Genomic DNA, 54,673 nt, shown 5'->3' on the forward strand with positions numbered 1-54,673 from the left:
TCAATATCATTTAGACAATAGATGCAGCCCATACAGAATTGATAATAAAACTATAAGAAAGTATTAAGGAGTATCGGATGCGTCTTATGCCTGTGGCCTTGGCTGCGTTAATTGGATTTAGTTCTATTGCTGTACCAACCTCTGCTGTTGCGGGGGAAGATCCACTCGTAGCGAGTCTTTGTGATTATGTAAAAGCTAACGACAAAAACCGCTTACGTAAAAAGTTAAAAGAAAGCCGCGTTAAGTTACGTCAGATTTACAGTGGTATCAGTTGCGATGGTGCAAGTCTATTGCGCACCGCTTACGGTGCGAGTGCGAACGATACCGGTGAGTTTGTGGCTAAGCGTTTGTCGGCGACTGAATTGAGTGTTGCTGAAGCTGATGGGATGACAATCCAAGCTTGGGCTGAAGCAAACGGTCATGGCGCTAGCCCAATTACTGCTGCAGTGAAAGAGCGTCTTGGTGCTGCTGCGGGCGGTGAAGAAGAGTAATTGCTGAGCTGGACTCGTTGCTCCGAATTCGCGGCACTTTAGCTCTATTTGCAGCTTAGTTATATTAGGCGACGAGTATTAAGCGCTTTGCATTAAACATCTTGCCTTGAATCAGAAAAAATGCCGAAATTAAGTTCGGCATTTTTTATGGCCCTAATTTGCACTAAGTCGATCAGACCGAGTGATTGGTATGATAGGGAAAGTAAATTTGGCCCAAAAGAAAGGGCCGCTAAGCGACCCTTGGTTTAGAGGATTTTAATCATTAAAATTTAGACTCTAAATTCGCCGACTGAAGCTTGAAGCTCTTCGGCTAGTTTGGCGACTTGATGGCTAGACTGAGCCGTTTGATCTGCGCCGATAGCGGTTTCTTCCGAAATGGCTGCAATATGCTCTAGTTTTTCAGACACTTGCTGGCTGACTAAATTCTGCTCTTGAGCAGCATGGGCGATATGAGTGCCTGAGTCATAGGCCTTATGCACTGATTGGCTAATTGTTTCGAGGGCAATGTTGGCTTGCTCAGTTTTTTCAACGCAGGCATTGGCCTGAGCGCGTCCCATATCCATGGCGGCAACGGCTTGTTCTGCACCTTGCTGCAACACTTCAATCATCTGTTGGATCTCTCGGGTCGATACCTGAGTGCGTGAGGCTAAGCTACGGACTTCATCGGCAACTACTGCAAAACCACGACCTTGTTCGCCGGCTCTAGCTGCTTCAATGGCGGCGTTAAGGGCGAGTAGGTTAGTCTGCTCTGCAATGCCGCGGATCACATCCAAGATTGAGCCAATTGAGGCGCTGTCCGACTGCACTTTATTGATCACAACGCCTGCCTTGGCGACTTCATCGGCTAAAGCCAAAATAGTCAGTTTGTTCTCTTGCGCAATGGCACGCATGTGCTGAGTTTCTTGATCAGCCTGTTTGATTTGCTCAAGGGCTTGATTGGCACTTAAAGACACCTGCTGAGCACTAGAGCTAAGTTCAGTTGTCGCAGTAGCCACTTGGTCAACTTGGCTTTTTTGTTCTTGTATGCCTGAGGTGGTTTGCGCTGTGATTGCTGATGTTTGTTCGGCTGCCGCGGCAAGTTGATTTGACCTATCTAAAATACCTATGATTAAACTGCGTAAGCTATCGACGAGACGATTACAGTTTTTTGCTAGTTCGGCAAATTCATCGTGTCCAGAGTCATCTAGTTTATGGGTAAGGTTACCTGAGGCTAAGACGTTCAGGGCATTGTTCACTTGGCTGAGTGAGCGTTTTAACGGATTCACCACAGCAAAACTCACAATCACAGCGACAATGATTGCTATTAACACGACAATCATGGTTTGTATGCTGGCAGAGTCAATCTTGGCTATGGTGTCATTGCTCATGTTCGCGGCAACAAGTTCGATGTTATCGCTGACATCATTCATGTTGGAATTGATGACTTTCACATCTTTTTCGATAATGCCTAGTTTTATCACAGCTTCTTTGGAGTGGGAGAGCTGACTCGATTTTAGCAGCAACATAGATTGAGGACCGGTGACGAGCGCTAATACTTTTTCGATATCTTTAGTGACCGAGCTTAAGGTATCCGCTTCGACGATACCTTGACCGTGACGATTCACATATTCAAGTTTGTTCTTGGTTTCGCTGATAATGTAGTCAAGTTCCTTTGAGATCAGTTCATGCTTACTGTCTTCGTCATTCGTTACTAAATCTGCAATAGTGGTGATGATATTTCCGAGACTAGTATCAATCGCGCTGGCTGATGCAGCAAGACTCTGCTCATCGGGATTCTGACTGCTTTCTAAATCAACAATATCGAGCAGTTCCGATGAGGCATCATCGGCGGCATTTTCGAGCTTTTTCTTTAGTTCAACTAGCTGTTCTTGCTTGCTCAATGAGGCCTCACGTTCGGCGATCATGGCAATACTATCTCGCTCAAAGGTGGCAAAGCTGCCGCTTAATTGGGCAATTAAAGAAGATAGATTCTGCTGGCTCTTGACTAACTGAGTGAGGGTGGCAATTTCGTTTTTGAACTGAGTCCCATGGTCTTCGAACACTTTACGAATATTCGGGATATTTGCCGATCTAGGGGTGTTATAGGCAATGAGGATTTGTCTTTGTTGCTCACTCAATGCTTCACTAAGATGGTTTGTCGATTTCAGCGCGGGCAAGCTTAATTCTTGCATCATAGCAGAGCTAGCTTTTAGGCTATTGTTGGTTAAATAAGATGTAAATCCTAGCAACACGAGTAAAAGTGTGACAATACCAAATCCGCCAATCACTCTGGTGGCTACATTAAATTTCATAGGATACTCCGATTTTTATTATATTTTTCCAAATGAAAACAGGGTGATATTCAGGGTTAGGCGGTTCAGTCTGTTATCGACTTTAAGCTGTTTTAGTTTAACTCTTTTTTAACTTTTTTTGCGTAATTTTTTGGTCTTTTTCAAGATGCCATAAGGTTAAGTGCTCACCCCAGCAACAGCCTGTATCTAAAGCCTTTAATTTAGTATCGTCGACTTTGCCCATTAGCGCAGCCCAATGGCCAAATACTAAGGTATGACTTTGGCGCAGCGGCGAAGCAAACTCAAACCAAGGTTTGAGTTGTGGATTAGTACAGTTTTCAGGAGGTTGTTTGCAATCAAAATCAAGTCGGCCATCGACATAAAGATAGCGCATGCGTGTTAATGCATTGATGCAATAACGTAAGCGCTCTATGCCAATTGCACTTGGATCCCATTGCTCGGCGGTATCTGAATACATTTGGCTTATTAATGTCTCAAGATAATCATCGTGCTTGAGCGCGCGACTGACGAGTGCGGATTCTTCTCTTAATACCTCCAGCGACCACTTAGGTGGTACACCCGCATGACTCATAATGAGTTGGTGTTCAGGTAATTCACGCATAAGAGGTTGTTGTCTCAGCCAGTCAATTGAGGCTGAGATATCGGGGGATTCTAGAATTTCAGTGAGATTATCGCTGGGCTTAGCGCGTTTGAGCTTACCGTGTAATGCCATTAGATGGAGATCGTGGTTACCTAAAACCGTTTTAGCGGAATCACCTAAGGAGCGAAAAAACCGTAGCGTAGCTAAGGAGTCAGGTCCACGTGCAACAAGATCACCTACAGCCCAGAGTTCATCGCGGGAAGGATTAAAATCGACCTTAGCGAGTAATTTTTGTAACTCAGCGAAACAGCCTTGAATATCACCAACAAAATAATGCGCCACAGTACCCCTTTCCTAACGATATTAATGTAGTAAGCCTGGGGTCGCTAAACGGAAGGGACGGATTGTCGCCTGGAAACGCTCACCCGATTCGCTGACCATACCATAAGTGCCGTGCATTATGCCAAGTGGCGTATCGAGCACAGTACCACTGGTGTATTGATAGGCAGTATTCGGCGCTATGGTTGGTGTTTCACCGACAACACCGGCACCTTGGACTTCACTGGTGTTGCCATTGGCATCAGTGATTATCCAGTGACGAGTTTCAAGTTTAGCCGCTTGCTCACCTAAATTGATGATAGTGATGGTGTAACTGAAGAGGTACTTTTCATCCTCGGGCGAGGACTGCTGCTCTATATACTCAGTTTTGACTTCGACCCGAATGGAGGTGTCCAATGCGCTCATTCTAGTTCCTAGGCTCTGGTCTAAGGGCACCTAAGTACCCTGACATATTTATGCTTTCTTATCGCAAACCATGTTAGCCATAGCAACATACTGCTGCACGCTAATCTGTTCTGGGCGTTGACTTGAGTCAATCCCTAACTGCTCGAACTCATTGTCAGATAACATGTGTTTTAAGTTATTACGCAGAGTCTTACGACGCATGTTGAATGCGGTAGTACAAAGGTGGCGTAGTACGGTCACATCTTTACAAGGGAACGGCTTTACGGCGTATGGCAATAAGCGTACGACTGCTGAGTCCACTTTAGGCGCAGGGGTAAAGCTGTGGGGCGGTACTTCGAGAACCGGAACCACTTGGCAGAAGTATTGTGCCATGACCGTTAAACGGCCATAGGCTTTACAGCCTGGGCTTGCCGATAAACGCAGTACCACTTCTTTTTGTAGCATAAAGTGCATGGTTTCAATCTGTTCGGCAAACTCGAACAGGTGGAACATCAGCGGCGTTGAAATATTGTAAGGTAAGTTACCGAATACTTTCATTTTTTTGCCAGGCACACTCAGTTGGCCAAAATCAAACTGCAGTGCATCACCTTGGTGAATAGTCAGTTTATTTTTAAGGACTGGGTGTTGATGTAAGCGTTCAACCAGATCGCGGTCGAGTTCGACGACAGTCAGATTGTCCACAGCATCGGCTACAGGTTCAGTTAAGGCACCAAGGCCAGGGCCGATTTCGACCATCACATGGTGATTATCGGGTGCAATTGCACCCACAATGCGGTCAATCACATTGCCGTCGGTAAGGAAGTTTTGTCCGAAACGCTTTCTGGCCGTGTGGCCTAAATGTACTTTGTTGCTCATTAATAATGTAATCGTTTAGTTCTTTGAGGATAACTCAATGGCTTTATTCAGAGCACAGACAAAACTGCCAATATCGGCCTTGCCTGTACCCGCGAGATCGAGCGCCGTACCGTGGTCAACCGAGGTACGAATATAAGGTAAACCTAAGGTGATGTTTACCGATTTGCCAAATCCTTGTGACTTGAGAACGGGAAGTCCTTGGTCATGGTACATGGCCAAGACGACATCGGCGTCCTGTAAATATTTAGGTTGGAACAGAGTATCGGCCGGTAATGGGCCGACAATATTCATCTGGAACTCTTCTCGCAACTCGTTGAGTGCAGGAATAATCACGTCGATTTCTTCACGCCCTAAATGGCCGTCTTCACCTGCGTGTGGATTGAGACCACAGACATAAATTTTCGGTGAAACTATGCCAAATTTGCTGATGAGATCGGCATGTAGAATCTTGATAATATGCTGTAAGCGTTGGCGTGTTATGGCTTTTGCAACATAGGCCAGAGGAATATGGGTGGTCACGAGTGCCACTTGCAAACCCGGCGTTGCCAGCATCATCACTACATCGGGGCAATTTGCTTGATGGGCAAAAAACTCAGTATGGCCACTAAAGGAAATACCTGCTTGATTGATAATGCCTTTATGCACTGGGCCTGTCACGACAGCATCAAACTCGCCGCTCATGTTTTTTTCGCCCGCATAACGCAAGGTTTCAACTACATAAGTGCTGTTTTGCTCATCGAGCTGACCACAAATCGATTCGCTCACTAACTTAAAGGGCGCTATGGTTAATGTGCCCGCTTCTTGCGGTTTAGGAGCTTGATTTGGCTGGTAAGGGCGGAAAGTCACTTGCAAACCGAGTCGTTTCGCGCGGCTCGCAAGTAATTCTGGATCCGCACAAACGACTAACTCAGCAGGCCAAGCCTGCTGAGCGAGTTGTACGACTAAATCGGGGCCAATACCTGCGGGTTCGCCTGGGGTAACGGCAATACGTTTAGTGCTCAATTAGAATTAACCTCGATTGGTCTCTGGCTGGAAGATTTCAATGTATGCGTCTGAACGCATTTCGTCTAGCCAGTTTTGCAGTTCTTCGTTAAATTTGCGACGGAAGATCAACTGGTGCGCACGGTTGCTATTGAACTGATCTGTGGCGTCGGTTTTTCTGCGTTCTTCTAATTGAGTGATATGCCAACCGTGAGTCGTACGGAATGGCTCACTAATTTGGTCATTTTTCAAACTATTGAGCGTTTGAGCAAACTCAGGTACGTAAATGCTTGGTTCTGCCCAACCTAATTCACCACCTTTTGTGGCCGAACCAGGATCTTCTGAGTACTGACGCGCTAGGTCTTCAAACTTAGCTTCACCTGAGCGGATTTGTTTCAGGAATTGCTCAAGCATGGCTTTAGCGCGGTCTTCTGACAGGATCGGCGATGGCTTGAGCAAAATGTGGCGCGCTCTAACTTCTTCAATTTCTTTGGTTTGTAGGCCGCGAGCATCCATGATCTTAATAATATGGAAACCTGCACCACTCTTAATCGGGCCGATAATGTCACCCATTTTCGCACCGTTAATCACTTCGGCGAACAGAGTTGGCATTTCGTTGATGTTCATATAATCCCAAATACCGCCTTCGAGTGCCTTAGGACCTGAAGAAGAAGCGATAGCGGTACGACGGAAATCCTCACCACTCTTCAAACGTTCTAATACGATATTGGCGCGTTTGCTTGATGCTTCGAGTTGTTCACTGGTGGGGTTATTAGGCACGTCAATCAGGATATGGCCAATTTGGTATTCCACATCTTTCATCCCTTGTTCTTGGATGAGTTTGACTAGGCTAGTAATTTCCTGTGGTGATACTTGAATACGGCGTTGTACTTGAATACGTTGAATTTCACCTAGAGTGATTTCTTCGCGCAATTGTTCGCGGTATTGGCTGAAACTTAAACCTTCGCTTTCAATTTTTTGTTGCATCTGCGCGACAGACATTTTTTGTTCACGCGCGATGTTTTCAATCGCTTGGTCTAGTTGTAAGTCACCAATATTCAGCCCTATACGACTGGCCATTTGCAATTGTAGGCGAGTTAAGATTAAACGCTCAATCACCTGAGTGCGCAGGGCACTGTCAGAAGGTAACGATTGGTTTGCTGCTTTGGCATTCGCTTTAACAGTGTCAATCATGTTAGTGATTTCACTTTCGAGCACTATGCCGTCGTTAATTTGGACTGCAACGCGGTCGAGCGGCTGGGGTGCGGCCAATGTAGGTTGGCTGATCGCGAGTGCAAATAAAGCAAAAATCAGATGTTTACTGGGTTTCATCCACAAAATCCTTGGCACGTTCTAAGGTCAGGTTCGACGGCTTAATTGAAATAACTTTACCATTTATATCGAAATTACAGTGAGTTGCCCTAATGTAATTTTTTGGCGACGCATTTGAGTGCAAGGTTAGACCTTAAGATCCGCTTTTATTCGCTTTAGCAAAAGGTGAACGGTAAAGCACTCATTAATCTGTTTGGACTCTGAGTCCTTGTTGAGGTTCAGCAATCTATCACAATTCTTTGCTAATTCCTCAGATAAAGCGGTTTTCTGTAGTTAAACAGGCCGTCATTGAGCATATCGGATACGCCTAATGGGCCAGAACCACCGAGTCCCTTAATGATTAAGTTCAGGTAGACACCACTATCAAACTGCTCACGAGGATCAATTGTGGCAGAACCTATATTGTCGTCATAGTTGGTTTTAATGCGGTAATGATAACTAAGTCTTACTGCGTAACAGCATGATTCGTACTGGATACCTGTGTAAGTTTCAATACTGCGACTTTCGTTAAGGTCATAATACCAATTACCAACAAAGTAGAGGTCATCACTGATTGGCCAAGCGCCACGAACGCCCGCTTGGGAGATGTTCACTGTATCATTGGTATTTGAGTTCAATAAATCTGGGACATAGCGATAGCTAAATTGCAGCAATTTATTCGCTTCAGGTCTGAAATCTAAGGTGACTTCGGATTTTTTATTGTCACTGGTGTTGGTATCGTACTGAATCGCAGCCCCCATATACCAATCATGGGACAAGCGGGTATCTAACTCTGCAGCAAGTACTGAAGTTGATTGATTAGACTCAAAAATACTGTCTTCGTAACCGACTTTACTGTCTTGCAGGTAAAAAATTTGTCCTAGGCTGAATTTAGTGGCTTCTTGGTTGTGACTATCAAACAGGCGTGTGGTAACTCCTAGAGTGACTTGATTTGCATCGGAAATCCGATCCAGACCCGAGAAGCGACGATCACGGAATAGACCAAAGTAGTCGTCCTGTAATTGAGCCGTATCATAAATGCCTATGTTGCGTTGGTCTTCGTAGCCGACATAAAGATATTGAAATTGTGGCTCGAGCGTTTGGCGGTAGTTTTGATCGAAAAGCTCAGTAAAACGTTCGAAGTTGATTTGACCATTAATCCGTACCTGCGGGATGGTGCGATTCACTGTGTCGTCAACAACTATGTCTGGATCTTCGTTATGCTGCCAATAATTGGTCTGCATCAACTTAACTTGACTGGTGAGCGAGCCTGAAGGCCCATGTATTGGCAGAGTTACGCTTGGTGACATGTACAAACGAGTCGCCGTATTAACATTGTTGTCCTGATGGGCAAAATTCGTTAGCTCCGAATTGAAACCAAAATCTAAATTGTTCCAAAAATCAGCAGCGCGATAGTTAAAGTTAACCTGAGGCATGACTTGATATGGTTTTTCATCCTCACCCAGTACTTTAATATCTTGTACTCGGGTGCTTAGATCCCAGTTACTTTCGAAGTAGCTGATTTCACCTATGCGTGATAACTGGTTATCGGTTGCACGGTTAACATCTGACTTTAAGTCATTGAAATAATTGTTATCTGATACATCGGTAAAATTCGCTAATACGCGCCAATTTTTGTCGATCGCCCCTTGATGCTGCCAGTTATATAAGTAGCGATTCGGGCTACCATCGATCAATTTGTCATTGCCTAGATATTCTAAATTGACTCGGCCATTTTGGGCCTCACCCGCCAGATAACCAAACTCTGTTTTAGTGAATAAACCACGGTTTGACATATAGCTAGGTGTAAATGTTAAATCGTACTCTGGGGCAATATTCCAATAATAGGGTGCGGAAATTTCGACACCATCAGTAGTGCTAGTGCTAAAACTAGGGTAGAGAAAGCCAGATTTACGTTTGTCTGAAACGGGGACTGTCATGTAGGGAATATAGAATACAGGTACACCGCCAATTCTTAGTTTGGCATTCCAAATTTCGCCCCATTCTTCTTCACTGTTGATCTTGATCTTTTCGGCCTCGAGTAGCCAAGACACATTGTCAGGAGGGCAAGTAGTGAAGTTGGTATTCGTTAAAATTAAATTGTTATTGATAGTAATTTGCAGTTTTTCGGCATCACCGTGAACTTGTTGGCCATGGATCCAATATTGTGCGCCTTTAAGGGTGGCACGGTTTGTCCGCATTTGAGCTTGTAAGGATTCGGCTGTAACGGTGAAGTTACTGTCTTGAAAGACTAAATTACCATTGGCATCAAACTGTTCAGTAGCTTGATCTAAAATCGCCTCATCGGCTGCTATGTGCCTATCGCCTTGGCTAAAAACCACATCGCCACGGAAAATCGCCTGCTTCCCCATTTCGGCATTGGTGTTATCAGACGCAATACGTATTTTGTTGAGTTCAGCCGCACTCATCCCTTGGGTTTGAGATACGATACGGGGTACTGGCGGTTCGATTAAGCATTGGGATGCCGAAGCGGTTAGAGAGTCGTCTGCCAGGACTAATTGCGGTAACAGGCTCAGGGCCAGAAGGTATCGGATCTGCATCTTTAGGTCAGTAATTATGATTTCTTATTCTGGACAAGTATGGATGGGGAAAGTTGCAATTGACAAACGCAACATCGCTTAATAAATCTCTCAATTTCTTAGCTGTTTCCAAATTCTATGCCAGCTATAATAAAGCAATTTTTCTTTAAGAGCCATGAAATGACTTTATCCGATCCGAGATTTCTTTCCCTTAATCAGTGGCTGAATGCTTATTTTTCCTGTGAGGTGATGCCTGTGTTGATTTCCGGAGACGCAAGTTTTAGGCGTTACTTTCGGATTTCGATGCCCGATGCCACCTTTATCGCCGCCGATTCACCGCCTCAGTTAGTGCCTATCGCCCCCTTTATTGCACTGTCGAATGCTTATTCAGCCGTGGGACTGACAGTTCCAAAAGTAATCCACGCCGATGCCGATTTGGGTTTTATGTTGATGAGTGATTTGGGCGATACCCAACTCTTATCTGTATTGACGGTACAAAATGTGGAACGGTTTTACCGTCAGGCGCTCGATTTATTACCGCAAGTGGCCGCTGTGATTGAGTGCAAAAATCTTGATAGCGGTTTAGTTCAGGCATTACCTAACTACGATGAAGCCTTTGTGCGCCGTGAATTACACATTTTTACTGAGTGGCTGTTAGGAACACATCTTAATTTGTCTTTGGACGCGGCAGAGTTGCAATTGCTGAATGATACTTTTGATCGCCTCGTCGGCAATGCGCTATCTCAGCCTAGTGTGGGAATGCATAGGGATTTCCATAGCCGTAATCTTATGCTGCAAGCGGACAAGCTGTGCGTGATTGATTTTCAGGATGCTGTCGTTGGTCCCGTGACTTACGATGCGGTATCACTACTACGCGATTGTTATATTCGTTGGCCACAGCCGTTAGTCGCAGACTTGATGCGGTATCATTATCAGCAAGCATTAGCGCTTAGTTTTATTCCCGCACAGACTCCTTTTGAGCAATATCAAACTTGGTTTGATCTCATGGGCTTACAGCGCCACATTAAGGCGGTGGGGATTTTTGCACGATTAAACTATCGCGATAGTAAACCTGCTTATATGGCGGATATTCCACTGACATTAACGTATATTGTCGACATATCGCTGCAGTATCCCGAACTCGTGCCATTTGCACACTGGTTAACTCGTCGTGTGTTACCTGCGTTTAGTGTGAGTCAGTCTTCATCTGAGGTTAAGCAATGAAAGCCATGATCTTGGCCGCTGGACGAGGGGAAAGGTTACGGCCGTTAACGGATAGTTTGCCTAAACCTATGGTGCCAGTGTTAGGTAAGCCGCTGATTGTTTATCATATTGAAAAACTTGCCGCGATAGGCATAGTCGATATCGTCATCAACCATGCTTGGCTAGGGCATAAGTTAGTTGAAGCACTGGGCGATGGCAGCACTTTTGGGGTGCACATTCGGTATAGCGCCGAAGAGAGTGCGTTAGAAACCGGCGGCGGCATTAAACGCGCTTTGCCTTTATTGTGTGAGGACGGAAGCGACGAACCTTTTTTAGTGATTAATGGAGATGTGTTTATTGATGCATTACCGCCAATCACGCAACTGGCTGCGGATAGGCTCGCTCACTTATGGTTAGTGCCTAATCCTGAGCAGCATCCAAATGGCGATTTTGCTTTGAATGGTCATCAAGTGCAGGAACGTGGCGATGTTAAGTACACGTTTTCGGGCATGGGCATTTATCACCCTGCGCTATTTCATGACACGCCGCAGGGCGCCTTTGCACTGGGTCCGTTGTTGAGATCGCAAATGGCTCAAAACAGAGTTAGTGGTGCCTTGTTTAATGGATTTTGGTGTGATGTCGGTACCATTGCACGATTGCAAGCGCTTGAACTAAGGTTACAAAGTAACAAGTAAATTTCGGTGCTGGCATATCCATAGGATTAAGCTAGTGCATCAAATACATAATAGAAATCAGGAAATAAGATGCGGCTTTGGGGTAAGTTTTTTGGATTTGTCATTGGCTTTATGTTCGGCCGTATTTTTGGTGCACTGCTAGGTTTGTGGCTCGGTCATCTTTACGATAAGCGTGCAGCATCGGGCGTGGGTTTTCGACAGGTTCTAGGGCAGGCTAAGAATCGCCAAACCATTTTCTTTAATACCACATTTGCAGTAATGGGGCATGTGGCGAAAGCATCAGGACATGTTACCGAAACCGATATTCGCATTGCGACCTTATTAATGGATCAAATGCGTTTAACGGGGGAAGCCCGTAAAGAGGCGCAACAGGCATTTCGTGAGGGTAAATCGGCGGATTTTGATCTACGTAGCAGCTTACAAGCTTTCCGTGTTATTACGATGGGACGCAAAGAGTTAGTGCAGATGTTCATCGAAATCCAGATCCAAACGGCACTGTCTGATGGTGAATTGGATCCTGCTGAGCACGCTATCTTGATGACGATTGCTCAAGAGTTAGGTTATGGTCGAGCGCAGTTAGATGAATTACTTAAACGCTGGCAGGCGGAGTTTCGTTTCCATCAAACGTCGAGTGGCAATAAAACATCGATTACTGATGCCTACAGTTTACTTGGCATTACGAACGAAGCTAGCGACCAAGAAGTTAAACGGGCTTACCGTAAATTGATGAATGAACATCATCCCGATAAGTTAGTGGCGAAAGGGTTACCACCGGAAATGATGGAGCTCGCTAATCGTAAGGCTCAGGATATTCAAGCAGCCTATGACAGAGTCAAGTCTGAGCGCGGTATGCGTTAGCCTTGATAAAATTGGTTTTTGTAAAAGATAAGGAATTCATTATGAAAAACACTTACCGTTTGTTGCTGTTGGCGAGTTTGTTACCTGTGGCTATGTCTACGCAGGCCGAGGTGTTTATCGCTCCTTTTGGTGGTTATAGTCTGGGGGGCGGTCAATTTGATGTGAATCAATATGAGGTCAACACAGATCAAACGGGTGATAAGGCCGATGTGAAGGTTGAGGAGTCGAGTCATTACGGTTTGATGGTGGGTATTGGCACCAATGATCCCGGTAATATTTATCTTTTATATAGTCATCAAGCCTCTGAACTAAAAAGTGGCGGCTTGTTTACGCCAGACTTTCTTACCTCGTTAGATTTAGATTATATTCACTTGGGTGGCACTTTATATTTCCCCCGTGGCGATATCCAGCCCTATGTCACCGCCAGCGCGGGGATCACCCGCATGCTGCCTAGCGGTTGGTCGAGCGAAACGCGTTTCTCCATGGGGATTGGTGGCGGGGTAGAGTATCAAGTGACGCCACACTTTGGCCTGTTTGCGGATATTCGGGGTTATGCGACTTTTATCAACAGTGACACTTCGCTGTTTTGCAATGAAGATGAATGCCTATGGCATATTACGTCGGATGTGATGTGGCAGGCTCAGGCTAACCTTGGGCTCAAAGTCAGTTTTTAGATTTAACGCATCGTCTTAAAAGGAGATTTAGTGGCATGAAAATAGTCGTACTTGATGGTGAAACCTTAAATCCTGGCGATCTCAGCTGGCAATCCTTAAATGAATTAGGCGAGTTTGCGTGTTTTTCCCGCACAAGTGGCGCTGATATTGTCGCGCGAGCCCAAGGTGCTGAAGTCATTCTCACCAATAAAACGCCCTTGAATGCAAAGACGCTAGCGCAACTTCCTAGTCTCAAATACATAGGCGTATTGGCCACGGGCACGAACGTTGTCGATATCGCGGCAGCTAAAGCGCAAGGTATAGTGGTCACTAATGTGCCCGCTTATGCGCCTGATGCCGTTGCGCAAATGGTGTTTGCCCATATTCTGCATCACACCCAAGCCGTGGCCGCCCATCATCAAGCTGTGGTCGATGGCCAGTGGGTGAACTGCCAAGATTTTTGTTTTACTTTAATGCCGTTGCAATCTTTAAAAGGCAAGACTTTAGGCTTAATAGGTTATGGCGATATCGGTCAGCAGGTGGGAACGCTTGCCCTCGCATTCGGGATGAAAGTTCTTGTCAATACTCGTTCAATCATCAAGGATTTACCCCAAGGCGTGACGTGGGCGCAACGTGATACTGTGCTTAGCGAATCAGATATTATTTCGCTCCATTGTCCGCTTACTCCAGAAACTGAGCAATTTATCAATCAACAAACCCTCGCCTTGATGAAGCCTAATGCGCTGCTGATTAATACAGCGCGCGGTGGATTAATTGATGAAGCCGCGCTTGCTGCTGCGCTGGCTCAAGGCAAGTTATTTGCCGGCGTGGATGTGTTATCGACCGAGCCGCCCACTGCAGATAATCCCTTACTGCATGCGCCTAATATCAGCATCAGCCCGCATAATGCGTGGGCGACGAAGGAAGCAAGACAAAGTCTACTCAATATCGCAGTGGCGAATGTGCACGGTTATTTACAGGGTGAAGTGATTAACTGCGTGAACAAGTAAAGCGGTATGCGTCTTTCTCTCTTTTCATCATGTCGATGTTGAGAGAGAAAGACGTAAATGGTTATTTATTATTGAGTTTTTCTTCTACGCATCCACCACACACCCAATAAGCCTGTGAGGGCTAATACGCCAAATACGACGGGCTTTTTCAGCTTGTGGTACAGGGCGTTCCATTCTGCCATTTCATTCGCCTGCGCTCGTTTTACTGCACCGTCAAAATCGGGCGCTTCACACTGCAAACCAAAGTTCTCGGCCCAAGGCACAAAGGGGCCGTTGGCGACGTATTTTTTGTAGTAACGTAGGGCAAGTTCTTGATCTCGATACAAGACCCAACCTGTGGCTTGGCAGAGTAGCGCTGCATAGGCTTGGCTGTTGTGGGGTACATGATCCGATGCCTTGTTGGCTAGTTCTGCTGCCGTGTAGCGATAATGGAAGCGTTTATCGGGAATTGCTTGGCTGGCGCTGATCCGCAGTTGTTCTTTCTCAGCCAGTTTGCTCGGCTCATTCCAATCACTTAGATCGAACACACCTTGGTAAATAGTGTAATCTGGGGCTAATTCAAACCCTAAGAGTTCCATGCCTTGGTGGCGGGCAAGTTCGGCAACAGCCCAATAGGCTTTCGCGCTATCAATGCCTTTTGTTTTTTTCGCTGCATTCAGCTCTGTGCCGTAGGCAAGGGCGCTGGCATTCAGTTTAGGATTAGGGAAGTAAACCGGCGCTTCAGCTATCGCGCCTTCGCGTAATAGCCTGCGACCTAACAAGTAGCGCAAGCGGTTGTTAATTGGCTCAATATTATCGTACCAGTCGCTGTCTTTAGGGTATTCAAAGGCGATAAATGGCACATGTTCGTCGACAAATAACTTAAGTTCAGCCGTGGTGAGCACGCGCTCCGCCACATAGGCGATGTCTTGCCAGTACTCATCACCGCTGGCGAGTAAGTGATTGAGCGCATCGACATATTCGCCACGCTCTAGTGACAACACTCCTTGCTCGGCACGAATACGACAGTAAGTGGCTGTATCTTCATCGGCATTAATGGCTTGTTGCTGAGTTTCTTTAGCGTCAACTGTGGTCGAGATCTTATTGAGTTGCTCAGGGAAGTGACGCGCTGCCTGAGCATAGGCCTTGGCAGCTTCTGCTTGATCGCCCTTTTGTAGCATTAATTTTGCGTTGAGCCACCAAGTGAGGCCGCTCGGTTTCGCTAGCGTTAATAGGCGCTCAGCACTGGCATAATCCCCTAACTGGTAATAAATCGCCGCTAATTTATCGCCATGGTTGAGCTGTAAGCCATCGGTTGGAAATACTTTAAGGAGCTCAGCAACCTTTAATCCCATTTCCGAAAGCTGGCCATTATAGGCGAATTCATTAGTGCTGCTTTGCCAATAGGCAATCAATAACTGCTGCACGCTCGCCTGTTGCAGTAGCGGCTGAAGTTCAGCAATCTCTTTACTCATCAAAGTGCGGCTTAACATCAATAAGGAATCATAACCGCCGCTATCGCCCTGTACCGATTGGGTGGCATAGAGCTCAATAGCTTTATTCAGTGCATCAAGGGTGAGAGCCATTTGCAGCTCTGACTCAGTTTCACCTGTAGCTTGATTGGTCAATTGCGGGAGCGGCTGGCCTTGGTGTAGCAGGATATAGGCTTGTTCACCTAAGCTCGCTAAACTCAAACGCAGGGGATCGGCTGCGCCTTGTGCGACTTCGGTTTGTAATTGTGTTAGGTAAGCATTAGCACGATTAAAATGTTCAGGATCAGCCGAAGTCTTGCTTAAGATAAGCTCAATACGCGACAGCGAATAGAGTGCCCACAGGCTACGAGATGCGCGTTCACTTTGTGGTAATTTAATGATTTTGCTGAAATAGTTACTCGCCCTCTCATAATCTTTTGCTTCAAACGCTACGGCACCTAAGGTGTACCAAGTTAGCGCTTGTGGTAGATCTTTGTCTAACTTAGCGGCCATTTGCTCGGCTTCAATGGGGCCCGTTGCATCCCGCAAAGTGTTCACTAAGGCTAAATGGGCGTCACTTAACTCGCTGTTTTCAAAGGCGCGAGTTTGTGAAAGATAACGGCTATGCACTTCATCCCAGAGATATTCCTGTGCAGCGGGTGCATCTTGATACTGCCAAGGTAAAGGCTTGGCGAGGGCGGTGAGCTGTTGGCTAAAGGAGGTTTGCGGTAAATAACTGAGATTGCTCTGCCTATCCTGAGTGAGTTGCAAAGGAAAATCGGGGCCGCAGGCCAATAGCATAGGGGAAAATAAGCTTAAACAAATGAGCGTGGTCTTTTTAAGCATAAAAGCCCGATTGGGTGTTGCCATGGTAAACGATAGTTTTGGCTTATGGCGCATAAATTCCCTGTAAATATAATGACTCACAACGTGCCCAGCCTATCACTTTTTGGCCGCCAGGGTTGAGCATGTGTGTTTGAATGTCTCTGTTTGATTGCGGCATAGGCATGATTGCAGTGCGTGAAACTGTTTTGGTTGGTGTCAACGCTGCTGTATTCTCAGCTCGCCATTGCCACGTTAACAGCCCATCTTTTTGTATTACGCTATAGCCATTTTGCGCATCATACCCGCTGCAAGCTTGTCCCGCTAGCGACAAAAGAGGAGGAATTTCACCTGCAATATTACCGTGATTCATTAAGCTCAGTTGGAATAGCTGTGGCTTGCGGATTTCCAGATTTTTTGGCTTATTTTCAGCGGCTAATATCGTTTGGGCTGTGGCCTTGTTATCGCTTGATATCACTAATTCAATCTTGGCGGCAAGTTCACCTTGCTGTGCAACGGCGATTAAGGTGTTGAGTGGCCAAACCCTTTTATCCCCTTCCAGCGGCAGCCGAAACCAGATAATGCCTCTGAGTTTGGCATCTTTTTGAGTGTGTAGTTTTTGCACAAAGGCTTGTAATACTAGAGGATCGGCCATCAGTTCCTGTACTGCATTGGCTGATTTGAGTTGATCGCGCAGCGGTGTTTCACTTTCAACTTGATAACCTGAAGCTGTACTGATGACCGCCGAACCATAGGCGGGGAGCGCAATAAGGTAAGGCACAGTGCTGATATTTGAGAGTTGCTGCACCCACTGCCAACCTTGAGTCGCATCGAATAGTCCGAGGCGTGGATCGCTTACGCTGTGAATTTGTAGCACCAGTTCATCAATACTGGTGAGTAACACGGGAAAATCGGCGCTACTGAGCCAAGCGGGCAGTGCAGTAATGCTGAGTTTGAGTTCTGCGGGTAACTGCGCTTTAAGCTTTTTAAGAAAATCTCGATAGGCTGGCAGTTTACTGTTGGCACTGTCGTGGTCGATTTCAACCCCCGCGATGTGCGTGCCTTTTGCCTGCCAATTTGCTAGTACTTGGCTGATTTTATTGATCACTTGTTCATCATTTAAATGCGCGAACTGACCATCTAAGCGAATCACGGCAATTTTTGGCCTAGGATCTGCCTGCAACCAAGCATGATTGACCGCAACTTCAAACCAAATGTCTGCGCCATTGGTTTTGGGATGTGCTTGCAGCGCTAAAATACGTAATCCTTGGAATGCACCTTGGCTTTGCACTAATGCCGTTTGATTGGCGGGGCGCCATTGGCGCTGCCAGATATAGACTTCCTGCGCGAGTGGAGCACGAGGCATTACGGTTGCGGAGGTGATTTCTGCTGTATGACTGGCATTTGGGTTTGCCTTGAGTTCACGGGGCTCCGATGCGGGCTGACAGGCGCTCATAAATACGGCGGCGCTCAACAAAGCAAATAAGAACCATTGATTTCGGCTTATGTTTTTAACCAGATTGCCTATGCCCATACTACTGCTATCGATTCGTTTTGAGTGAGGCATTACTATGCCCGAAAAATGCCACTTATACATCGCGGTCAAACTTCTGATAATGCCCACTAAGCTTGGTTTTCCTTTTGGTGCCTTGCTAATCAATATCAGAACTCAGATCTCAAAAATCAGGATCGACTTGAAAGCGCATCTGTCCACGGGTGACGGGATGTTGAAGTAGCAATAAATCTGCATGCAGATGCAGGCGATTGGCACGAGTGCCGTACAGATCGTCACCCAAAATGGGCGTATTTAGCCCTTCTGAGTGGGCGCAGTGAACTCTGAGCTGATGGGTTCGGCCCGTTTTTGGGGATAGATATACGCGGGCTGTACGTGCCATTTCATCGATATGGCTTAATTCCCAATAGGTTTGGGCCGCTTTGCCAAACTCATGGCAAACGAGTTGTCTCGGTCTATCGTCTAAATCGCCACGTAGGGGTAAAGAGATTTGTCCGGCTGCCTGCTTATCTGCCATTGCTGTAGGGATCCCTGCTAAAAGTGCCACATAACGTTTAGTCACTGTGCGCTGGATAAACTGTTTTTGCAGTTGTTTATGGGCGTCTTTTGTCAATGCGATCACCATTAATCCCGAGGTCGACATATCGAGCCTGTGGACGATAAGTGGTCCTGTGGCATTGGGAAACATTTGACGCATGCGCGAATACACTGAGTCTTCAATCTCTTTGCCGGGCACTGATAAAAACTCGGCGGGTTTGTTCACAATCGCCATCGTCTCGTCTTGGTAGAGTATGCTTAAGGTTTTGCCTTCGGCGGGGTTCGTCAGCAGCGGATTATCATCGACAACAAGCCCTTCGAGCATATGCCCCAAGATAGGTTGGCATTTACGCAGACAGGCAGGATAAAACTGCTTATGTTGGCGAATTTCTGATTTTGGCGGCGCCCCCCACCAAAATTCGGCAATCGCCAATGGTTTAAGACCGTGTTTAAAGGCGTAATGTAGCAACTTAGGGGCGGCACATTCTCCCGAGCCTGCTGGCGGCGTTAACTCAACCGTCCCGTTAAATATGCCGTTAAGGCTTTTTTCTGAGCCGCGAATATTCAAAAAACGATACTGCTCAAACAGCTTTTGCTGCAGCGCCGCCGAGAGCTGTTTACGCTGTAGTCTTAATGCGTCACGCTTATCAGTGAGCAGAGTTAACGCTTGGCTGATGGCATGGATACGTTCATCCCAATAGCGTTTAATATCTCTTAACTGATTCTTTTCATTAATGCTTTCTTGGCTGAGTTTAGCTTCGATTGCCGTATTTTCACGTAAAGTCTCATCAGTCGGATTGGCAGCCCATTGCACTGCGAGTTGATTGCGCTGCGTCTTGCGGGATTGACGGCCGTCGATCATCACTTGCCTGTGGGCGGCAAGCTTGGCTTGTGCTTGAGCTTGCTCAGCGTTGAGTTCGCTCGATAGCCGAGGAATATCGGGATGATTTTCTACTGCAAGTAGCTGCTCGTTAATTTGGTTGATTTGCCGGTTTTCGGCGTGGAAAAAATTGTCCTTAGCCAGCATATCAAACACAGGTGGAACGAAGCGTGGCCAATGGTTCTGCTCAGCTAACTTGCCCGAAAATGCCGACAAATAGCCCACTTTCCCCTGCGGATCTTGCACTAAAAGTACACCAAACATTTTACCAATGGCACCGGTTAACTCCCCCGTGAGGCCAAAGTTATGTTGCCAATCGTTTTGAGTCTCAAGGTGGCGTTGTAATTCGTTGGCAGCGATCACGCACAGTGGATGCGGTTCGTAATAGAAAGGAAAGGTAAAACGCTGCGGCAGGACATAGGCATCAATGGCTTGTGTGAAAGAGGTAAAGCAAGAAGGCTGAAGATGCATATTGGGGTCTACTGTTGGTTTTACTTATCTGGGTTAATTATCGGAGTTAATTATCTGGGTTAAGCCACAACTTAGGATGAGGGCTAGCAAGAAAGGGCGTTAGTTTACTCTGTCGATTTGGGACTGTCGATTTTGGGCAGTCACTTTTTATTAGTGCGGCTCTGTGTTGAAAAAGGGAAATGGCAGTAAAGCGCATTTCCCTTTGATGTGTCGCTTGTGCTTAAAGCCAATTTTAAACGGCTAAACCCGCTTAAAAGATGACTTTCACTTTACTGGCGCTATCGAGTGCTTTGCTGATTGCGCTGTCGATATCGATATCACGGGCAAGCGCGACACCTAAACGGCGGCGACCATCAATATCGGGTTTGGCGAATAATCTAAGCTGAGTGTTGACCGCTTCTAATGCCGCACCAATCCCTTGGTAGCGGATATTGCTTGAGGTGCCTTCGGCCAAAATCACCGCCGAGGCACTTGGACCATGCTGATGGATATTGGGAATAGGCAGGCCGAGAATCGCTCTCACATGCAGGGCAAATTCCGATAAATCTTGGCTGATGAGTGTGACTAAGCCTGTGTCGTGGGGTCTTGGCGAGACTTCAGAGAAATACACTTCATTGCCTTTAACAAACAGTTCTACGCCAAATAATCCATAACCGCCAAGGGCTTCGACGACTTTGCTCGCAATCGCTTGGGATTTTGCTAACACTTCATCGGACATGGCTTGTGGCTGCCATGACTCGCGATAATCGCCATCTTCTTGCCTGTGGCCAATGGGAGCACAAAAATGAATGCCGTTGACTGCGCTGATGGTTAACAGGGTGATTTCATAATCGAAGGGAATAAAGCCTTCAACTATCACGCGACCGCCGCCGGCGCGTCCGCCTTCTTGGGCGTATTGCCACGCTTTATGGCTGAGGGCGATATCGCGAATAACGCTTTGGCCTTTGCCCGAGGAACTCATGACTGGCTTCACCACACAGGGAACGCCAATTTCACTAATCGCTTGATTAAATTCGGTTTCGGTATCACAGAAAAAATACGGAGAAGTTGGTAGACCTAAGGTTTCAGCGGCGAGGCGGCGAATACCTTCCCTGTCCATAGTGAGCTTCGTTGCCCTAGCTGTTGGGATAATATTCACCCCTTCGGCTTCCATGTCCACTAAGGTTTGGGTGGCGATGGCTTCAATCTCTGGGATGACTAAGTGCGGTTTTTCTAACTCGATAACCGCACGCAGGGCGTTGGCATCAAGCATATTGATCACATGGGAGCGATGCGCGACTTGCATGGCGGGGGCGTTGGCGTAACGGTCAACGCCAATCACTTCAACGCCTAAGCGTTGCAGTTCAATGGCGACTTCTTTGCCAAGTTCACCGCAGCCGAGCAACATGGCGCGTCGTGCGCCCTCAGTGTAGGGAGTGCCTATCATGTGTGGGTACCTTTGAGATTGTAGGGATGATGAGTTTTATGCTTGCGTTCTATGCCGCAATGATGTGGCTAGTTTAGCCTGAACAGGCTTTAGGATCATGGAGTAAATTGACAAGTGTGTCCCGGATCACTGGGGGCAAAAACGAAACAGCATATCTTTGGTTAATATTGGGGCTGAGGTTGAGAGTAAACTCAAATGTTAATGTCATGTTGGTGGCATGTTTGGAGACCATCCACTAATCTTTGGGATGGAATACATATTATTAATACAAGGAGATGCAGATGTTCTTAGATTACTTTGCGTTAGGTATTTTGTTTTTTGTCATCATTATTATGTTTTATGGTGTCATTGCCATTCATGATATCCCCTATGAAATAGCCAAAAAACGTAATCATCCCCAGCAAGATGCATTGCATATCGCCGGGTGGGTGAGTCTATTCACCCTACATGCTATTTGGCCATTTTTATGGATCTGGGCGACTTTATACCGTGAAGATCGCGGTTGGGGGTTCAATACTGTAATGAAGCGAGAATTAGTTTTAGAGGAGGATGTGAATTCATTGCGTGAGACGGTCAGAGGGCTTCAGACTCGGCTTGAACAGTTAGAGCAAATAACTCCCATGAATATAGCGCCTGCTGTGGATGCGATAAAAACAGACAAAGTTGAGGTATAACATGGATTTATTACTCATACTCACCTATGCGGCCGTGTGTATTGCTATCTTTAAAGTCTTTAAAATTCCGATGAATAAATGGACTGTTCCCACCGCAGTGCTGGGTGGGGTGTTCATTATTGGTACCTTATTGCTCGTGATGAATTACAACCATCCTTATTCTCGTTTTGCCCGTGAATATTTTGTCACTATCCCTATCACCCCCGCAGTAAAAGGCTTAGTGACTTCGGTGGAAGTGCAGCCTAATGTGCCAGTTAAACAAGGGGATGTGTTATTTCGTCTTGATCCTATTCCCTTCGAAGCCGTTGTTAAACGTAAACGCGCTGCTTTGATGGAAGCAGAGCTCCAAGTGCCACAACTCGCCGCGGCATGGGAGTCGGCTAAGGCTAATGTAGAGCGCGCTAGGGCCGATAAAGACCGTAATAAATCTGCCTTCGAGCGTTATGAGTTAGGCCGCAAGAAAGGGGGCGCGAATTCGCCTTTTACTGAACTGGAACTCGATAATAGGCGTCAATTGTACTTAGCCTCAGAGGCACAACTGACCGTCGCGAATGCTGAAGAACTGCGTGTCAAGCTGGCCTATGAATCTAATATTGATGGTGTCAATACTAAAGTAGCTGGCTTGCAAGCTGATTTAGCCAGTGCACTCTACGATTTAGAACAGACAGTCGTGCGGGCACCCTCAGATGGTGTGGTGACGCAAATGGCGCTTCGTGCGGGAGCGATGGCAGTGCCTTTACCATTACGTCCCGTAATGAGCTTTATTCCCGACGAGCAGCGCTACTTTGCGGGGGCATTCTGGCAAAACTCGTTAATGCGTTTGCAGGAAGGTGATGAGGCTGAAGTGATATTGGATGCCGCTCCAGGACAAATCTTTAAGGGGAAAGTGGCGAAAATATTACCCGCTATGGCTGAAGGTGAAATTCAAATGGGCGGCGCGCTGCAATCATCGGCTCGTTTATTTCAAAATGGTCGCGTGATTGTGCTGATTGATATCGAAGATGATGCTATCCGTAAGCAATTTCCCGCGGGTGTTTCTGGGCAGGTTGCAATTTATACTGAACATTTCCATCATGTCGCTGTGATGCGTAAAGTATTGCTGAGGATGCAAGGTTGGTTGAATTACTTGTTTTTTGATGGACATTAACCCTTAATCGGTTAACTTTTGTCTGTTGTATCAAGTCCAGTTCGCTGGACTTTTTTGTGACACATTTTTGGGTGAATAAAAAGGAATTTGAAAGCATGCAAGATATTCACGATTTAACCTCAGTGCTGCGCTCCAATACGCCAATCGTAGTGATTGAAACCTATGAAGAATATCGCGTGGTTGAGTTGCTTAAGCGGGTCGCCAGTGTGCTCTATCAACCTGTGTTTACATGGAGCATTACCCAAGGCCTAGCACGGGTCGATAAGCCCTTGGCGGCGCAAAAGTTTAATAGCGAACCTACAGATTTGCTCGGGCAAATTAAATCAACCTCGCAGCAGGGAATTTATGTGCTGTGCGACTTCCATCCCTTTGTGATTGATGCACCTAAGAATGTCCGTTTGCTTAAAGAAATCGCCCTTGAGTACGAGACGCTGCAACACACATTAGTGCTGGTGAGCCATGCCTTTGAAATCCCGCCTGAAATCAAACGTTATTGCGCTTATTTTCACTTAACTTTGCCAAGTACTGTGCAATTGCAAAATCTGATTTATCTTGAAGTTGATAAAATTCGTCACCAAGGTACGCCGCTACAGGTCGATGATGCGGCTGTGGTCAAATTAGCCGATAATCTGCGGGGCGTGACTTTAGACGATGCCCGTCGTCTCGTACGCAAAGCCATAGTCAATGATGGTGCTATTACCTTGTCTGATATTGATGCCATCAATAAAGCCAAGTTTCAGCTACTCGATCTTAATGGTGTGCTGCAATTTGAATACGACACCAGTGATTTTTCACAGGTTGCAGGACTGCATAATCTAAAAAAATGGCTCAAGCAGCGCTCGCCCATAGTGGCTGTCAGCGTCATTGACCAAGACGGCCAGCCGACTCCAGTTCAGCACGTCAAAGCGCTCGATGCGCCCAAGGGGATTTTATTGCTGGGCGTTCAGGGCAGTGGTAAGAGCCTCGCGGCTAAGGCGGTTGCGGGCGTTTGGCAACGACCTTTGCTTAGGCTCGATATGGCAGCCTTATATAACAAATACATAGGCGAAACCGAGAAGAACCTGCGTAATGCACTGGATCTGGCTGACATGATGTCGCCCTGTGTGCTTTGGATAGATGAAATTGAAAAAGGCTTAAGCGGGAGTAGCAGTGATGAGGGAACATCGACGCGGATACTCGGCACCTTACTCACTTGGATGGCGGAGCGTAAATCTGAAGTGTTTGTGGTGGCTACCGCTAATGATATTCAAGTTCTGCCGCCAGAGTTGATGCGAAAGGGCAGGATGGATGAAATCTTTTTTGTCGATTTACCCGACGAAGCCATACGCAAAGCTATCTTCTTAATCCACTGTAAGCGCCGTGGAATCGATGTGGCGAGCTTAGATCTCGCCCAGTTATCGGCGCGTAGCCAAGGATTTTCCGGCGCCGAAATCGAACAAGTCGTTATTGCTGCCATGTATACCGCAAGAAGTGTCGAGTGCAGTGTCGACCAAGTGCTATTACTTGAAGAACTTAGTAAGACACGGCCTTTATCTGTGGTCATGAGCGATAAAATCAATGCGCTACGACAATGGGCAGCAGGCCGAACCGTGAATGCCCATGAGTAAGATTTCTCTCTCAAGAGATATTGTTTTAAATTGTCACCATATTAAAAACTATAAAATAAGTACTTAAATCATTACGGCGTGGAAATAGACGCTTTAGATTTATAAAATTCAGTGTAACTCGAAGTTAAATGAAAGCTATGTGATATGTTTTTACTATTTTTCTAGATTTGAAACTATATGAGCGGAGTTGTATTTTCATGACGAAATCACTTCTATAAGGCTATTAGCTAACATTGCTTAGATAATAAGTTTCTCTAAGGTTTGTATACCGTTCGATGCTATCTATGTGGAGGTTTTATTTGAAATCTTGGCTTAAAAACTATCAGATTAAAGAGCAAGAAATTAACTCAAGATAGAGGTTTGCTAACTTAAATTGGCCGATTGTTTGTGATGATCTTTTGTTATTCCTTAAATCCATATTTAAGGATAATCCTCAAGTGTTTCGTGATTTCTCAATATCTAAGACCAATGGTGATTGTGGAAATACTGGCTTTTGGGGTTTTGATTCGTTACAAATCATTCAAAATGACAAGTTTACTGGGACTGGTAGATGGACAATAAATAATGGGAAGAAGACATTGCAGCACGAAAAAGATTATGGAGTTTGCCTAGATATAAATCATTCGATTATAGGTACATTTCACGTATTCCTCAAACGACCAAAATGCGACATTTCAACGCGAAAAAATCCTGATTTATTACTTTTTTATACAGATGACCCTCTGGAACTTACGAATAAAAAGGTTCTTGGATTCATAAAAACAATGCTTTTCTATGTTCATGCAACTAGTATCCGTCGAAAACTTTCGGTTTTAGATCGGTTGAAATTAGCATCGTTGGAATTAAGGAGCCATATAAGGCGGAAAAGCATGTCTAGTTACATGTATGAACTTATATCAAATAGCTTTTTAGCTTTCACTGCTGTAATTATAGGTGCAATATCTCTATATGTTGCTTATCTAACACTGTTAGCAACTATTAGTGCTATTAGCGGATGAAATATATACATAATATTCCATAGTTCAACTCCGAAGTGCGGCACTCTTCAATTAAGCCGCTAGTTGATTAATTATTTCTTCGGAGGGGACAGCGCCAAGATCTAGCTGACGTTTTTGGAGGTATCTTGGGCTTTCTCGTTACCGCTTGCATCAAAAATCAAAGCTGTCGCTATCACCAAAAGTTGTCGCGGCAATGCCTAATGAGTGCTTTAGTGTTTGGCGTGACAATATCTCTCTAAATGGTTTGAATCTTAGCGGTATCCACTCCCTGTGGTACCGCTATTCCTATTATGATGACATTAGATATCAAAGGCGAGACTGCCCGGAGTCAGGAATGGCCAACTTAGACGCGTCGGTGAACTCTCACCCTGCGCACCAAAGAAGTAAGCTGTTCTTGGGGTAGCGTAAACTACACTGCCTTTTTGCAACCCGAGTTCCTGCAGATTATGGTGGGTGAATTTGGCTTCCCACAGTTCTTCGCTATGCCAGCCGTGTGGGGCTAATTCCAATCTAACTTCGGCGCCAATGGGGGTAATGGCGACAATATTGAACGGCAAATTGGCCTGACTATTGGGCTTATTTGACAGTGCTAATTCGTGACTGCGTACATAGAGAACACCATCTTGCTGCAGTGTTTGCTGTTCTGGAGGTGTTAAAAATGCTTGACCATTTTCCCAACGTTTTTGTTGCCAACTGGCTTCAAAGACATTGACGTTACCAAGAAAATCAAACACAAAGCGACTATTGGGATGTGAGTATAGCTCAGCAGGTGTATTAATCTGCTCTATATGACCATTGCTCATCACTACCACTCTATCTGAGAGCTCAAGCGCTTCATCCTGATCGTGGGTCACAAACACGCTGGTGAATTTCAATTCATCATGCAGGCTGCGTAGCCAGCGGCGTAGTTCTTTACGCACTTTAGCATCCAAGGCGCCAAAGGGTTCATCCAGTAGCAAGACTTCTGGTTGGGTCGCGAGTGCGCGGGCCAATGCAATGCGCTGTTTTTGTCCACCCGAGAGTTGTTCAGGATAGCGCTGTGCGAGATGGCCTAGTTGTACTGTTTCTAGCAGTTGTGTCACTCGCTTATGAATTTCTGCCGCCGAAGGCCTTTGTTTTTTCGGCATGACTTCGAGTCCAAAAGCGACGTTATCGGCGACCGTCATATGACGAAACAGCGCATAGTTTTGAAACACAAAACCTACGCGTCTTTCACGCACATGCACTTGGGTGACATCTCGGTTGCCGAATTGAATTTGGCCGCTATCGGCTCCTTCAAGACCGGCAATAATCCGCAGCAGTGTGGTTTTGCCTGAACCTGATGGTCCCAGCAGACCAATCATTTCCCCTTCTTGAATATCGAGATTAAGTGGGGAAAGCGCCTGAAATTGGCCAAATTTCTTGGAAATATTAGTAAGACGAATACTCATAGTTGGCTCTGCTCTTTATTGTCATTGGCGGTTAAACTGCGTTGTTGCCGCCATTCCACTACGGCTTTTAACATTAGGGTAAATAGGGCGATCAGGGCCAGTAATGACGCGCTCGCGAAGGCGGCTTCGGCCTGATAATCTTCATACAATAATTGCACATGTAAAGGTAAGGTATTGGTTTCGCCGCGAATGTTGCCAGACACGACAGCAACGGCACCAAATTCGCCCACGGCTCTGGCATTGGTGAGGATCACACCGTAAATCAGTGCCCATTTGATGTTGGGTAGGGTCACGCGGCGAAAGAGTTGCCACCATGAAGCCCCGAGGATCACTGCGGCTTCTTCTTCAGATGCGCCCTGTTGTTGCATCAATGGGATCAGTTCTCTGGCCACAAAGGGGCAAGTGACAAAAATGGTCACTAATAGTATTCCCGGCCAAGCAAACATGATCTGCAGATCGTGCTCATATAGCCATTCGCCCAGCCAACCACTGTTGCCATAGAGCAGCAAATAGAGCAAACCTGCGACGACAGGGGAGACCGCAAATGGAATATCAATTAGCGTGATCAGTAATTTGCGACCGGGGAATTCAAAACGAGTCACGCTCCACGCCAGCATGATTCCGAACACTAAATTGATGGGGACAGTGAGTGCTGCCACCATCAGTGTTAAACCAATCGCATGCAGCGAATCCGGTTGAGTTAGGTGCCCAATATAACGCTCCCAACCTCCGACAAACGCCTGCTGAAAAATACTCACCAACGGCAATAGCAACAATAGCAAGCCTAAGAGCACGGCGAGGGTAATAAGGCTCCATTTGATCAGGGGCGCTTCACCGACTCTTAAGGGTTTAAATGAGTTCATATTCGTTCCTTATCGACCATGAATGCGGCGCAGATAACGCGCCTGCCACAGGTTTATCAGCAGTAATAGCAGTAACGAGGTCATCAGAACCACTGAGGCAATGGCGCTGGCACCTGCAAAATCAAATTCTTGCAGGCGGACAAAGATCATTAACGAAGTGATTTCACTGATATAAGGCATATTGCCAGCGATAAAGATCACTGCACCAAACTCACCCAGACTGCGGGTAAAAGACAGTGCCGTTCCAATCATTAATGCTGGCCAAAGAGAGGGCAAAATAACCCGCCAGAATACCGAACGATCCGAGGCGCCAAGCGTCATTCCCGCTTCTTCTTCCTCGTGGGATAACTCTTCGAGAACGGGTTGTACCGTACGAACCACAAAGGGAATACTGGTGAAAATCATCGCGACCACTATGCCTAGCGGGGTGTAGGCGACTTTTATGCCCCATTCAGCTAATAGACTACCGATTTGGCCGTTTTCCGCATAAAGGGTGGCTAAGGTGATACCGGCAACGGCGGTCGGCAAGGCAAAGGGTAAATCTACCAAGGCATCTAAAATGCGTTTGCCGGGAAATTCATAACGCACGAGTACCCATGCGAGTAATAATCCGAAAAGGCAGTTAAATAATGATGCCGCGAGCGCCGATAGTATGGTGACTCGGTAACTGGCAACCACTCTGGGATCGGCAATCACGCCCCAGTATTCGGACCAGCTCATTGAACTGGTCTGCATGATTAGGCCTGTGGTCGGCAATAATAGGATTAGGCTGACAAACAGTAGTGACACACCTAAGCTGATGGTAAAACCGGGAAGAACCCGCTTATGGCGTAAACGCCCGTTATTAAAAATCACAGAATAATCACCCGATCAGGTTAATTGCGTTAAACCAATACTATTTATACGGTTCGCTCGTTGTTGGCTCAAGCCATTTGTTGGATGCAATCTTTACGGCTAACACTGATTGATAAATGCCAATTAGCGATAAACCCGAGACTTTGCTCGGGTTCAATGTAGATATCTTACTACATTAAGGACGATATCAGCGCTTTAATAGCTCATCGAGTTTTGCACCGTTAGCAAACTGCGTTTTCATGGCATTATCCCAACCACCGATGATTTGCTCAACAGTCAGCAGGTCAACGGTAGGGAACTGCTTAGCAAACTCAGCTTTTACCTTTTCGTTGTGTACACGATAGCTGAATCCTGCCAGTAGACGTTGCGCTTCTTCGCTGTAGAGATAATTCAAATACTCAGTTGCGAGTTCCTGTGTACCGTTACGCTTAGCATTTTTTTCAACTACAGCGACGGGGAACTCTGCCAGAATCGAGGTTTTTGGTACAACCACTTGGTAATCGTCCGTACCATACTGCTGGCGGATATTGTTCACTTCCGATTCAAAGGTAATTAATACATCACCGATCCCACGTTCAACAAAGGAGGTGGTCGCACCGCGGCCGCCGGTATCGAATACTGCGACATTACCGAGGAATTTTTTCAGGAATTGATCCAGTTTAGCCTGATTATCCTTACCATAGTTTTTCTGAGCATAACCTAATGCGGCTAAATAAGTGTAGCGAGCATTACCAGAGGTTTTTGGGTTAGGAAAGACCAGTTTAACGTCATCTCTCGCTAAATCGCCCCAGTCGCTGATCTGCTTTGGGTTACCTTTGCGTACCAAAAATGCAATGGTGGAATAGTAAGGTGAACTGGCGTTAGGCAGTAATTGTTGCCAATTTTCTGGGATCAATTTACCGCGATCGTGCAGAACTTGTACGTCTGTCACTTGATTAAAGGTCACCACATCTGCGGGTAATCCCTGCAGAATAGAGCGTGCCTGTGCAGATGAGCCTGCATGGGATTGTTTAATTTCGACGGTTTTACCTGTTTTCTCTTCCCAATGTTTGGCAAAAACGGGGTTGTAGGCATTGAATAATTCCCGTGCGATATCATAAGAGGAATTAAGCAGGGTTTGATCTGCGGCAGTCACATTGAGTGAGGTTCCCAGAATGAGGGTTCCTAGCAGGGCCTTTATCAATTTTACGGACATTTTTAACTCCTTAATCTGGCAATTTTGTCAGCGTTATGGCACCTAGAGTAATAGAATTAATTGTTTATAAAAAGCCAGTTGAATAGAACTTTTTTGAATAACTATGAGCGATTTATTTTATGTTATAAGCAGTATTCACCGTGTTTGTCAGTGGTAACCGACTTAGAATAGGCTATCGCTTAGTTGTTTTTATCAAGTAAAGGATAATCCTAGTGTCTGACTTTCCGACAATTGAAGCCTGCATCGGGCAAACTCCGCTGGTTCGCTTGCAGCGGCTTAACTGTGGTACTTCCACTGTACTATTAAAATTGGAAGGCAATAACCCCGCGGGTTCAGTAAAAGATCGTCCTGCACTCAATATGATTATTCAGGCCGAACTTCGCCAAGAAATAAGCCCTGGTGATACGCTTATTGAGGCAACGAGTGGCAATACTGGGATTGCGCTGGCGATGGCGGCGGCAATCAAAGGATACAAGATGATCCTGATTATGCCGAATAATTCGACTCAAGAGCGTAAGGATGCGATGCAAGCCTATGGCGCAGAGCTCATGCTAGTGGATAACATGGAGACTGCGCGGGATTTGGCGCTGCAGTTACAAAGCGAAGGCAAAGGTAAGGTGCTGGATCAATTTAATAACCAAGATAACGCTAATGCCCATTTCCTCACGACAGGCCCTGAGATCTGGCAACAGAGTCTAGGCAAAATTACCCACTTTGTGTCAAGTATGGGGACGACAGGTACCATAATGGGTGTGTCCAAATACCTTAAAACTTGTAATCCCGACATCACTATCGTCGGTCTTCAGCCCGCCGATGGCAGTGCTATTCCAGGGATTCGGCGTTGGCCGCAGGCATATTTGCCTGGTATTTTTGATGCTTCTTGGGTTGATTTAGTTATGGATATTGAAGAGCAAGATGCAAAAGCCATGGCGAGAACCTTAGCGCGAGAGGAAGGGATTTGTGCTGGAGTCAGTTCGGGCGGTGCCGTGTTTGCTGCGCTGGAGATTGCTAAACAATATCCGGGTTCTGTGGTCGTGGCGATTGTCTGTGATAGGGGCGATCGTTACCTTTCGTCAGGGCTTTTTTCCTGAGTCCTAGATTTTTACTCTAAGCATATTGAGCGATATGAATGTTTGATGGGTGAAAATGGGCGAGACGCGCCCATTTTTACCCTTTAAAACGTGATCATTTTTTCGGTGGGAATTGCGTCAAAATTCGGTTGACGGCTTTGGCGGTATCTTGGGCTTTCTCGTTACCGCCTGCATCGAAATCATAGCTGTCGCTGCCACGCCAAATAAGAGCTTTGGTCTTAGGATCGACAATATCTATCTGAATGGTTTGAATTTTAGCGGTATCACTCCCCAGCGGCACGCCAACACTGGTGCCTATGCCAATCCCGCCCGAATTTCCGAATGTGCCTGTGCCTAATCCAATGGATAGCCCTGAATCTTTGGGCTTATCTTGGGTGAGTAAGGCGTAGGCGACGTTAAAGTCGGGCGACGCTGTATTTTCTACAAACCCTTTTTGAGTCAATTGGTTGTTAATTTCTACTTGAATACGCTGGGCGCTTAACGGGTCATCCGTCGGCTGTGGTGTTAACTGGGTAAAGCTGCGTAGTGCGGTGAAGTCGTAATTGAGATCATAATCGTTTTTCGGTTTACTGCTGCAAGCGCTTAATAAGGCAACAGCGACGAGCAGACTGGCAAAGTGACGGTATCCCATGATAGTGCTCCAAGTTGTACAAACTCTGTTCAATGTGCCTTGATTAAGGTTGTTTCTGCAAGTACTTTAGATAAGTGTGTTGTATTTGAATCGCTTTGAATGCAATCCAACGGTATCTTTTTTAGCGCGGGTCGTTTTGAGTATGGTTCATTTTTAGATAGGAATAGCGGCGGGTTATGGAACAGTTAGCCTTTTTTGATATCCCGAGTCCTTGTATCGGTGTGTGTGTTACCGATGTGCGTGGTTACTGTAATGGTTGCCTGCGAAGCCGTGACGAAAGATTCAATTGGTTAACGTTTTCAGATGCGCAAAAGTATGATGTCATTCGCCTGTGTACTCAACGTAAACGTCGTCGCCAGTTAGCGATGATGAAAGCAAGGCAAGCACAAATAGAGCAAGAAAGGGCAGCGTTAAATCCACAGTTGAATTTTGAGCCTGAGCCCGAAGCCGATCTGGATTTTGGGGACATCGAGCTAGACTAATAGGTTGAATTAGCTTGTTTAACTTGCTTTTTACATTTGCGAGTGAGATGCATGAGTGACTTTTGTTTATCTAATCCTAATGCTTATCACTGCTTACGTTTCTTTGGCCAGATTAAACTAAAGCGGGTATGTTGCGTATCGCTGACGACGCTCACATTCCCTTGATGTCGTTGCATAATCCGTTTGATGATCGCAAGGCCTAAACCATGTCCTTTATTGCCATTCTGTACCGATTGGCTGCGATAAAATGGCTCGAACACTTTCGGTAAATCCACCGCTGGGATAGGTTCGCCGTCGTTACTCACACTTAAATTGACCCTGTGCTGGGTCTGCTTAACTTCAATGATGATTTCAGTGCGGGCAAAGCGTTGCGCATTGGTCAGTAGATTTTGTAGCGCCCTTTCGATTAATGCGGGTTCTCCGAATAAGGGCAGTTTTTCGACTTCGGCTTTGAGCGTTATAGGCGTTGGACTTAAGGTTTCTAGGCGCTTAATACTTTGATTGATGAGATTAATTAAATCGTACTCATCCAACTGGATACCTTCTCGCTGTGACTCTAAGCTGGCGTAGGTTAGCAGTTCTTGAAGTAAGTCTTCCATTTCTTTGATGTCGAGCTGCATTTCATCGAGAAAGTCTTGTCGCTTCTGTTCGTCCGAATCTGGCTGACAATACATAGGCATAAGTGCAAGAGCAAATTTGAGCCTCGCCAGTGGCGTGCGGATCTCATGGGATACCGCATTAGAAAGGTGTTTCTGGTTCTCAATCAAGGCGCTGATATGTCGCGCCATTTCGTTAAACGTATTGGCTAAGGGCTTAACTTGGGAGCGATTTGACAGGGTAATCCGCGTGTCCCATTTGGCTTCGCCAAATTCTTTGGTGGCCTTACGCAGTATGCTCAAATCCCGTGAAAGCGGGCCGACCCAAATTAGCGCAACAAGGGCGAGTGATAAATAAAAGAACAGGGTGAACAGGCTGCGAAGGTTGGCTCTGGGATCTATGTCCAGCGGCCCCGCCATTAAGACTTGATCGTCTACTCGAATAAACTGCAGCAAGCTATCATCATTGGCCGTGGTGGTGAACACCTTGCTTGTGCTTAACGCTTGATTATCTGCCAGCGCGACTTGATCTGCATTGAGTAATTGCAGTGGCATCACAGGGTTCGCTGGGATCGCCTCCAGATACCGTTGGCGGGCATCGGGAGGTAATTCCGCTAATAATTGCGCCAATGCCACTAACGGCGCATCGAGGGCATTATTGTCATCAACATTCTTCTGCCACAGGCTGTCGAGTGTCCAGCCAATCCCAAGCACGCTGAGACTGAGTAGCAAATATAAACTGATAAAGAGACGTTTCACTGTATTTGTGCTTAGTTATTCCAAGCTTCAGGAGCAAAGAGATAACCTTGTCCCCAAACGGTTTTAATTCTGAAAGGTGTCTCAATATTATCGTTGAGTTTTTTACGTAATCTAGAGATCCGCACGTCAATTTTTCGATCTTTACCATCAAAATCAATATTGAGTAACAACTGATAAATATACTGACGGCTGAGCACTTGGCCTGCTTGCGAGGCCAGTAACCACAGCAATTCGAATTCATGGCTGGTGAGATCAATTTCAGTTTCATTAAGACGAATCGCATGGGTATGCGGGTCGATACTCAATTTACCGAAGGTTAGACAGTGTGATTCTGCCTGTGGTGGCTGATTCTGACGGCGAAGTAAGTTGTTGATCCGCGCAACTAACAGAGCAGGATCGACGGGCTTGACCACGTAATCATCGGCACCGAGTTCTAGTCCTTTGATTTGATCTTCACTTGAGCCAAGTGCGCTCATCAATAGAATTGGACCTGCGAAATAATCGGGCAGTTTCTCACACAGAGTGAGGCCATCCATGCCCGGTAGCATAATGTCTAACAGTATGATATCTGGCTTGTAATTGATTAATCGTGTTAGCACTGTATCGCCACGGCGTTCAACTTCAACATGCATACCATGGGATTTTAGGTAATCTACAATCAAGTTTGCTAGGCGAACGTCGTCTTCAACCAATAATACTCTGTGGTTCGATTGTGGGCTTGTCATTAAAATAAACTCCAAGGGTTGCGGTAACGTCTGCGAACCTGAGGTTGTGATGCAGAAGTGATTTTAAGTTTGGCACCAGCCAAAGTTTGGTTACTGTCTTTACTCACCATGACAAATTGAATATCCGTCATAGTGTGGATTTTCATGCTTAACGTATGGGTTGAAACTGAATCACTGCACCATTTGGGATAGGCGGCGTTGTCGGACAAGATACAGATAAGCTCATCTTTAGCGAGTTCCCACTGTAGTTCTATATAGACGTCACAGGCCTCAGTTTCTGAACTTGTGATGCAAATTTCGGGTGTGAGTTTGAGTGCCGAGTCGCGAGTTTTGGCTTGTGCTGAACTTTGGCCCATCAAGCCGAGGCTTAGACCTATAAAGCAAAGCAAGCTTAACTGAGGCAGTGTCACTAACGTTAGAACCTATAGGCAGCGCCGATAAAGTAGGTGCTGCTATAGTCTTGGTCTAACAAGGGACTGGCGGCAATCTCATCGGCAATTAGAGTGTAACGAACTGCCAACAGTAGATCCCAATTGTCAGTTAATATGTAACGGGCCGTCATTTCCGCACCTTTATCCCAACCTGATTTTGCTTGATATTTTTCGCTCCAATAGGCGTTTTCACTGGGTCTAACGCTGTAATAATAATCCACTACGGCTTGGCTCTTCCAATCAAATACCAGCGCAAACTCAAAAATGAAACGATCGTAATCCCAGCCATAGGTCCATTTTATTTGTGCTTCTGAACCTTGATGCACATTAAACATATCATGAGTGTACGCCAATCTAATAATACCGAGCCGCGTATAGATGAATGCTTCGGCACCGCCAAGTAAGGTGAAGTTCCGAGTCTCTAAGGAATTAAACTCAGGCTCGGGCTCAGTCGACAAAGCCATACTATTTATGGCTTTGGCTTCAACTTGAGTGCCACGATTCAAAAAGATATTTGATGGGTCCCATTGATAGAAGTAGGCTCTATCTAAGCTATAACTTGTTACTAAGTTAATTGTAAAGCTTTCTTGCTCGGCTAAGGTATAACCTAAATTACCATTGTCGAAGAACCAGTGTTCGCCGTAATAGGCCACTGTTGGAATAAAGAACAATGGAATATCGTCAAAATCCCTGAGTGGATTGCTTTTTTGTCCCCAGCCTATGGCGATGCCTAGATCCCAGTTGTTCATCTCAATACATTGATTTTCTGGTGCACAGGCTTCTTTCGCCATTCCGATTGCAGGCAAAATACTTAAACTTGTAATGAGGACAAAAAGAATACGATACATGATTTAACGATTAAGGGCTGAGGTTAACAATACAGGAAAACAGATTAGCATTTTATGCTCAATTCAACAGTGGTTTCATTCACGGAGATGCAAAATGATACAGCTATCAATTAAATAATAAATTTATGGATTGCACAATATGTTGATAGTCATGCTAAAAGCTTATCTTGGCAGCTTTCGTACGGTTAATTGTGGATGTTAAATTTTGTGTTTTATAAGTTTCGAGTGTAACTGAAATGATGTTAATTATGATGTAAAAGCTGTGTTGCTTGGAAATAATAATGCCATTCGCAAGTGTGAATGGCACAGACTGAAGCCGAATAACCTACTTTGCGGTAATAACACAGAGATTAGAATGAAGATTAATTGACCTCAGTAACTGACTTGTAGCCCATTTCTGTCAATTGATCGTTTACACAATCAAGCACATATTGTTTTAGCTCAGCATTTTCGACTTGATCTTCAGAGGCCATCTGCTGGCACACTTCTTTCAGCTGAGCGAGATCGGCTGCTGGTGCAGGCGGTAAAGAGGAGTCGTCAGCAAAGGAAGTGAAACTTACTAATGCCAATAGAGTAAAAACAGCTGATAACTTATTCATTTTATTTCCTTTAGTTATGTATTGCCAACCACAGATTAAGAAGCATTCTCTTAATACCACTGTGCCAACATCAGCAATTTATCACTGCTATTCTGTTTTAGATATAAATAATTTTCACCTTTCTTGATTAAGGTTTTTTACCTTGTTTTCCCTTGATTCGCTTCAAGTAAATGGGCTGGCTGAGTGTACTTTATTTGCTCTAGTTTGATTCATTCTTAGCAGCCTTTTGGCTGCTTTAGATAGGTTCACAACCCTCCCTCTGAACTCATGTGTGCTAAGTTGGCTCTTCTGAACTTGTGCTTGAAATTAATCGATGAAACTCTGCAGATAAACTTATGTGCTTAACTTATGCGCTTAATTGTGTGTACTGTAGAACTTAGATTTCTTTCAAAAGTGCTGCTTACATCACTTTAAGGACTTATTTGCGATAAAGTGCATTATTATCACTGTTTATGGTCGATTTTTAATGAAGGTTTACTCGCCGCTGTTAACTGAATTATGCGGTAGTTATAAGAAGTTATATAAAATGAGATATGACGCATGTTGTAGGCCGTTTTTTTCTAGAATATTGAATTAAAAAGAATTAATTTTTATGTGTTTTATAGTTTAAATTTTATTTTACGGTTTATTATTTTAACTTTATGTTTTTATTATTTATTTTTATGTGTTCGTTTGTTTTTGATGATTACATTGCTAAGATTGTAGCTATCCTCTAGAATGCGCCGCTCTCGCAGGTGCGCGTGCATAAGATTAATGGCAAATGCTATTGATTTTTATTGAATTATTGATTTTTCTCTAGGGGAACTCTGTGTCTACAAAACTGGCTAATCCAGCGCCATTAGGTTTAATGGGCTTTGGTATGACAACAATTTTGTTAAACATTCATAATGCGGGATATTTCCCTATTGATTCTATGATCTTAGCCATGGGGATTTTTTACGGCGGCATTGGTCAAGTGATTGTGGGGATTATGTGTTTCATGCGCGGCGATACTTTCGGTACGACGGCATTTACCTCTTACGGTTTGTTTTGGTTAACGCTAGTGGGCCTCATTTTAATGCCTAATGCTGGCATTGCGGCGAGTCCAACGTATTTTATGGGCTGGTATTTAACGCTTTGGGGCATATTCACGGCATTTATGTTTGTGGGTTCTTTGCGTTATCCAAGAGCCAAACAGTTTGTGTTTGCTTCTTTAACTATTTTATTTTTCCTGCTGGCGGCGCGTGATTTTACGGGTAGCGCCTTGATTGGCACTATTGCGGGCTTTGAAGGGATACTTTGCGGTGCGAGTGCGATTTATTTTGCGATGGCGCAGGTGCTTAATAATGAGTATGGCCGTACGATTTTACCGGTTGGTGAATTGAAAAAGTAACGATTCAGCAATGCAGAGTTGTAAAAAAGGCTGATGAAGATCAGCCTTTTTATGGGTGTTAGCTGTACTAGATTTTAGTTTTAATATAGGCCACAGCTGCTTCATCTAAGCTACGGAGAGAAACATAACTCGTGCCTGCTTTGTGGGTGATCAAGAAGCCTTTTTCAGTTTCTTTAATCCGGTAAATGTCGGTCCATAAAATTTGGCTGGTCACAGACATGGATTGAGTATGAATCCCTTGCCCATCAATAGTGAGTGTGACCTCATTGCTGGCCGCTTTACTCATCATCTGACGCATCAACCACCATGCTTTGTGATACTTCACATTGAGCGCTTCGATAACACCTAACCCAACAAAAAAGTAAGCTAAATAAAGGCTAATATCGGTGAAAATAAGCGCGATACCTATCAGTGTTAATCCAATGGCTTTGTAGTAAGGTTTGAGCGTGGGATCTGGTACCACTGATTGCGTATAGCATTCATCGAAATGGGCTTTATCTAAAATATACGTTGTGGAGTATGAATAGGGCGTTGGCATCATGTCATCTAATTGAGGTGGCACTTAATGCGGGCTAGTGTAGCGATTACAGTGATGAAAGTAACTAACCTTGCTATTGCAAGCATGAATGAGCACTTTGGTGTTTTCAAATTCGACGTTCAAACCCGCTCGTTTATACAGGTCAAGATATGAGTTGGACAGAAATACGGCAACGGCTATATTAGTCTTGCCGTAAGCATTGTTCGATTTTCGTGATTTGACACAAGGAGTGCAAAACATCATGGCCTTAGTCCCCAAAGATTTTGTAAATTACAAATCAACGCCGGTTTTCAACCATGACAACGTCCCTAAAATGTTGCTGCACATGCACAATACTAAGGCTGGCGTATATGGGCAAATCCAAGTGTTAACGGGCAGCTTAAAGTTTTATGGCTATACGGGTAGCAGGGGCGAGTTAGATAAAGAAATTATTATTCGCGCAGGTGAAACCGCCATTTCACATCCTGAATATTGGCATAAAGTGGAGCTACTGACCGAAGATACTCAGTTTAGACTCCACTTTTATGCCCATAAGGATTCGGCCATTGTGGCGCAGCAACAATCCGAGCGAAGCGAATAGTGTCTAGTACCTAGCTCCTACACCCTATTCACTACATGCGGTTCTTGGCTACTTCTTTTTAATAACGATTTACGCTAGCTAATAGCTAATAGCTAATAGCTAATAGCGATTTCGTTCCGTTGGAATATCAGTTAAATACTCCACAAATTCCACTTCAAAGCCATGGGCATCGAAGAAGTAAATATTGCGTCGATAGGGATCTTCCATACCATCTTTTGCAATAGGGAAACCTGCCTGGGTCAGTCTTGCTATCACAGCATCTAAGTTGTCGGTCACAAAGGCAAAATGTGCCAGTCCAATTTGATGACCTGCCAAATCGCGGTTTTCACCTTCACCATTGTCACTAAAAGCAATGTATTGATAATCATCACCAAAATGAATCCAATTACGGGGTTTGCCGTACCAAGTGCCTTTATCACCACCACGAACACGCCAATGGGGGAAAGCCGCTTGATAAAAGCGCAGTGTTGCGGGGATGTCGTCTACCACTAAATTGATATGCTCTAAATGAATCATAATGCGTTCCTTGTAATGATTTTAGTCTGTTGCTGGTGGTTAAAATCTCAAGCCGCTTACATACCGTAACAGTATTCCTGCTGTTTTGGGTACGCTTGATTGGCATGTTGTTCACGAATGGGGGCTAATGCTTGGGCGTATTGATGCAGCATATATAAGCTGTATTGCACTCTTTCCCTAAGCGCGATATCGCGGGCACTCTCAGGGATTGCATTGAGTACATGGCTGACATTTCGGATGATTAAGTGATCGGGTATGGGCACTAATTTATTGTTTTTAAGGGCATTCATCTTCACTTCAACGATAGGATAGGTACCGCTAATACCGTCCGATATTGAGACTAATAAGGCGGGTTTATGGGCGGTTTCTTCGCGAGTACACATCAACAAAAAGTTCTTCAGTAATGGTGATGCCATGCCGCCCCATTCTGGGGTGATCAGCACTAGCGCATCGGCTTCATCGACTCTGTGCTCTATTTCGGGCCAGTGTTCACCTTTGTTGTCTTCTTCTCCGTCCCAAAAGGGCAGATTAAACAGGCATAGTTCTAAGTGATGTATCGTGTCGTAACCCATGTTGTGGGGAGATGAGAAACTGCTTTCCGCGATATAACGACCGACTTTAGCACTTTGTGAATCGGGTCTTTGGCTGGTGCTGATGATGAGTAATTCCATTAAGTAAACCTATTTGTTTATAAATTATTTGTAAGGTAATTGCTTTACTTAATCTTGTAAAGGATAAAGTAAATAAAAAAGTTTATTTAATCTGTTAAAGCTACGGAGATTGGGAGATAATGCTTCGGCTGAAATCGGGGAGACTCAATGAAAACTACTGATAAGATTATTCAATTACTCAAGTTGCATGGCCCGCTTACTGCTAAAACCTTAGCGGAGGAATTGGCGTTAACGACTATGGGAGTGCGTCAACATCTTCAGGCTTTGGAAGATATGGGTGATGTGGATATTGAGGATCGAGTTGAAGGCCGCGGTCGCCCAACACGTTACTGGGGATTGACCGAACAAAGCCGTACTCACTTTGCCGATCGCCATGAGGAATTGACGGTACAGCTAATTGACTCGGTAAAAATGATCTTTGGCGACCAAGGCTTGGATAAGCTTATCGGTCACAGGGAGCAAAGTGCGTTAGTCCAATATCGTGCGGCAATGGAAGGGGCTACTGATATTCCGACACGTCTGGCCATACTTGCAAAATTACGCTCGAACGAAGGTTATATGGCGACCATGGAACACATCGATGGCGTGTATTTTTTACTCGAAAATCATTGTCCAATCTGCGCCGCAGCGACTAAGTGTTTGAACTTTTGCCGCTCTGAGTTGCAACTTTTCCAGCAGTTATTCGCTGATATTGCCGTGGTGAGCCGCGAAGAGCATATCATCGAAGGTGCTCGCCGCTGTGCATATAAGATTGCGGTAATTAAAGTTGCGACGATAGCCTAGTAGTGCACTTAAGTTGTTTGCTTGAGGCGTTTTATCTGTGGGATAAAACGTCACTGAAAGCTAACGCTACATATTAAGCATTCGTTCTGGGCTTAAACTTAGGAGCTTAGGGCTTATCAGGTTCGTGATAGGCCAATAAGGTTTCGAAACGAGGATGCCCTTTAAGTTGTGAGAAATCAGCTTCATCCAACGCTAGCTCTTTGAAGGATGCGCTGTTATGGATTGCACGTTCCAAATCAGAAATTGCCCTATCTTCAACACCTAAACACGCAAAGGCGCAGGCTCTTTGATAAAAAGCATGGGCGTTAGTTGGGTCAACTTCCAAAACACGATTACATAGGCTTTGTGCCCAATTAAATTCGCGCATTTCCATTGCGGCATCGGCCTTGTAGGTCAGCGCTTCCAAGTCTCCAGGTCGAATCGTGAGGATTTCATCGTAGACTTCAATTTTTTGTTCGGGTGTCTGGGCACTTTGGGCGCGTAGCCACAGATTATGAATTTCATTAATCACTTCTATTTCACGATTATTGTCTGTGATAGTACGACTCTTATGCTTGAGTTCTTGCTCGAGTAATTTGAACTTTTCTTCGTATTGTTCGGCAATACTCTGTAGCTGATTCGCGGCCAGTTTGGCGGTATGTGTCTTGATTTCCCGTAGGGATTGCCAGCCGATAAAGGCGACTAAAGAGGCGACGCCGGCGATCATATAAAAGAAGTAAGTGACAGTGACATTGGCGTAATTCATCGACTTGTCGGCAACGGCCAGTTCGCGATCTGTGATATCTATGGTGAGGCGCCGCTCAAGATCCTGTTGATCGTATCTGAGAGATTTGAGTTCATCGAAGACGTAGCGCTCTATCAGCGGTTTATCATGGATGGCGAAAGGTTGAGGCGCTTCAGGGGGATTTTCTGCATCGCTCGCTTGAGTGAAGAATGAGCTCGCGAGTATCACTAAAAACAAGGCTAAAAATAGCAGGTTCGAACGTATCATAACGGGACTTGCAGATAAGTTTTTGATGCGGTAACCACTCACAATAAGATGAATTGAACGCCTAGCTTAACAAATTTTGCCTAGTTTGATCTAATTTTGCTCTAAATAAGCTCTGTGATGCTTACAGTATTGGCTCGCTATGACCTGAACTCGCATCCTGCTAGAATGGCTATCCCATTCATATTTCGTCATTTGTGGTGTTATGCAGTCTAAGCGCGGCCGACTCGATCGTTATCTCTGTACCCAGTTACACACTCACCGTAAAGCGGTACGTGAACTGTTACTCTTGGGCCGAGTACGCGTTGATGGATTGATAGTGAAGGACATGGATAGGCAAGTGGATGAGTTTTCTCACATCCAACTCGATGGGCAAATATTACAGGCCAACACGCCAGTTTATTTGATGTTGCATAAGCCGATTGGCGTGGTGAGCGCGACTAAAGATACTCAGCATAAAACCGTGATTGATTTGCTCGATTGCGAAGCCCGTGATGAGTTACATATCGCGGGTAGACTAGATTTAAATTCTTCGGGTTTGTTATTACTGACCAATGACAGCCGCTGGTCTGATGCACTAATGTCACCAACGCATAAGGTCGATAAAGTGTATCGCGTTACCTTAGCTAATCCATTAACTGAAGAATATATCGCCGCATTTGCCGAAGGTATGTATTTCAGCTTTGAAGATATAATAACTCAGCCTGCTAAATTGGTGATCCTTGCTGATCATGTTGCTGAAGTGACTTTAAAGGAAGGTAAGTACCATCAAATTAAGCGGATGTTTGGTCGCTTTCGAAACCCAGTTGTTGGTCTACATAGATTATCAATAGGTGATATTGTGTTGGATGAAGCTCTGGCGTCGGGCAAAAGTCGTGTGCTGACTGCCGCAGAAGTGGCTTCTATCCGCTGTAAACCGGTAGCTTAGAGACATAGAGCACTTCAATTTATTAGCCATTATTCTGCGGATTCTAAATATAAAAATGGACTTGAGAGTCAAGTGTCCCAAGCCCGTGACATGGGATTAGAGATCGGCGTGGGGGCCGAATACTTCATAGTGCATGTTTTCAGTTGATACACCCAGAACGAGTAATTGTTGCTTGATGGCTGACATGAATCCAATAGGCCCGCAGAAATAGTAACGTGCATGGGGAAGCAGTTGATCTGCGACTTTGCTTAATTCCATTTGTCCTTCAAAATCATAATCTGTACCTACCACATCGGTTGAACTCGGCTTGCGATACCAAACATGGCTCTTCAGATTATGATGTTGCTGGCGCTTGGTGTGAATAGCCTGTTTGAAACCATGTACATCACCTTGCTCACAGGCATGTAGCCAAGTAATAGCACTTGGATGTTGCAACTTGATCAATTGATTCAACATGCTTTTCATCGGTGTTTGACCCACTCCTGCTGAAATGAGCACTACGGGGATGTCCGCCTCGACTTCTAAGATAAAATCTCCCGCCGGCGGCATAATTGCAATTTTGTCACCGATATGCATGGTATCGTGTAGCAGATTAGACACTTGACCACCTAATTCACGTTTCACACTGATGCGGTAACTGTTGCCATTCGGCGCATCGGATAGGGAATATTGGCGGATTTCTTCATATGCTAAATTGGGATGTTTTAGTTTCAAACTTAAGTACTGGCCGGGAATGAAATCTTTAACTGGCTTACCATCTTCGGGCGTCAATATGAAGGAGGTAATGACTGTGGACTCAGTCTTTTTCGCGCTAATGATAAACTGACGCTCACCCACCCAACCGCCATCTTGTTCTGCATGTTCCTGATAAATTTGAGCTTCTCGTTGAATAAATATATCTGCTAAAAATCCATAGGCCTGGGCCCAAGCTTCTAATACTTCTTCTGTTACTGCATCACCGCCTAACTCTTTAAGGGTGGCCAATAAGTGGCTGCCGACGATCGCATATTGCTCAGGCTTGATCAGAAAGCCTGTATGTTTTTGGGCAATGCGCTCGACAGTCGAACTTAGCACCGTTAAGTTTTCAATATTTTTAGCATAAGCCGCGACGGCGTTGAACAGGGCAACAGGCTGGCCACCAGAATGCTGGTGTGCCAAGTTAAATACATCTTTTAGTTCAGGATTATGTTTGAACATACGTTCATAAAAATGGGTCGTCAGCGCAGGGCCTGCGGATTCGAGTAAGGGGATAGTGCTCTTGATAACTTGGATTGTACGGCTGTCCAACATAGAAAATCCTTAACATGTAAATATTATGAATGTTAAATAAGTTTAAAGATCTATTTGATTTAGATCAATAGTGATGATCGCAATTCGTGCTACCGATAAGCGTGATTGAGGTCATTTGAAGTGCTTTATCAAAGCGGGTATGAGATAGGGAAATGATAAATAAATATATTATTTCAATGTATTACAGAGGTAATGGGGGAGGTTAACTGCAACAGCAAAGCTTATTGCAGTCATAGTGTGGTTTTTTGACTTAGAGTTTAAATGCACTCACTTGATTGCGCATACTGTTGGCGAGTTTAGTTAAATTAACCACAGATTCACTTAATTCAGCCGCCGATGCGGTGGAATGTTCGGCAATATCGCTGATGGCAATAATACTGCGATTAATGCTTTCGGCAACGCTACTTTGTTCTTCGGCAGCGGTCGCAATATGAGTATTAAGTTCTGTGATGCTGTCTACTGAGGAGACGATTTCTTTCAATGCTTGGCCTGATTGATTGGCTTTATCATTAGCATCATCTACTTGATTTATACCAATTTCCATAGCGTTAACTGCTTCTTTAACGCCTTGTTGTAGTGTGGCAATCATGGCCTCAATTTCTTGGGTAGACTTTTGGGTGCGCTGCGCAAGGGTCCGTACTTCATCCGCAACGACTGCAAAGCCGCGGCCTTGTTCTCCCGCACGGGCCGCTTCAATGGCGGCATTTAATGCCAATAGATTGGTTTGCTCGGCAATGCTTTTTATCACATCGAGTACACGGCCGATATTTTGGCTTTCATTAGACAGAAATCCAATGACTTGTGCCGTTTTTTGAATTTGATCAGATAATTGCGACATACTGCTAATCGATTGCATCACAATATTATTGCCATTGGCGGCATAGGTATCGGCATCTTTGGCTGAATCTGCCGCTGCAGATGCGCTTTGGGCGACTTCTGCGACCGTTGCCGTCATCTCATTCATGGCCGTTGCAGTTTGCTCCGTTTCAGCTTGCTGCTGTTGCATACGTTTATTGGTTGCCTGCGTGAAGCTGCTTAACTCATTTGCTGAACTATTAACGGTATTTGCCGCTTCGGCAATCGAATGAAGAATGCCCCGCAAGTGTTCAATAACTTGGGTGAGGCTAGTGGATATTTGTCCTAGCTCATCGTGATTAAAAGTAGTGAATTTGACGGTAAGATCTGAGTCTTGATGGATCAGCTTCAGTTTACTGAAAATGTCATTAATAGGATTCATCACGCTGCGATTGACCCAGAGCCCAATCACAATACTGATAATCATGGCGGCACAGGCTAATGCTACAAAAATAGTGATTGAAGATTGGTAAATGGCATTCACACGATCTTTTTCTTCGCCTGCCACGCGAATTTGCAGTGCAATCAGTTCAGATATTTGGTTACTGATGGGGTCTATTACTTGGTAAAGCGGCAAGATATTGGCCGATAATTGGCTTGATACATCACCATTTAATCCTCTTAAGCGTGAGACCAGAGTGTCAATCTGTTGATTCGCGGGTGAGAACAGTACTTCGGCTTGTTTTACGAGTCGGGATTCTTCTGAGGTAAGTTCAGTGGCTAAGTATTTTTGCCAATGCTGGGTAATGGTAGATTTGGCACTGTCTAGCGCTTCAGCTGCTTGAGAGGCGGTGAAACCACCCGCGTTCGCCTTATTGACCGCATCGATAACATCGACCGCGTACTTATCAGCAATCACTTTTAAATCGTCTAGTGGCACAACTCTATCGCCATAGATACGTTCAACACCCGATTCAATTTTACCCATCATATTAATGGCGAGAAAGCCAATCGTCATTAGCATTACAAGGGGAACCAGAATGCCGATAGACATTTTTTGTTTTATTTGTAGACCGTTCATATGGATAGCCTCAGTGAACTAAAGAGTCCTTTAGGCAGAACTCTATCTATCCCTATGATGAGTCTGTAACAATAGGTATAGCAAATCTGAGGAAAGAGGGGAGAGTTACAGAAAATTTATTTTGCTTTAGATACAAAAAAACCTCGCTTGGCGAGGTTTAAATGTTGGTACAGATGAGAGGACTTGAACCTCCACGCCCTTGCGAGCACCAGCACCTGAAGCTGGCGTGTCTACCAATTCCACCACATCTGCATGGCTATTCGATATTTCATCGAATTGACAATCTTAACACTGTGAATCTTAACTTTTGAACTGCAATTTGGTACAGGTGAGAGGACTTGAACCTCCACGCCCTTGCGAGCACCAGCACCTGAAGCTGGCGTGTCTACCAATTCCACCACACCTGCACTGTACCTATCGCAGTTCTCTAACATAAGTCGCTATCGCAACACATTTAAAGATGGTGCCCGAACCCGGAATCGAACCAGGGACACGAGGATTTTCAATCCTCTGCTCTACCGACTGAGCTATTCGGGCGACGGGCGCAATTTAAAGGCTTTTCGGGTTTTGAGTCAATAGATTTTTACTAAATAACGGAAAAAGTGACTCAGTTGGATAAGATTTACACGAAAGTGTCATTTGTGTTGGTATTGAGGATGTAAAAATAGCCAAACCACTATCCACACTGAGAACTTAGCGTTATCTATTTATGGCTTATCTAGGGTCACCAAGCAAAAAATGCCCCTATTAAAGGGGCATTCTCGGTTAGTTTGATAAGATTTCATTGTTTGGGAAGTTAGCTTGCATTACCATGAGCACGTTTTGCTTCAGCTTGCTCTGACCTAATTCGCCATAAGCTTCTATCATTATCTCTAATGCCCGTTCATTTGAAGGGGTGCCAGGGTATGTTTCCATTACAGATTGTGCTCGGATTGCTGCGGCGCTCCATGCATTCATCTTGAGATAATACTCGGCAACTTGAATTGAATATTTTGCTAAGCGATTCTTCAACGCTAACATGCGTTTTTGCGCATCGGCGGCATATTTGCTGTTAGGGTAGGTTTTGATAAGACGATCAAAATCTTTGAAAGCATCTTGAGCATTTTTAGGGTCACGATCGGTTCGGTCGATATTAAGCATGTCGTGGAACATGTAATTGTCGGCTTGCATGTTCACTAAACCGCGCATATAGAACACATAGTCTACATCTGGATGAGTTGGATTAAGACGGATAAATCTGTCTATGTTCGCAATACCAGAAGCGACATCGTCCATTTTATAGTAAGCATATATCAGGTCTAACTGGACTTGAGTTTTGTGAGGTCCGAAGGGGAAGCGTGAGTCTAACGCTTCCAAAGAACGGACAGCTTTAGAGTAATTGCCAAGCTCCATAGAGGTTCTTGCCTGAGTATAAAGTACATCAGGTGACGTTTTGGCGGCAATATCGTTATCATCAGGGCTGCTGCTACAGGCTGATAACGCTAGTGAAAATAGGACTAAGGTAACGCCTTTGGAAAATTTATACATACTTGAATTCAATTCTTTTTAAGTTGTAGTTAAGAATTTTTCCATTTCACTATAAAATAGAAAACATCCGATTGTAACAGATAGCACACATTTTTTGACCCCTAAATGGGGATACGGTTCCTATGACACAAGAGATTAATCTAAAAAGCGAGATTTCGGCAACACAAACTGGACTGAGATTAGATCAGGCCCTAGCAGAGTTGTTCCCAGATTACTCGCGCACGCGCATCAAGGAATGGATCCTATCTGATGCAGTTTATGTTGACGGCGTTGTCGTTAATAAGCCCCGAGAGAAAGTTTATGAGCTGCAACAGATACTCATAGATGCCACTCTTGAAGAAGAAGTTCACGCAGCGGCACAGGCCATTGATCTGGATATCGTCTATGAAGATGACGACATTATTGTGATCAATAAGCAAGCGGGACTCGTGGTTCACCCTGGTGCTGGCAATGCCGATGGCACTTTGATGAATGCACTATTGCACCATTGTCCCGATATTGAGCATGTACCACGTGCTGGTATTGTGCACCGTCTGGACAAGGATACTACAGGTTTAATGGTTGTAGCCAAAACCGTTGAAGCGCAAACCCATTTAGTGGCCGCCTTGCAGGCCCGTGAAATCACTCGTGAATACGAAGCGATTGTGATGGGGACTATGACAGGTGGCGGTACTGTGGATGAGCCGATTGGTCGTCATCCAACGAAACGTACTCATATGGCGGTGCATCACTCAGGTAAACCAGCTGTGACGCATTATCGTGTGGCGGAAAAATTCCGTAATCACACTCGTCTAAGATTGCGCCTTGAATCTGGTCGTACTCACCAAATTCGTGTGCACATGGAATACATAGGCCACGTATTAGTGGGCGATCCTGTGTATGGTGGTCGTCCAAAACCGCCGAAATGGGCCAGCCCAGAGTTTTTTGATATTCTGAAAAACTTCAAGCGCCAAGCTCTGCACGCTGTGCGTCTTGAATTAGCCCATCCTGTGAGTTGTGAAATCATGAGCTGGCACGCGCCAATTCCTGAAGACATGGTGATTTTGACGAAAGCACTGCGTCAAGACACGGTCGAGCATCCGATCGAGTATTTGTAAGTGTTTAATCACGATTGGCCTGTTCCCGCTAATGTTGGCATCGCTATGACAAATCGTCATGGCGGTGTGAGTGTGCATCCCTATGACAGTTTGAATCTTGGACTGCACGTCGGTGATGCGCCTGAGCTGGTGATGGCTAATCGTGAATTACTCTGCAAACAATTAGCGTTAACCGCCGAGCCTGTCTGGCTCGAGCAAGTGCATGGTACTCATGTGCTTAATTTAGATGCGCTGAGCTTAGCTCCTGCTGTGGATACACAGATTGCCGATGCCAGTTACAGCCGAACGGCTAGCCAAGTTTGCGCTATAATGACTGCCGATTGTTTACCTGTGTTGTTGTGTAATCAAGCGGGAACCGAAGTGGCTGCAGCCCATGCCGGTTGGCGTGGTTTATGTGATGGCGTGATTGAGGCCACCGCGGCGCAGTTTAGTTCACCTATGGATGAGTTGATTGCCTACCTCGGTCCGGCTATTGGTCCACAAAAATTTGAAGTCGGTGTTGAAGTACAGCAAGCCTTTTGTACTTTACATCCGCAGTCGGCAGCGTGTTTTATTCCAAGTGGTAACAAGTATCTTGCCGATATTATTGGCTTGGCTAAATTACGCTTGAGTTTACTCGGTATAAACCATATTTATAGCGCAGATATCTGCACAGTCAGCGACACGGATTACTTCTCTTATCGTCGCGATAAGGTGACGGGACGCATGGCTTCATTGATCTGGCTTAAGTCTTAAGCCAATTCCCCTACAGTTTGTATTTATTTGCGCGTTATTCTCTTGAATTTGGCTAAATAGCCCCCATCTTTTAACTAACGAAATGTAATACCAATCCTATTTAGATCTCTCCATTAGCGGTACTGATTTTAAAGCCACTAAATTGGCAAGATGTCTTATGGATTGGCATATCTCTACTATATGAGTGTTAGGAGGCTGTATGCGACTCGATCGTATGACCAATAAATTTCAGCTTGCCATCTCTGATGCCCAGTCACTCGCACTTGGGCGTGATCATCAGTTTATTGAACCGCTGCATTTGATGATGGCATTGTTGAACCAAGATTCAGGTTCAATCCATCCCTTATTGACCCAAGCTGGCATTCGAGTGAGTGCGCTGCGATCGCTCTTGAGTCAAGAGCTGGAACGCTTACCTCAAGTTGAAGGGACTGGCGGCGATGTACAATTATCCCAAGGTTTAATCCGTTTATTAAATCTGTGCGATAAATTGGCGCAAAAGCGTAAAGATAAATATATCTCTAGCGAATTATTTGTATTAGCTGCGTTAGAAGGTGCCGATGCTCTTGCACAAGCGTTGAAAAAAGCCGGCGCGACCAAAGAGTTGATGGAACAAACCATTGAACAAATGCGCGGCGGCCAAAAAGTGGATGATCCGAACGCTGAAGATCAACGCCAAGCGTTGAAGAAGTTTACTATCGATCTCACCGAGCGAGCCGAACAAGGCAAGTTAGATCCTGTGATCGGCCGTGACGATGAAATTCGCCGTACGATCCAAGTGTTACAACGTCGCAGTAAAAATAACCCCGTCCTTATCGGTGAACCGGGTGTGGGTAAAACGGCGATTGTTGAAGGACTTGCCCAGCGTATCGTTAATGGTGAAGTCCCCGAGGGCATTAAAAATAAGCGCGTTTTATCCCTCGATATGGGCTCATTGATTGCGGGCGCTAAATATCGCGGTGAGTTCGAAGAACGTTTAAAAGCGGTACTTAATGAGTTATCACAGGAAGAAGGTCAAGTGATCCTCTTCATCGACGAGCTGCATACTATGGTCGGCGCCGGTAAAGGTGAAGGCGCAATGGATGCGGGTAACATGCTCAAACCTGCGTTAGCGCGTGGTGACTTGCACTGTGTGGGTGCGACAACGCTCGATGAGTATCGTCAGTATATTGAAAAAGATGCGGCGCTTGAACGACGTTTCCAAAAAGTGTTGGTGGATGAACCAAGCGTTGAAGACACCATTGCTATTTTGCGTGGACTGAAAGAACGTTACGAGCTGCATCACCATGTGGAAATTACCGATCCGGCGATTGTGGCGGCAGCGACCATGTCGCACCGTTATGTGTCGGACCGTAAGTTACCCGATAAAGCGATCGATTTGATCGATGAAGCGGCATCGAGTATCCGTATGCAAATGGACTCAAAACCTGAGTCACTCGACAGGCTCGAACGTCGTGCTATCCAGCTCAAACTGGAGGAGCAAGCGTTAGCCAAAGAAAATGATGAGGCGAGTCGTCGCAGGCTTGACCATCTGCAAGAGGAATTACGTGATGTTGAAGCGAAAGCTTCAGAGTTGAACGAAATCTGGCGTACTGAAAAAGCCGCATTAGCGGGCACTCAGCACATAAAAGCCGATCTCGAACAGGCTCGAATGGACTTAGAAGTAGCGCGTCGTGCGGGTGATTTAACTCGGATGTCTGAGCTGCAATACGGTCGTATTCCTGAGCTTGAAAAACAGCTCGATTTGGCATCGCAAGCCGAAATGCAGGACATGACGTTATTGCGTAACAAGGTTACTGAGTTCGAAATCGCCGAAGTATTGTCGAAAGCGACGGGAATACCCGTATCGAAAATGCTTGAAGGCGAGCGCGAAAAATTACTGCAAATGGAAGTGGCGCTGCATGAACGAGTGATCGGCCAAAACGAAGCCGTCGATGCGGTCGCGAATGCGATTCGTCGTAGCCGCGCGGGTCTGGCGGATCCAAATCGCCCGATTGGCTCGTTCCTGTTCTTAGGCCCAACGGGTGTAGGTAAAACTGAGCTTTGTAAATCACTGGCGAGGTTCTTATTTGATACCGAATCGGCCTTAGTGCGCATTGATATGTCTGAGTTTATGGAGAAACACTCAGTATCGCGTTTAGTGGGTGCGCCTCCAGGATACGTAGGTTATGAAGAGGGCGGTAACTTAACGGAAGCCGTTCGTCGTAAACCTTATTCGGTGATATTGCTCGACGAAGTCGAGAAAGCGCATCCCGATGTGTTTAACATTTTACTGCAAGTGCTTGATGATGGACGCTTAACCGATGGTCAAGGTCGTACTGTCGATTTTAGAAATACAGTGATCATTATGACCTCGAACTTAGGCTCCGACATTATCCAAGAAGGATTTGGTCAAGTGACCTATGCAGAGATGAAAGCGGCGGTAATGAATGTCGTCACTCACAGTTTCAGACCCGAGTTCTTAAACCGTATCGATGAATCTGTGGTGTTCCATCCATTGGATGCTGCCAATATCAAACGTATTGCTTCGATACAAATTGCTTCCTTACGCCAACGTTTGGCTGAAAAGGACTATACATTGGAGATCACCGACGACGCATTATCACTGATTGCGGAAATTGGTTTCGATCCTGTGTATGGTGCAAGACCGTTGAAACGGGCATTGCAGCAAGAAGTCGAAAACCCGCTGGCGCAGAAATTACTGCGTGGCGACTTGTTACCGGGTAAACCGATCAAGGTCAGCTGTGCGGGTGGCGAGTTAGTGTTCGAGCAATAACCTGTGACCAGTAGCTAGTCACTTAGTGTGTTTTTTGAATGCGATACGTTAACAGCAAGCTTGAAGTTGGATAGGTTGAAATAGGCGAACTGCAATAAGCGTTCTTGAATGAACGAGCTTGAAATAAACTATCTCGCAATAAGAGATAGCGCTTTCTTAGTCAGTATCGCTCCCGCTTCACGCGCTAAAACGAAAGGAGCCGAGTTTTTAACTCGGCTCCTTTTTTATTGCATCAGCTTAATCGTTGTTCATTAATGTAGTGGCATAGTGAATTTGGCTACTTCTTATCACAGAAGAGTTTGATTCTTTCCTGCTGTTGGGCAATAGAGGCTTGGCGATCCTCCTCAGTCATAGCGACAGATTCACCCGAATCGGAAGTTTGGCGGATAAGCTTAGTGTGCGTTGTGAGTATTTCTAAATTGTGTTTTGCACTCTCACAAATGGAGTTAGCCTGTTTGGCGTCTTTTTCTTTAATCAGTGCCGCTGACTTTTCTAATTCATTGGCTTTAGAAGTTGGCTCAACTTTCTTTATCGGCGCGATAAAACCGACTTTCGCCTGCTCTAAATCTTCACTGTAGAGTTTTGATGTTTTGATGCTTTCTTGTTGTGGGGCTTGCTGGCTGTAATGTGTCACCCCATTTTCATCGACCCAAGTATAGATAACGCCCGCAGAAACGGGGCCAATGAAAAGGCTGAGCCAGAGCCATCGATACAGTATTGTTCTGAACATGTTCACTTTTAACATCGAAATTATCCCTAACTGGTCTCTCATCGACATGATAATAAAATATGTTATCTTGAAAGCTAACTTCTCTTCACTGAACTAGCGTAATAAGTGTATGCAAAATTCTTCAAATCAAACAGTAAAGAATAAAGGTATCTATTTACTGCCTAATCTTTTTACGACAGCAGGATTGTTTTCTGGCTTTTATGCTGTGATTGCTTCCATGAATGCTAACTTTGAAGCTGCTGCAATAGCCATTTTTATAGCCATGATCTGTGATGGTCTCGATGGTCGAGTGGCAAGACTGACTAATACTCAAAGTGATTTTGGTGCCGAATACGACAGTATGGCGGATATGGTGTCCTTCGGAATGGCACCAGCACTACTCGCCTACAATTGGGCATTAGCCGACTTAGGTAAAATTGGTTGGTTGGCGGCATTTATTTATTGTGCAGGTGCGGCACTCAGGCTCGCTCGATTTAATACGCAAGTTGGCGTCGCCGATAAGCGTTACTTTCAAGGTCTCGCCAGCCCGGCAGCCGCAGCTGTTATTGCCGGCAGTATTTGGCTTGGTAATCAATATAGTCTCGATGGAAGAAACATCAGTTGGATTGCGGCCCTTGTTACTGCGGCAACCGGTTTACTGATGGTCAGCAATTTCCGCTATCACTCCTTTAAAGAAATTGACTGGCGTGGCAAGGTTAACTTTATCGTGATCTTACTGGTCGTCGGTGTATTTGTGGTGGTGTCAGTTCAACCTGCATTGATCTTATGTGTCGGCTTCTACTTATATGCGATTTCAGGCCCAATCATTACGATTCGAACCGTGAGAAAACTCAAAGTCGCTCATATTGTCGGTGATGATACGGTAGCGAATGTCGAGACGAACTCCTCAGTCCAAGCTGCTGCACAAACTCAAGTCGTTACAGATCTCGAGAAAGAGAAACAAGAAGAGCATAAACCTTAGGGCTCGTGCTTTTGATCATTGCTTATCATTAGCTAGGTGCAAACAAGAGTAAGGCATCACACTAGGCATAACGTTTTTAGAGGTTTGCTGATAGATATAGCGAGAAATAGCTATCAACTTCCGTTTATGCCCATTCAATCTATTAAAACCCCAGCAATAGGCGATTTTTTCTGCCAGACTTATCAACCCAAACAGCGATATTGCTCAGTGTTGCAGTATATTTCTGCAGTTTGATGGTTATTTATTCGCTTGGCGGAGATTGTTAAAAAAGCCCTTGCACAAAATCCTCTGCTGCCTATAATGCGCATCCACTGACACGGCAGACAGCGTTAAGCAGCCTGATGTGACAGTTCATCGATGAGTTTACTGATTGATGAGTGTTGAGAAAGTTTGCAAAAACTCCTTGACGCGAAACGGGAAATGCGTAGAATACGCAGCCCTAGCCAACTGGAAGCGTTCGGCGCTCAGTGTGGTACTCAAGTTCTCTTACGAATATTGAGTTGCTCTTTAACAAGATAAAACAAGAAATCTGTGTGGACACTCACAGGTGTTGAGTTAATCGAAACTGCTTAGCCTTCGGGTTGGCAGTCAAAAATTTAAATCAATGTAACAATGAGTGTTCATAGTAATATGTACAGTTTGTTTCAACCCTTCTTTTATAGGGAGTGCGAGAAACAAAAAATCAGAATTCATTGAGCCGTTTGACGAAAGTCAAACAACAAAACTTTAATTGAAGAGTTTGATCATGGCTCAGATTGAACGCTGGCGGCAGGCCTAACACATGCAAGTCGAGCGGCAGCACAAGGGAGTTTACTYCTGAGGTGGCGAGCGGCGGACGGGTGAGTAATGCCTAGGGATCTGCCCAGTCGAGGGGGATAACAGTTGGAAACGACTGCTAATACCGCATACGCCCTACGGGGGAAAGGAGGGGACCTTCGGGCCTTCCGCGATTGGATGAACCTAGGTGGGATTAGCTAGTTGGTGAGGTAATGGCTCACCAAGGCGACGATCCCTAGCTGTTCTGAGAGGATGATCAGCCACACTGGGACTGAGACACGGCCCAGA

The 54,673-nt window shown here is 45.3% G+C and carries 49 protein-coding genes, 3 tRNA genes and 1 rRNA gene; 21 read left to right on the forward strand and 32 right to left on the reverse strand.

From position 1 onward, the window contains the following. Positions 1-77 precede the first annotated feature (77 nt). On the forward strand, positions 78-491 hold the full coding sequence (locus tag L5M11_RS10365) for a DUF3718 domain-containing protein (protein ID WP_105249997.1): 414 nt from the start codon (positions 78-80) through the stop codon (positions 489-491). A 269-nt stretch (positions 492-760) separates the two neighbouring features. Here the strand turns inward: L5M11_RS10365 and L5M11_RS10370 are convergent, their stop codons facing one another. From L5M11_RS10370 to lptD, 7 genes are all read right to left on the reverse strand, one after another. Further along, positions 761-2,782: a methyl-accepting chemotaxis protein gene (locus L5M11_RS10370; RefSeq protein ID WP_263192038.1), complete on the reverse strand. Its 2,022-nt coding sequence runs from the start codon at positions 2,780-2,782 to the stop codon at positions 761-763. Between the two features lie 97 nt (positions 2,783-2,879). After that, positions 2,880-3,704 carry a symmetrical bis(5'-nucleosyl)-tetraphosphatase gene (locus L5M11_RS10375; protein ID WP_263192039.1) on the reverse strand — a complete coding sequence of 275 codons (825 nt, stop codon included), beginning with the start codon at positions 3,702-3,704 and terminating at the stop codon, positions 2,880-2,882. Positions 3,705-3,725: 21 nt separating this feature from the next. Beyond that, a complete protein-coding gene (gene apaG, locus L5M11_RS10380) occupies positions 3,726-4,106 on the reverse strand; it encodes a Co2+/Mg2+ efflux protein ApaG (protein ID WP_028761528.1) in 381 nt (126 codons plus the stop codon). 48 nt (positions 4,107-4,154) lie between these two features. After that, on the reverse strand, positions 4,155-4,961 hold the full coding sequence (rsmA, locus tag L5M11_RS10385) for a 16S rRNA (adenine(1518)-N(6)/adenine(1519)-N(6))-dimethyltransferase RsmA (RefSeq protein ID WP_263192041.1): 807 nt from the start codon (positions 4,959-4,961) through the stop codon (positions 4,155-4,157). A gap of 15 nt (positions 4,962-4,976) precedes the next feature. Further along, positions 4,977-5,963, reverse strand: coding sequence for a 4-hydroxythreonine-4-phosphate dehydrogenase PdxA (gene pdxA, locus L5M11_RS10390; RefSeq protein ID WP_105249994.1), 987 nt, complete (start codon positions 5,961-5,963; stop codon positions 4,977-4,979). Positions 5,964-5,969: 6 nt separating this feature from the next. Beyond that, complete coding sequence (gene surA, locus L5M11_RS10395) at positions 5,970-7,274, reverse strand: peptidylprolyl isomerase SurA (RefSeq protein WP_105249993.1); 1,305 nt, start codon at positions 7,272-7,274, stop codon at positions 5,970-5,972. 242 nt (positions 7,275-7,516) lie between these two features. Next, the gene (gene lptD, locus L5M11_RS10400; protein ID WP_173246378.1) at positions 7,517-9,814 is read right to left on the reverse strand and encodes an LPS assembly protein LptD; all 2,298 of its coding nucleotides are present in this window, start codon (positions 9,812-9,814) and stop codon (positions 7,517-7,519) included. Positions 9,815-9,973: 159 nt separating this feature from the next. Here lptD and L5M11_RS10405 point away from each other — a divergent pair, with 159 nt between their 5' ends. From L5M11_RS10405 to L5M11_RS10425, 5 genes are all read left to right on the forward strand, one after another. Then, positions 9,974-11,017, forward strand: a complete 1,044-nt coding sequence (locus L5M11_RS10405; protein ID WP_263192043.1) for an aminoglycoside phosphotransferase family protein — start codon at positions 9,974-9,976, stop codon at positions 11,015-11,017. Then, positions 11,014-11,691, forward strand: a complete 678-nt coding sequence (murU, locus tag L5M11_RS10410) for an N-acetylmuramate alpha-1-phosphate uridylyltransferase MurU (protein ID WP_263192044.1) — start codon at positions 11,014-11,016, stop codon at positions 11,689-11,691. Before L5M11_RS10405 ends, murU begins: the two co-directional genes overlap by 4 nt. Positions 11,692-11,760: 69 nt before the next feature. After that, on the forward strand, positions 11,761-12,549 hold the full coding sequence (gene djlA / locus L5M11_RS10415) for a co-chaperone DjlA (RefSeq protein ID WP_263192045.1): 789 nt from the start codon (positions 11,761-11,763) through the stop codon (positions 12,547-12,549). A gap of 41 nt (positions 12,550-12,590) precedes the next feature. Further along, the gene (locus L5M11_RS10420) at positions 12,591-13,223 is read left to right on the forward strand and encodes an outer membrane beta-barrel protein (protein WP_028761520.1); all 633 of its coding nucleotides are present in this window, start codon (positions 12,591-12,593) and stop codon (positions 13,221-13,223) included. Between the two features lie 35 nt (positions 13,224-13,258). Further along, on the forward strand, positions 13,259-14,212 hold the full coding sequence (locus L5M11_RS10425; RefSeq protein WP_263192047.1) for a D-2-hydroxyacid dehydrogenase: 954 nt from the start codon (positions 13,259-13,261) through the stop codon (positions 14,210-14,212). Between the two features lie 68 nt (positions 14,213-14,280). Here L5M11_RS10425 and L5M11_RS10430 read toward each other — a convergent pair whose 3' ends face one another. From L5M11_RS10430 to purT, 4 genes are all read right to left on the reverse strand, one after another. After that, positions 14,281-16,563, reverse strand: coding sequence for a hypothetical protein (locus L5M11_RS10430; protein WP_263192049.1), 2,283 nt, complete (start codon positions 16,561-16,563; stop codon positions 14,281-14,283). Further along, positions 16,553-18,019, reverse strand: coding sequence for a DUF3142 domain-containing protein (locus tag L5M11_RS10435; protein WP_263185539.1), 1,467 nt, complete (start codon positions 18,017-18,019; stop codon positions 16,553-16,555). Before L5M11_RS10435 ends, L5M11_RS10430 begins: the two co-directional genes overlap by 11 nt. 142 nt (positions 18,020-18,161) lie before the next feature. After that, complete coding sequence (locus L5M11_RS10440; RefSeq protein WP_263192050.1) at positions 18,162-19,886, reverse strand: RluA family pseudouridine synthase; 1,725 nt, start codon at positions 19,884-19,886, stop codon at positions 18,162-18,164. Positions 19,887-20,136: 250 nt separating this feature from the next. Beyond that, positions 20,137-21,312 (reverse strand): formate-dependent phosphoribosylglycinamide formyltransferase, encoded by a 1,176-nt coding sequence (gene purT / locus L5M11_RS10445; RefSeq protein WP_263178460.1) that lies wholly within the window; start codon positions 21,310-21,312, stop codon positions 20,137-20,139. 281 nt (positions 21,313-21,593) lie between these two features. Here purT and L5M11_RS10450 point away from each other — a divergent pair, with 281 nt between their 5' ends. From L5M11_RS10450 to L5M11_RS10465, 4 genes are all read left to right on the forward strand, one after another. Further along, positions 21,594-21,986: a DUF3302 domain-containing protein gene (locus L5M11_RS10450; RefSeq protein WP_028759246.1), complete on the forward strand. Its 393-nt coding sequence runs from the start codon at positions 21,594-21,596 to the stop codon at positions 21,984-21,986. A gap of 1 nt (position 21,987) precedes the next feature. Beyond that, positions 21,988-23,133 carry an HlyD family secretion protein gene (locus L5M11_RS10455; protein WP_263185527.1) on the forward strand — a complete coding sequence of 382 codons (1,146 nt, stop codon included), beginning with the start codon at positions 21,988-21,990 and terminating at the stop codon, positions 23,131-23,133. Between the two features lie 95 nt (positions 23,134-23,228). Then, positions 23,229-24,740 carry an AAA family ATPase gene (locus L5M11_RS10460; protein ID WP_263192051.1) on the forward strand — a complete coding sequence of 504 codons (1,512 nt, stop codon included), beginning with the start codon at positions 23,229-23,231 and terminating at the stop codon, positions 24,738-24,740. A 437-nt stretch (positions 24,741-25,177) separates the two neighbouring features. Next, entirely contained in the window at positions 25,178-25,738 is a 561-nt protein-coding gene (locus tag L5M11_RS10465) for a hypothetical protein (protein ID WP_263192053.1), read from the forward strand. 299 nt (positions 25,739-26,037) lie between these two features. Here L5M11_RS10465 and L5M11_RS10470 read toward each other — a convergent pair whose 3' ends face one another. The 4 genes from L5M11_RS10470 to cysP form a co-directional block, all read right to left on the reverse strand. After that, the gene (locus L5M11_RS10470) at positions 26,038-27,168 is read right to left on the reverse strand and encodes a sulfate/molybdate ABC transporter ATP-binding protein (protein WP_263185530.1); all 1,131 of its coding nucleotides are present in this window, start codon (positions 27,166-27,168) and stop codon (positions 26,038-26,040) included. Then, on the reverse strand, positions 27,165-28,031 hold the full coding sequence (gene cysW / locus L5M11_RS10475) for a sulfate ABC transporter permease subunit CysW (RefSeq protein WP_028759251.1): 867 nt from the start codon (positions 28,029-28,031) through the stop codon (positions 27,165-27,167). Before cysW ends, L5M11_RS10470 begins: the two co-directional genes overlap by 4 nt. Before the next feature lie 9 nt (positions 28,032-28,040). Next, entirely contained in the window at positions 28,041-28,886 is an 846-nt protein-coding gene (gene cysT, locus L5M11_RS10480; RefSeq protein WP_105249982.1) for a sulfate/thiosulfate ABC transporter permease CysT, read from the reverse strand. 187 nt (positions 28,887-29,073) lie between these two features. Beyond that, complete coding sequence (cysP, locus tag L5M11_RS10485; RefSeq protein WP_028759253.1) at positions 29,074-30,081, reverse strand: thiosulfate ABC transporter substrate-binding protein CysP; 1,008 nt, start codon at positions 30,079-30,081, stop codon at positions 29,074-29,076. A 212-nt stretch (positions 30,082-30,293) separates the two neighbouring features. Here cysP and cysM point away from each other — a divergent pair, with 212 nt between their 5' ends. Beyond that, positions 30,294-31,172 carry a cysteine synthase CysM gene (gene cysM, locus L5M11_RS10490; RefSeq protein ID WP_263164178.1) on the forward strand — a complete coding sequence of 293 codons (879 nt, stop codon included), beginning with the start codon at positions 30,294-30,296 and terminating at the stop codon, positions 31,170-31,172. 94 nt (positions 31,173-31,266) lie between these two features. Here the strand turns inward: cysM and L5M11_RS10495 are convergent, their stop codons facing one another. Beyond that, positions 31,267-31,803, reverse strand: a complete 537-nt coding sequence (locus L5M11_RS10495; RefSeq protein ID WP_198573002.1) for a DUF4136 domain-containing protein — start codon at positions 31,801-31,803, stop codon at positions 31,267-31,269. A gap of 176 nt (positions 31,804-31,979) precedes the next feature. Between L5M11_RS10495 and L5M11_RS10500 the strand changes: the two genes are divergently transcribed. After that, positions 31,980-32,285: a DUF1289 domain-containing protein gene (locus L5M11_RS10500; protein WP_263192054.1), complete on the forward strand. Its 306-nt coding sequence runs from the start codon at positions 31,980-31,982 to the stop codon at positions 32,283-32,285. An 86-nt stretch (positions 32,286-32,371) separates the two neighbouring features. Here the strand turns inward: L5M11_RS10500 and L5M11_RS10505 are convergent, their stop codons facing one another. From L5M11_RS10505 to L5M11_RS10525, 5 genes are all read right to left on the reverse strand, one after another. Next, a complete protein-coding gene (locus tag L5M11_RS10505) occupies positions 32,372-33,640 on the reverse strand; it encodes an ATP-binding protein (protein ID WP_263185534.1) in 1,269 nt (422 codons plus the stop codon). A gap of 11 nt (positions 33,641-33,651) precedes the next feature. Beyond that, complete coding sequence (locus L5M11_RS10510) at positions 33,652-34,365, reverse strand: response regulator (protein ID WP_006080570.1); 714 nt, start codon at positions 34,363-34,365, stop codon at positions 33,652-33,654. Then, positions 34,365-34,775: a DUF3019 domain-containing protein gene (locus L5M11_RS10515; RefSeq protein ID WP_028759258.1), complete on the reverse strand. Its 411-nt coding sequence runs from the start codon at positions 34,773-34,775 to the stop codon at positions 34,365-34,367. Before L5M11_RS10515 ends, L5M11_RS10510 begins: the two co-directional genes overlap by 1 nt. A gap of 5 nt (positions 34,776-34,780) precedes the next feature. Next, a complete protein-coding gene (locus tag L5M11_RS10520; protein WP_028759259.1) occupies positions 34,781-35,644 on the reverse strand; it encodes a MipA/OmpV family protein in 864 nt (287 codons plus the stop codon). Positions 35,645-36,006: 362 nt separating this feature from the next. Further along, complete coding sequence (locus tag L5M11_RS10525; RefSeq protein WP_028759260.1) at positions 36,007-36,243, reverse strand: hypothetical protein; 237 nt, start codon at positions 36,241-36,243, stop codon at positions 36,007-36,009. 808 nt (positions 36,244-37,051) lie between these two features. Here L5M11_RS10525 and L5M11_RS10530 point away from each other — a divergent pair. Then, positions 37,052-37,615: an acetate uptake transporter gene (locus L5M11_RS10530; RefSeq protein WP_113939919.1), complete on the forward strand. Its 564-nt coding sequence runs from the start codon at positions 37,052-37,054 to the stop codon at positions 37,613-37,615. A 67-nt stretch (positions 37,616-37,682) separates the two neighbouring features. On the opposite strand, the gene L5M11_RS10535 is transcribed toward L5M11_RS10530, so the two are convergent. After that, positions 37,683-38,153, reverse strand: coding sequence for a YcxB family protein (locus L5M11_RS10535; protein ID WP_219255296.1), 471 nt, complete (start codon positions 38,151-38,153; stop codon positions 37,683-37,685). Positions 38,154-38,394: 241 nt separating this feature from the next. Between L5M11_RS10535 and L5M11_RS10540 the strand changes: the two genes are divergently transcribed. Continuing rightward, positions 38,395-38,733, forward strand: coding sequence for a DUF1971 domain-containing protein (locus tag L5M11_RS10540; RefSeq protein WP_168825047.1), 339 nt, complete (start codon positions 38,395-38,397; stop codon positions 38,731-38,733). Positions 38,734-38,832: 99 nt separating this feature from the next. On the opposite strand, the gene L5M11_RS10545 is transcribed toward L5M11_RS10540, so the two are convergent. Together L5M11_RS10545 and L5M11_RS10550 are read right to left on the reverse strand one after the other, a co-directional pair. Further along, positions 38,833-39,249, reverse strand: coding sequence for a VOC family protein (locus L5M11_RS10545; RefSeq protein WP_263192055.1), 417 nt, complete (start codon positions 39,247-39,249; stop codon positions 38,833-38,835). 56 nt (positions 39,250-39,305) lie between these two features. Further along, a complete protein-coding gene (locus L5M11_RS10550; RefSeq protein WP_263192057.1) occupies positions 39,306-39,920 on the reverse strand; it encodes an NADPH-dependent FMN reductase in 615 nt (204 codons plus the stop codon). 147 nt (positions 39,921-40,067) lie between these two features. Between L5M11_RS10550 and L5M11_RS10555 the strand changes: the two genes are divergently transcribed. Next, on the forward strand, positions 40,068-40,703 hold the full coding sequence (locus tag L5M11_RS10555; RefSeq protein WP_263178455.1) for a helix-turn-helix transcriptional regulator: 636 nt from the start codon (positions 40,068-40,070) through the stop codon (positions 40,701-40,703). Positions 40,704-40,809: 106 nt separating this feature from the next. On the opposite strand, the gene L5M11_RS10560 is transcribed toward L5M11_RS10555, so the two are convergent. Then, positions 40,810-41,736, reverse strand: a complete 927-nt coding sequence (locus L5M11_RS10560) for a TPR end-of-group domain-containing protein (RefSeq protein WP_028759267.1) — start codon at positions 41,734-41,736, stop codon at positions 40,810-40,812. 160 nt (positions 41,737-41,896) lie between these two features. Between L5M11_RS10560 and L5M11_RS10565 the strand changes: the two genes are divergently transcribed. After that, positions 41,897-42,619, forward strand: a complete 723-nt coding sequence (locus L5M11_RS10565; protein ID WP_263143490.1) for a pseudouridine synthase — start codon at positions 41,897-41,899, stop codon at positions 42,617-42,619. Between the two features lie 96 nt (positions 42,620-42,715). On the opposite strand, the gene hmpA is transcribed toward L5M11_RS10565, so the two are convergent. The 6 genes from hmpA to L5M11_RS10595 form a co-directional block, all read right to left on the reverse strand. Then, positions 42,716-43,909 carry an NO-inducible flavohemoprotein gene (hmpA, locus tag L5M11_RS10570; protein ID WP_113939924.1) on the reverse strand — a complete coding sequence of 398 codons (1,194 nt, stop codon included), beginning with the start codon at positions 43,907-43,909 and terminating at the stop codon, positions 42,716-42,718. A gap of 250 nt (positions 43,910-44,159) precedes the next feature. After that, positions 44,160-45,785, reverse strand: coding sequence for a methyl-accepting chemotaxis protein (locus L5M11_RS10575; protein ID WP_263192058.1), 1,626 nt, complete (start codon positions 45,783-45,785; stop codon positions 44,160-44,162). A gap of 165 nt (positions 45,786-45,950) precedes the next feature. Continuing rightward, positions 45,951-46,037: transfer RNA gene (locus L5M11_RS10580), tRNA-Leu, on the reverse strand. A gap of 68 nt (positions 46,038-46,105) precedes the next feature. Then, positions 46,106-46,192, reverse strand: a tRNA-Leu gene (locus L5M11_RS10585). 54 nt (positions 46,193-46,246) lie between these two features. After that, positions 46,247-46,322 (reverse strand) — tRNA-Phe (locus L5M11_RS10590). Between the two features lie 228 nt (positions 46,323-46,550). Next, positions 46,551-47,312, reverse strand: coding sequence for an outer membrane protein assembly factor BamD (locus L5M11_RS10595; protein WP_105249967.1), 762 nt, complete (start codon positions 47,310-47,312; stop codon positions 46,551-46,553). A 122-nt stretch (positions 47,313-47,434) separates the two neighbouring features. Here L5M11_RS10595 and rluD point away from each other — a divergent pair, with 122 nt between their 5' ends. From rluD to clpB, 3 genes are all read left to right on the forward strand, one after another. Beyond that, on the forward strand, positions 47,435-48,409 hold the full coding sequence (gene rluD / locus L5M11_RS10600) for a 23S rRNA pseudouridine(1911/1915/1917) synthase RluD (RefSeq protein WP_105249966.1): 975 nt from the start codon (positions 47,435-47,437) through the stop codon (positions 48,407-48,409). Next, positions 48,410-49,144: a peptidoglycan editing factor PgeF gene (gene pgeF, locus L5M11_RS10605; RefSeq protein WP_263186841.1), complete on the forward strand. Its 735-nt coding sequence runs from the start codon at positions 48,410-48,412 to the stop codon at positions 49,142-49,144. It abuts the gene before it with no gap. Positions 49,145-49,343: 199 nt separating this feature from the next. After that, positions 49,344-51,917 (forward strand): ATP-dependent chaperone ClpB, encoded by a 2,574-nt coding sequence (clpB, locus tag L5M11_RS10610; RefSeq protein WP_263186842.1) that lies wholly within the window; start codon positions 49,344-49,346, stop codon positions 51,915-51,917. 277 nt (positions 51,918-52,194) lie between these two features. Here the strand turns inward: clpB and L5M11_RS10615 are convergent, their stop codons facing one another. After that, the gene (locus L5M11_RS10615) at positions 52,195-52,662 is read right to left on the reverse strand and encodes a DUF4124 domain-containing protein (RefSeq protein WP_173246326.1); all 468 of its coding nucleotides are present in this window, start codon (positions 52,660-52,662) and stop codon (positions 52,195-52,197) included. 94 nt (positions 52,663-52,756) lie between these two features. On the opposite strand from L5M11_RS10615, the gene pssA reads away from it, so the two are divergent. Both pssA and L5M11_RS10625 read left to right on the forward strand, forming a co-directional pair. Beyond that, entirely contained in the window at positions 52,757-53,608 is an 852-nt protein-coding gene (gene pssA / locus L5M11_RS10620; protein WP_006085775.1) for a CDP-diacylglycerol--serine O-phosphatidyltransferase, read from the forward strand. Between the two features lie 727 nt (positions 53,609-54,335). Next, a 16S ribosomal RNA gene (locus L5M11_RS10625) occupies positions 54,336-54,673 on the forward strand; the annotation flags it as partial.

Source organism: Shewanella sp. SM87 (assembly GCF_025653705.1).
Lineage (GTDB): Bacteria > Pseudomonadota > Gammaproteobacteria > Enterobacterales > Shewanellaceae > Shewanella > Shewanella oncorhynchi.

Bases quoted from the DNA above. Each gene is read 5' to 3' on its own strand.
- L5M11_RS10365 (WP_105249997.1), top strand. From the start codon at position 78: ATGCGTCTTATGCCTGTGGCCTTGGCTGCGTTAATTGGATTTAGTTCT.
- L5M11_RS10370 (WP_263192038.1), bottom strand. From the start codon at position 2,782: ATGAAATTTAATGTAGCCACCAGAGTGATTGGCGGATTTGGTATTGTC.
- apaG (WP_028761528.1), bottom strand. From the start codon at position 4,106: ATGAGCGCATTGGACACCTCCATTCGGGTCGAAGTCAAAACTGAGTAT.
- rsmA (WP_263192041.1), bottom strand. From the start codon at position 4,961: ATGAGCAACAAAGTACATTTAGGCCACACGGCCAGAAAGCGTTTCGGA.
- surA (WP_105249993.1), bottom strand. From the start codon at position 7,274: ATGAAACCCAGTAAACATCTGATTTTTGCTTTATTTGCACTCGCGATC.
- lptD (WP_173246378.1), bottom strand. From the start codon at position 9,814: ATGCAGATCCGATACCTTCTGGCCCTGAGCCTGTTACCGCAATTAGTC.
- L5M11_RS10405 (WP_263192043.1), top strand. From the start codon at position 9,974: ATGACTTTATCCGATCCGAGATTTCTTTCCCTTAATCAGTGGCTGAAT.
- murU (WP_263192044.1), top strand. From the start codon at position 11,014: ATGAAAGCCATGATCTTGGCCGCTGGACGAGGGGAAAGGTTACGGCCG.
- djlA (WP_263192045.1), top strand. From the start codon at position 11,761: ATGCGGCTTTGGGGTAAGTTTTTTGGATTTGTCATTGGCTTTATGTTC.
- L5M11_RS10420 (WP_028761520.1), top strand. From the start codon at position 12,591: ATGAAAAACACTTACCGTTTGTTGCTGTTGGCGAGTTTGTTACCTGTG.
- L5M11_RS10425 (WP_263192047.1), top strand. From the start codon at position 13,259: ATGAAAATAGTCGTACTTGATGGTGAAACCTTAAATCCTGGCGATCTC.
- L5M11_RS10430 (WP_263192049.1), bottom strand. From the start codon at position 16,563: ATGCGCCATAAGCCAAAACTATCGTTTACCATGGCAACACCCAATCGG.
- L5M11_RS10435 (WP_263185539.1), bottom strand. From the start codon at position 18,019: ATGGGCATAGGCAATCTGGTTAAAAACATAAGCCGAAATCAATGGTTC.
- L5M11_RS10440 (WP_263192050.1), bottom strand. From the start codon at position 19,886: ATGCATCTTCAGCCTTCTTGCTTTACCTCTTTCACACAAGCCATTGAT.
- purT (WP_263178460.1), bottom strand. From the start codon at position 21,312: ATGATAGGCACTCCCTACACTGAGGGCGCACGACGCGCCATGTTGCTC.
- L5M11_RS10450 (WP_028759246.1), top strand. From the start codon at position 21,594: ATGTTCTTAGATTACTTTGCGTTAGGTATTTTGTTTTTTGTCATCATT.
- L5M11_RS10455 (WP_263185527.1), top strand. From the start codon at position 21,988: ATGGATTTATTACTCATACTCACCTATGCGGCCGTGTGTATTGCTATC.
- L5M11_RS10460 (WP_263192051.1), top strand. From the start codon at position 23,229: ATGCAAGATATTCACGATTTAACCTCAGTGCTGCGCTCCAATACGCCA.
- L5M11_RS10470 (WP_263185530.1), bottom strand. From the start codon at position 27,168: ATGAGTATTCGTCTTACTAATATTTCCAAGAAATTTGGCCAATTTCAG.
- cysW (WP_028759251.1), bottom strand. From the start codon at position 28,031: ATGAACTCATTTAAACCCTTAAGAGTCGGTGAAGCGCCCCTGATCAAA.
- cysP (WP_028759253.1), bottom strand. From the start codon at position 30,081: ATGTCCGTAAAATTGATAAAGGCCCTGCTAGGAACCCTCATTCTGGGA.
- L5M11_RS10495 (WP_198573002.1), bottom strand. From the start codon at position 31,803: ATGGGATACCGTCACTTTGCCAGTCTGCTCGTCGCTGTTGCCTTATTA.
- L5M11_RS10500 (WP_263192054.1), top strand. From the start codon at position 31,980: ATGGAACAGTTAGCCTTTTTTGATATCCCGAGTCCTTGTATCGGTGTG.
- L5M11_RS10510 (WP_006080570.1), bottom strand. From the start codon at position 34,365: ATGACAAGCCCACAATCGAACCACAGAGTATTATTGGTTGAAGACGAC.
- L5M11_RS10520 (WP_028759259.1), bottom strand. From the start codon at position 35,644: ATGTATCGTATTCTTTTTGTCCTCATTACAAGTTTAAGTATTTTGCCT.
- L5M11_RS10525 (WP_028759260.1), bottom strand. From the start codon at position 36,243: ATGAATAAGTTATCAGCTGTTTTTACTCTATTGGCATTAGTAAGTTTC.
- L5M11_RS10535 (WP_219255296.1), bottom strand. From the start codon at position 38,153: ATGCCAACGCCCTATTCATACTCCACAACGTATATTTTAGATAAAGCC.
- L5M11_RS10540 (WP_168825047.1), top strand. From the start codon at position 38,395: ATGGCCTTAGTCCCCAAAGATTTTGTAAATTACAAATCAACGCCGGTT.
- L5M11_RS10545 (WP_263192055.1), bottom strand. From the start codon at position 39,249: ATGATTCATTTAGAGCATATCAATTTAGTGGTAGACGACATCCCCGCA.
- L5M11_RS10550 (WP_263192057.1), bottom strand. From the start codon at position 39,920: ATGGAATTACTCATCATCAGCACCAGCCAAAGACCCGATTCACAAAGT.
- L5M11_RS10555 (WP_263178455.1), top strand. From the start codon at position 40,068: ATGAAAACTACTGATAAGATTATTCAATTACTCAAGTTGCATGGCCCG.
- L5M11_RS10565 (WP_263143490.1), top strand. From the start codon at position 41,897: ATGCAGTCTAAGCGCGGCCGACTCGATCGTTATCTCTGTACCCAGTTA.
- hmpA (WP_113939924.1), bottom strand. From the start codon at position 43,909: ATGTTGGACAGCCGTACAATCCAAGTTATCAAGAGCACTATCCCCTTA.
- L5M11_RS10575 (WP_263192058.1), bottom strand. From the start codon at position 45,785: ATGAACGGTCTACAAATAAAACAAAAAATGTCTATCGGCATTCTGGTT.
- L5M11_RS10595 (WP_105249967.1), bottom strand. From the start codon at position 47,312: ATGTATAAATTTTCCAAAGGCGTTACCTTAGTCCTATTTTCACTAGCG.
- rluD (WP_105249966.1), top strand. From the start codon at position 47,435: ATGACACAAGAGATTAATCTAAAAAGCGAGATTTCGGCAACACAAACT.
- clpB (WP_263186842.1), top strand. From the start codon at position 49,344: ATGCGACTCGATCGTATGACCAATAAATTTCAGCTTGCCATCTCTGAT.
- L5M11_RS10615 (WP_173246326.1), bottom strand. From the start codon at position 52,662: ATGTTAAAAGTGAACATGTTCAGAACAATACTGTATCGATGGCTCTGG.
- pssA (WP_006085775.1), top strand. From the start codon at position 52,757: ATGCAAAATTCTTCAAATCAAACAGTAAAGAATAAAGGTATCTATTTA.